This is a genomic window from Neorhizobium fuzhouense, assembly GCF_042611105.1.
Classification (GTDB): domain Bacteria; phylum Pseudomonadota; class Alphaproteobacteria; order Rhizobiales; family Rhizobiaceae; genus Neorhizobium; species Neorhizobium galegae_A.
The window spans coordinates 1-48113 of sequence record NZ_JBHFFP010000018.1; the positions used below are offsets into that span (position 1 = coordinate 1).

Genomic DNA, 48113 nt, shown 5'->3' on the forward strand with positions numbered 1-48113 from the left:
TCCGTTCCTTTCCCAGCCAGGAAAATGCACCGGAAAACTCTAGCCAAAAATGGTCCAGTTTGAAGGGTTCAGATCAGCATGGCTGGTGGACTGAGATGCTTCATTCTTTCTTTGAGTCGCCAGCGCGCTGGCGGTCCAGATCGAGTCCGCAATCAATTGCGGTGTCAGCGTCACCGGCACAGAATGAATGACGCTCCGTACATCGAGTGCGATCTCGCCAACCTTCAGGAGTTGCGCCGTCGTCACGTTCTCCAGCCCCAGATCGGAAAGCGTTGTCGGAAGATTGATGCCCTGACAGAAATCTATGGCTTCGTGAATTTCGGTGAGCGAGCGGTTCTCCAGCACCAGCAGGCCGATGATACCGAAGGCCACCTTTTCGCCGTGGAAGAAGTGATGCGTCGGCTCCAGCACCGTCAGCGCATCGTGGATGCCATGGGCGCCGGACACGCCGCAGTTTTCAAAGCCCAGGCCACTCAGCAACGTATTCGCCTCAATGATGTTTTCCACCGCAGGCGTCAGCTTGCCATCGCGGGCAGCGACATAGGCCGCTCGGCCATCCCGCATCAGCACCTCATGGCACCGGCGAGCAATCGCCGCACCTGCCGCTGTCGTGGCATAGCCCTCGCCGATATAGTTGTTGGAACGGCTCTCGAAATTCGACCGCGCTTCATACCAGGTAGAAAGCGCATCCCCCATGCCAGCGACGAGGAAGCGGACCGGTGCCTTGATGATCAGCGCGCTATCGACCAGGACGACATCGGGATTGCGTCCGCACCGGACAACACGGTCGTAGACCCCCTCCTCACTGTAGATCACGCCGAGTGAACTGGTGGGAGAATCGGTGGAGGCGATGGTCGGCACCGTGACCGTGCGCGCGCCGAGATGAAGGGCGGAAATCTTGGCGGTATCCAGCGCCTTCCCGCCGCCGATGCCGATCACGACGCCTGCCTGCGCCGTCTTTCCCTCCGTGACGGTTCGGCTGACTTCGTTGTCCGAGGATTCGCCGGAAAACTTGACGAAATGGCTTTTGACGCCATGCGCCGTGAGATTGGCTTCCACTTTCGGGCGCAGCGTCTCCCAGAAGAAGCCGTCGATGACGATCAATGCTGATTGAGCCAGGGGTGCGATGTAGAGCCCAATGTCGTCGGTAACACCGGGGCCCTGCACATAGCGAAGCGGCCCGCCATATCCTCTTGCGGTCATGATCCTGTTCCTCTTTCGAATGTCCGGTGGTTAGCGCAGCGTCAGGCCGCCATCGACGGTGATCACTTCGCCCGTGGTGAACGAGCCGGCATCGCTGGCCAGATAGACGACCGACCCGGCCAGTTCCTCGACCGTGCCGATGCGGTTCTGGACAGCCCCCTTTTCCCAATAGTTGGCAACGACGTCGGGATGCTCGCGAAGCACGTCATCGGTCAGTTCCGTGCGGATGTAGCCGGGAGCAAGAGCGTTGACGCGGATGTTATGCTCGGCCCATTCGGTGGCGAGCGCCTTCGTCAGCATATGCACCCCTGCCTTCGAAACGTTATAGGCGGCGTGGCGGAAGGGCCAGTTGACGATCCGGCCCGACATGGAGCCGATATTGATGATCGACCCGCTTTTCTGCGCAATCATCCGCCGGCCGACATGCTTGGAAACGAGGAAGACGCCATCGAGATTGACGGCCATGGTTTGGCGCCATTGATCAAGGCTGCACTCTTCCGCGGGTGCCGGCAGCACGATGCCGGCATTGTTGATCAGGATGTCGATCCGCCCGAAGCGGTCGATCACCGCCTGCGTCATCCTTTCCACATCCGCCTCCTCGGCGACATCGGCCTGAAGGGCGAAACTGTCGCGCCCTTGCGCCTTGATGGAATTGGCAACCTCTTCGGCGCGTTCGAGCGTCGAGCGCACGATGATGGCGACGTCCGCACCGTGCGCGGCGAGCGCTTCGGCCAAGGCCTTGCCGATACCGCGCGAGCCGCCCGTGACGATAGCCTTGCGGCCTGTGAGATCGAACAGGCGGCGGTAATCCGTGCCAGTGTTTGACATGTTTGTTTCCTCCCTCGAATATTGGTCAGATCAAGCTGCGGTCGTCGAAGCCTGCGGCGTCCTGGTGACGGCTTCGCCTGAGCGGGCCAGAATGTGTTCGGCTGTGCGTTGCGCCTGCGCGACGATGGTCAGCGACGGGTTGACCGCCGTGGAGGATGGCAGGAAGGATGCGTCGACCACATAAAGGTTGTCGACGTCCCAGACCTTGCAATGGGGGTCCAGCACCGAGCTTTCCGGTGTTTTGCCAAAGCGCGCCGTGCCGCACTGGTGCATGGAAACCTTGATATCCATCTTGTTGGTAATGATCAGCGGATAGCCGAGCGAGCGCATGATCCGCGACCAGGCCTTTACCAGTTCATTGTGCGATTTGAGGTTGTTGGCGGTATAGCTCAGGCGGATGCGGCCATCGGGATCCACGGTCACGCGGTTGTTCGGATCGGGTAAATCCTCCGACATCAGCCACCAGTCCACGCTGCGATCGGCAAATGCGGACATCAGCCATTCCGGAGCCCAGGCAGCGCCTGCCGTCAGCATGCCGCCCTGCAATTTGCCGAGCCCCTGCACGTTGCCGAGCGGATAGGGCTTTTCGCGGTTGGCCAGATAGAAATCATTGATCGCCATGGATTTCTGGAAGACCACCCGGTTCTTCCTGAACGGCGAGATCGCCATCATCGCAGTGTTGTTATGGGCCATGTAATTTCGGCCCAATTGATCGGACAGATTGTTGCCGAGGCCGCGCTTGTGGGCATCATTGGCCGAGCGCAGAAGAAGTGCTGCAGAGTTGATCGCGCCCGCGCTGGATACGAAAAGATCGGCCTCGACTATCTGCTTTTGGCCCTGATGGGTCAGTTCCACGCCGGTGACGCGCTGGCCGCTCGGATCGGTCAGCAGCCGGTGCACCAAGGTCTCCGTGATGAGGTCGATCCGGCCGTTGGCCTTGGCAAGTGCCGGGTTGACGAGGCGCACTTCCGCATCCCCCTTGGCGCCGAGCTTGCAGGCAAATCCGTCGCAGGTGCGACAGCGGATACAACTGCCACCCTGGTGGTAGTCGATGGCGATTGGCAGCGGGAAGGGATGCAAGCCTTTCGCCTTCAGCTTGTCCTCAAAGTAGGCGATTTCCGGTTCGTGGCCGATGGCTGGATAGGGCATGGGTCCAGAGCGTGGCGGCTCGGTCGGATCGAGACCCGCTATGCCATGGGTGCCCATGAGGCGTTCCGCCACGGCATAATAGGGTTCGAACTCTTCATAGGAAACGGGCCAAGCGGGGGCCACGCCATCCTCGTGCTGAAGATCCTCGAAATCCTCGCGACGGAAGCGCAACGTTGCCGCGCCGAAGAACTTGCTGTTGCCCCCCACATAATAATAGGTGCTGGGGTTGAAGAGCTGGCCGTCCTTGTCACGCCATTCTTCCTTTGTGGCATATTTCTTCTTGTGAAAGACCGCATCGACGCTCCAGTTGTCGTCTTCACGCGGCAGGCGCGGACCGCGCTCGATCATCAGGATACTGCGGCCCGATTCCGCCAGACAGTTGGCCAAGGCGCCGCCACCGACGCCAGCCCCTACGATGATCACATCGTAAAATCTCTTCAACTCACTCATCTCTCTCTCCCGTGCCTGAGTATCCTTCCTCCGAAAGACGCTCCTCACATGATTGCGCCCACCTGCCAGGGCACAAATTCGTTATCGCCATAATTGTAGATTTCGCTCAGCGTCCGCTCGCCCGAGGCTGTCGCGATGACCGCTTGGAAAATGCGCTTGCCCACCTCTTCGACCGTCTCGTCGCCGGTGACGATGGTGCCGCAATTGAGGTCCATGTCCTCCTGCATCCGCTCATACATCGGCGTGTTGGTGGCAAGCTTCAGCGAGGGGGCGGGCTTGAAGCCCGAGACCGAGCCACGGCCGGTGGTAAAGCAGATAACATTGCAGCCACCCGCCACCTGCCCCGTGACGGCAATCGGGTCATAGCCGGGCGTATCCATGAAAACGAAGCCGCTTTCGGTGATCCGTTCGGCATATTCGTAGACGGCGTTGAGCCGCGTCGTGCCGCCCTTGGCGACCGCACCGAGCGATTTTTCGAGGATGGTGGTGAGCCCGCCCGCCTTGTTGCCATGGGACGGGTTGTTATTGAGTTCCGCCTGACCGCGCGCTGCGTAATCGCGCCACCACTCAATGCGCTGGAGAAGCTTTTCCGCCACTTCCGGGCTGCGGGCGCGGCGCGTCAGCAGATGTTCGGCTCCATAAATTTCGGGTGTTTCTGCAAGACAGGCCGTGCCGCCATGGCCGACCAGAAGATCGGCGGCATGACCCAGCGCCGGATTGGCGGAAATGCCGGAATAGCCATCCGATCCGCCGCATTCCAGTGCCAGCTTCAGTTTGGAGACCGGCTGTGGCGTGCGCGTGAGCGCATTGACCGCGGGGAGCATGGCATCGATGGCGGCAATTGTCGCCTCGATGGATTTGCGCGTGCCACCGGTTGCCTGAATGGTCAGCGTACGCAAGCGCTCCGCCTCCTTCAACTGGTGGGCGGCCAGCAGTGCCGGAATCTGGTTGGTCTCGCAGCCAAGGCCGATCATCACCACACCGCCCACATTGGCGTGGGTTGCGTAACCGGCAAGCGTGCGGGTGAGATAGCGATAGCCTTCCGCTGCCGTGTTGATGGCGCAGCCGCCGGCATGGGTCAGCGCAATCACCCCGTCGACATTCGGATAGTTCTCCAGCCGTCCCGGCAGCGCGTAATGCTGCGCCACGGCTTTTGCAACCGTCGCCGAACAGTTCACGGAGGAAACGATGGCGATATAATTGCGCGTTCCCGCCTCGCCGTTCGCGCGCTCGAAGCCCATGAAGCTCGCTCGATGCTCAACATAGGCAATGTCTTTTGCATCGACGCAGAACTCATGGGCGAGTTCGACGTCGCGCATGGCCATATTATGCGTGTGGACATGATCGCCGATGTGGATCTCGCTCGTGGCGAAGCCAATGATCTGCCCATATTTGATGATCGCCTCGCCAGGAGCAAGATTGGCAATCGCAACCTTGTGACCTTGCGTTATCCGGCCTGTCAGGCTGCGTCCACCAAGCTCTGGAAGAGCCGTAGGCTCCAGCGTCATGCGCGCCACGGCAACGTTGTCCTGCGCATTCAGCCGCAAGAGCGGTGACGAGGCCGAATAGATAGTCATTGCTCATTCCTCTCCGTCGAATAAAGCGCCCTGCTCTTCGTACATGCGGGCCATAACCGCGAAAGACGTATCGAGGTGGATGCGCATGGCGAGTTCTGCTTGATCGGCATTGCGGTTGGCCAGTGCCCGCACGATCGTATCGTGCTGCTCCGTCACCATCGCGAGATGGCCCGGCACCGGCGCACTGAGCTGGCGCATGCGATCGAGATGCACCTTGGCGAGCGTGATGAATTTCCAGATGCGTGGATAGCCGCTGATGCCGGCGATCGCGCCGTGGAAAAGGTCGTCGCAATCCAGATATTTTTCGAGTTGATGACTATCGAGGATCGACTGCATCTCTCGAACCAGGTTCTTCAGATGCTCGACATCCGCATCGGTCACATTGACCACCGCCTTGCGCACGCTTTCAATTTCCAGCGCCCGACGAATGACAAAGCCTTCCTCAGCGACCTTGAAGGAAATGCGGCTCACATAGGTGCCGGAGTGCGGAAAGATATCGACAAGTCCTTCGTCGGCCAGCTTTTGCAGCGCTTCACGCACCGGTGTGCGGGAAACCCCAAGTTCCGCACACAGGTCCTTCTCCGAGACGACGGCACCCGGCTGCATCTCTAGATGGACAATCGCCTCACGCAACAACCAATATATTTGTTCTGCCTTCGGAATTGACCTACTTTTTTCAACTTCCATATCAATCTCAATCAGTTCAACTGCTTAAGCGCCTAACAAGAACTTTCGAAACCATGTTGACAGGCGCTTTTTGATCTGCATTTATATAACTCATATATTAGTTGGGGGCGCAAGCGAAAAATTGCCTGCCGCCGAAGAGGAGAAAAGTTCGGGCGAACGAGGAGGTTGGCCCGAACCATCAGCACAACAGAGACAGATCGTGGCACCGCATGCAGGCGGCCGAATGCGGCTTGCCGTGCAGCAATTTTGCAAGTCGAAGGCACAGGCAGGACATGGCAACCATCAACTATCTCACGCGCATCGAATTCGACGCGGGCTCCATCCAGAGGCTTCCACACCTGCTGGCCGAGCTTGGTGTGCGCAGACCCTTGATTGCAACGGACAAAGGCCTGGTCTCCATCGGCCTGGTTGAGAAGGTTCTCGGTCTCTTCGAAACCCGCCCCACAGTCTTCGACGGCACGCCGGCCAATCCGACGGAAGATGCCGTGATGGAGGCGCATGCACTGTATGTGTCCGAGGGCTGCGATGGCATTGTTGGTCTCGGCGGCGGCTCCTCTCTCGACCTGGCCAAAGCCGTGCGGCTGCTGACGGGCCATGCCGCCCCGCTTGCGCAATATACGGCCGTCGAGGGCGGCGCAGCCAGGATCCACGGCAGGATCTGCCCGATGATTGCCGTGCCCACCACATCCGGCACGGGTTCGGAAGTCGGTCGCGCGGCCGTCATCATCACGGCCGAAGGTCGCAAGCTCGGCATCCTCAGCGGCCATATGCTGCCATCCATTGCGCTTTGCGACCCCGAACTGACCTACGGCCTGCCGCCGTTTCTGACGGCCGCGACCGGCATGGATGCCCTGTCACACTGTCTCGAAACCTATATGGGCCCGTCCACCAATCCGCCTGCCGATGCGATCGCGCTCGACGGTCTGAAACGCGGCTTTCCCGCCATTCGCAAGGCCGTGGCCAGCGGGCAGGACCACAAGGCCCGCTGGGACATGATGATGGCAGCGCTGGAAGGGGCGATGGCGTTCCAGAAAGGACTTGGCGCCGTTCACGCGCTCACCCATCCGCTCGGGGCCATCCGCGCGCTGAACCTGCATCATGGCACGCTGAATGCCGTTCTGATGCCGGCCGTCTTGCGCTTCAACCGTTCGGTGATCGGCCAAAAATGGGATGTGATGGCCGAGATCCTGGGCGGTCAACCCGATGAAGTCATGGCCCAACTTAACAAGGATATCGGCATGCCCAGCGGCTTGAAGGCGATGGGCGTGACCGAGGCCATGATGGAAAAGGTCGCCGGCGAGGCGCTGCACGATCATTGCCACGCCACCAATCCCCGGCTTGCGACCCGGGAAGATTATCTGATGCTTTTGCAGCAATCGGCCTGAGGCCGCGAACCACCGGAGGGAGGAGACAACATGAGCGAATTTGAGGATACGAAAGATCGCGCGCACTTCATGGGCGATCTGAAACTGACACGACGCGGCGTCTTGAGCGCAGGCGCGGCCATCACGGTGGCAGCAGCCCTCAGCAAGCCGCGTGTCGCCGGCGCGCAAGAGCTGAAGTTCTGCGCATCGCTGGGCTGGACGGTCTGGGAATCGGGTCGCCACATCGTCAACGGCTATAAGGATGCCGTGGCAAAGCTCGGCGGCACACTCACCATTGCCGATGCCAATTACGACATCAAGAAGCAGGCCGACCAGATCGCGGCCTTCGTCGCCTCCAAGCCGGCTGCAATCTTCATCACGCCCGCCGATGCCGCCGCCATCTCGCCTGCCGTGCAAGCAGCCGTTGCCTCCGGCATCCCGATTTTCTGCGGCGACAGCTATGTGCCGAACACCACCGTCACCTCCACGGCGATGTCGAATAATTTCGGCCTTGGTGCAGCGGGCGCCGAATACATCGCAAAGCGCCTGAACGGCAAGGGTCAGGTGGCGCTGGTCAGCCTCCCCTCCAACGAATCCTGGGATCAGCGCACGCTCGGCGCAAAATCCGTGTTCAATCGCTTCCCGGATATCAAGGTCGTGTCCGAGATCGCCTTCGCGCTGGGCGGCACGACGACACCGCGCCAGGTGGTGGATAATATCCTCACGGCCAATCCTGATTTGAACGCCATCTGGTGCGCCTGGGATGGAGCGGCCTCGGAAGGCACGCTGGCCATCCGCGCTTCTGGCAAAAAGGTGTTCATCACCGGCATTGATGGTGGCCGCCAGTCCTTTGAGTACATCAAGGCGGGTTCGCCCTTTGCCATGACCATGGCCCAGAGCTTCTACGAAATGGCCTACATGAACGCTTTCTATGCCCATGAGGTCGTTGCAGGCCGCAAGGCTCCGCGCTTTGTCATCACGCCATCCTACGCGGTGACGCAGGACAGCCTGAAGGACCTCAAGGAACTGCCAGACACCTACGACCAGCCAGGCGAGGCGATCAAACTCGGCTGGGCTCGCGCGCTTTGAACTGACGTGTGGCAGGCCGTGCGCGGCCTGCCGTTTCCCAATGCAGGTGGAAAGGCTTGGTGCTGGATATGGCAGCCATTCTCGACATGAAGGGCATTGAAAAGCAGTTCGGCGTCGTCAAGGCCCTGGACAACGCGGATTTTTCTCTGGAAGCCGGCGAAATCCATGCCCTTCTCGGCATCAATGGCGCGGGCAAATCGACGCTGATCAAGATCCTCTCCGGCGTCTACACCAAGGATGCAGGGGAGATCGCGATTGCCGGCGAGAGTGTCGAGATCGGCACGCCTGCTGCTGCCATCGCCTGCGGCATTGCGTCCGTCCAGCAGCACCCGGAACTGGTGGATGATTTCACCGGCATCGAGAACATCTTTCTCGGTCAGGAGGCACCGCAGCCCGGGCTCGGACGCAGGGTGGACCGCAGGGCCCTGAAGCTTCAGGCCGAGCAATTGCTGAAGCGTTTCCCCATCGAGATCGATCTTGAAGCCCGCGTCGGCGAAATGCCGGCGGTGGACCGGGAAATCGTTGCCATCCTGCATGCGCTGAGCCGTGAACACATTCGCATCCTGATCCTCGACGAGCCGACGTCGACGCTGACCGAGCGGGAAAAGACATCGCTCTTCCACCTGATGCGGCAGCTGAAGGCGGCAGGCATCGCCATCATCTACATCACGCACCGCCTGGAAGAGGTCTTCGAGATCAGCGACCGCTTCACGGTCTTTCGGGCGGGCAGGCGCGTCACTACGCTGACCTGTCATGAGGCAAGAACGTCCAACATATCGATCCCCGAACTGATGCTGGACGAAAAGCCCGGCGACATATTCCCTCCCAAGGCGAAGAGCGCCGCAGGAGAAGCACTTCTGGACGTGCGTGGCCTCTCGCGGCACGGCCTGTTTTCGGACGTAAGCTTCACCCTGCGGCGCGGAGAAATTCTCGGTATTTTCGGGCTGGTCGGCTCCGGCGCGGACGAGTTGTCCAAGGCGCTCTTCGGCGTCATCCGCCCCGATGCAGGCACCATAACGGTGAAAGGCAAGCAGGTTGCGCTGAAGGACCCGCATGATGCCTTGCGCCAGGGCATTTTCCTCGTTCCCGGCGACCGTCGCACAGAAGGGCTGACCCTGTCGCGCGACGTCATTTTCAACGTGACGCTGGCGCATCTCGGCAAGGCCTCCTTTCTCGGCGGGTTGTTACGCTTCGGTTCAAATCGAAAGGCTTCGGCAGGCCTTGCAAAGCGCGTGGCCCTGCATCCCATGACGCTGGACCGGCCTGTCAGCGCCTTCTCCGGCGGCAACCAGCAGAAGATCGTCATCGCCAAGGGCCTTTACCGCGATGCCGATATCTACATCTTCGTGGAACCCACCGTCGGCGTTGATATCGGCGCGCGCGCCACGCTCTATGCGCTGATGCGGGAGCTTTCCGCCCATGCCGGCGTGCTGGTCATCTCGTCTGATTGCGATGAGGTGCACGGCGTCGCCGACCGGATGATCGCTCTCTACCGGGGCCGCCCCGTTTTCGTGCCGGATCAAAGACCGAGCCGCGACCAACTTCTATCCGCCGGCATCATGGGAGCACGCGCATGACGGCCCTGAAATCCTCTCCGCTTGCGCTGCGGCTGACAGCATTCCTGGTGCTTCTCGGTCTGATTGCAACGGTGTTCCAGTCTTTCGCCCCCGCCTATCTCAGCGAAAACAATCTGCATGCCCTCTTGCGCCATATGTCGGTGAACGGGCTGACGGCAATCGGCCTGACCTTCGTCATCGTCGTTCGTCACTTCGACCTCTCCTTCCCCGGCGTGGCATCGCTGGGGGCGATGACTCTTGGCTGGATGCTTGCCAATGATTTTACGCTGATGCAGAGCGTGGCAGGCGGCATCGCTATCGGGCTTGTGGCTGGTCTGATCAATGGTAACGTCATTTCCTATCTGCGCCTGCCCGATATTGTCACCACCATCGCCACCGGCGGGGTTGCGGTTGGCCTTTCCTATTTCTACAGCAACGGCACATCCATTTCGGAAAACTTCTTCATGTCGGGCATTCTCGACCTAAACGATTCCAGATTCCTGTCGCTCGACATGCCGGTGGTCATTCTCCTGGCTGCCGCCATCGTCGCCTTCATCGTTCTGCATTGCACCCGCTTTGGCCGCGCCTTCTATGCAACGGGTGAAAACCGACGTTCGGCGGCCTTCTCCGGCATTCGCGTCAGGGCCTATGTGCTCACGGCCTTCGGTCTTTGCGGTGCGCTTGCCTGTCTCGCCATCACGCTGCTGGTTGCATCTTCCGGCGCAGCCAACGTCACAGCCGGCAACCAGTTGATGATGCCGGCCTTTGCCGCCGTCTATCTGGGGGCAGCTCTCTTCGGCGCACCCTCCATTCCGGCAACTCTTGGCGGAACGCTGCTGATGTCGGCCATGCTGAACGGCTTCACGCTGCTGGCTATCCCTTATTATTACAGCGACGCCATCGTCAGCACCGTTCTGATCGCCGCCATCGGCATTTTCGACCCGAAACTCACCACACTGCTGGGCGGGCTATTCAGCCGCCAACCAGCACGCTGAGCGAAGGGGTAACCAACATGACGGATATGACCATGACCACGGCAGAGCGCGCAGCGGCAAAGCGAGGTCCTGATGTGAACGGCTTCTTCCTGCGCTACGGTCTCTTTCTCCTCCTGGTGCTCGTGATGCTGCTCTTTGCGTGGCTGAGACCGAGTTTTATCAGTGCAGGTAATATCAATGACATGCTGCTTTCGACCAGCATTGCGGCACTGATGTTCCTTGGCCTGACCTGGATCATTGCAGCAGGCGAGATCGATGTGAGCTTCATGTCCGTCGCAGCGCTCGCCAATATGGTCGTGGCGGGGCTTGTCGTCTCCGGAAACGGCTGGGCCATCGCCTGTCTGGCGGGTTTGCTGGTCGGCGTCGTCTTCGGCCTTGCCAATGGCGTGCTGGTCGCAATCTTTCGCTTGCCGGCGCTCGTCATCACCATTGCCACCGGTGGACTGGCGGGATCGATTGCGGCAGCCATCGGTCTTGGCACCTCGATCTCCCTGTCCTCCACCGGCTTTGTCGGTACGCTGCTGCACATCAATCTCGGTGTGCTGCCGCTGCTGACGGTGATCGTTGCCTTTCTTTATGGGCTAGCCTGGTTCGTGCAGGAGCGACTGACCTTCGGCCACTATCTCTATGCCTTGGAGCAGAACCGTGCGGCGGTCATCGAGGCGGGCGTTCCGGCAAACCGGCTGCTGCTCATTCTCTATAGTCTCTCCGGTGTCGTCTCCGCTCTGGCAGGCATTCTTCTGACGGCAGACCTCTCCTCTGGCCAGCCCTATATCGGCACCTCCTACTTCATCGACGGGCTGACGGCCGTGCTGCTGGGCGGCATGGCGCTGAAATTCGGCAAACCCAATGTCATCGGCACCATGACCGCCGTGCTGCTGCTCGCCGCCCTCCTCAGTGGGGCTGCCCTGCTTGGCTGGACGGACGCGCAGCGCCAGATCGTGCGCGGTGTGCTGCTGCTTTGCGGCGTCGCTGTCGTTGTCTGGGCTCGCCGCAAAACCCGCGCACACATTTGAATTTTATGAGGAATGAGCATGAAAGCGACTGACAAACGTCCCGTTGGCAAAACCGGTATCAGTGTTAGCGCCCTTGGCGTCGGCAGCGCCCCTCTGGGCGGTCTCTACGCCTCGGTGGCCAAGCAAGACGCCATGGCCATGCTGAACCAGGCCTGGAATTCCGGCATCCGATATTTCGATACCGCACCCATGTATGGCAACACCCGCTCAGAACATCTGGTCGGTGAATTGCTGCGGGAGAAGGCACCGGAAGCGCGTGACTGGGTTATCTCAACGAAGGTCGGCCGGTTGATGACCACCGAACGGGCCGGCCGCAAGCTGCCGCCCGCACCGCCGAAGAACCCGCTCGATCCAGGCTGGTGGAACGGTTTGAATTTCCGCGAGGTGTTCGATTACACGTACGACGGCGTGATGCGCAGCTTCGACGACAGTCAGCAGCGCCTCGGATTCCCCCGTCCCGACCTTCTCTATGTGCATGATATCGGCCGCGTCACCCATGCGGATCTGCATGAGCACCATTGGCATGCGCTGACCAAGGGCGGCGGCTTCAGGGCTCTGACCGAACTGCGGGCGGCGGGCGACATCAAGGGCTTCGGGCTGGGCGTCAACGAATGGCAGATCATCCGAGACGCGCTGGAAGAAGCCGATCTCGACTGCTCCATGCTGGCTGGTCGCTACACGCTGCTCGATCAGGATGCCGAAGAGGAATTTCTGCCGCTCGCGCAAAAGCGTGGCATGGCGCTGGTCGTCGCAGGTGTGTTCAATTCCGGCATTCTCGCCTCCACCTCCGGACGGCGGAAGTTCAATTATGCCGATGCGCCTGCCGAAATGATCGAACGGGCCGAAAAGCTTCGTGCCGTCTGCGACAGTTTCAACGTGCCGCTTCCCGCAGCCGCCATCCAGTTCCCGCTGCGTCATCCGGCGGCCACCTGCGTCGTCATCGGCGCCAAGACGGCTGAGCAGATCGCCACCAACATCGCCTGGTTCGAGCAGGAGATCCCTGAAGACCTTTGGGCAACGCTCAAGGATCAGGGCCTGATCAACCGCTGATTTCGAACTCGGAGAAACATGATGCTGAAGACCCTCGACCCGCTTCTGACCGGCGAACTGCTCGCCATCCTGGCTGATATGGGCCATGGCGACGAAATCGTCATCTCGGATGCCAATTTCCCGGCGGTCAAGGTGGCGGAACGGCTGATCCAGATGCCGGGCATCGATGCCTGCGCCGTGCTCACCGCTGTCCTCTCGCTGCTGCCGCTCGATGATTTCGTCGATCATCCTGCCGCCGTTATGGATGCACCGGGCGAGCGCCCGGTCATCTATGCAGACTTCGAGACGATTATCGAAAGAGAGGAAAAGCGCGGCATACCTTTGGAGGCCATCGATCGGTTCGCCTTCTATGACCGCTCCAAGACCGCCTTTGCCGTGGTCTCCACCGGGGAACGGCGGCTCTACGGCAATATCATCCTCAAAAAGGGTGTCGTGCGCTAAGCCGGCCGCGATGGGGAGGAGACCGCCATGCTCGATAGTCATCAACATTTCTGGAAGGTGGAACGCAGCGATTATGGCTGGCTGACACCGGAACTCGGGTCCATCTACAGGGATTTTCTGCCCGGGGATCTGACCCGCGAGATGCGCCGCGCGGGGATCACCCGCACCATTCTTGTGCAGGCGGCGGAAACCGAAGCGGAAACCGATTTCCTGCTGGAGATCGCCAGAGAAACGGATTTCGTCGCCGGCGTCGTCGGCTGGATCGATATGGAGGCAGAGGATTTTGCCGCGCGTCTCGCACGCACCCGGCAGAACCCGAAATTCGTTGGCCTTCGCCCGATGCTGCAAGGGCTTGACGACGACGCCTATATCCTGCGCCCGAAGGTGCTCGACAGCCTGAAGGCCGTGGCCGACAGCGGCCTCACCTTCGATATCCTCACCTTCACCCGCCACCTGCCGCATGTGGTTGCAGCGTTGAAGACCGTGCCTGGCCTCAAGGCCGTGGTGGACCATATCTCCAAGCCGGAGATTGCAACGGGCACGCTCGATCCATGGCGGGGGCATATGGAAGAGATCGCAGCTTTTGCGAACGTCTCCTGCAAGGTGTCCGGCATGGTGACGGAGGCAAGCGCCAATTGGCAGGTTGAGGATTTCCGACCTTACGTCGATCACGTCGCCCGCTGTTTCGGCCCCGACCGCCTGATGTTCGGCAGTGACTGGCCGGTCTGCACGCTGGCTGCCAGCTATGCGGAAGTCGCCAATCTCGCGCGCACTCTCCTCTCAAGCCATTTCGGACCGGAGGACCTGCACGGTATTTTTGAAAAGAACGCGGCGCGTTTCTACGGCGTCTGAACGCTGTCGGGCGTGAGATCGGCATTCTGTGAGGAGGAATGAATTGGCATCGAATTTTGAGCAACAGAGCTCGCTCGAGCCGTATGTGCGGCTTGCCGGAATTTCCAAATCCTTCGGCCCGGTGAAGGTGCTGAAGGACGTGTCCTTCGATGTGCGTCCGGGCGAAATCCATGCGCTCCTCGGCGAAAACGGCGCGGGCAAATCGACGATGATCAAGATCCTCTCCGGTCTTTATCAGGCAGACGGCGGTGTGATGGAGATCGAAGGCCAGCCCATGCGCTTTGCCACCGCCAAGGATGCCAATGCCTCTGGCATCGCAACCGTTTATCAGGAGCTTCTGCTGTTTCCAGAGCTGACGGTCGCCGAAAACATCTTCCTCGGTCACTATCCGCAAAAGGCCATGGGGCGTATCGACTGGACAGCGGCCCGGGCCAAGGCGCGTGAGCTGCTGGACAGTCTCGACTGTCATGATCTTCATGTCGATACCCGCATCGCCACGCTTTCGGTGGCGCAGCGCCAGCGCGTGGAAATCGCCAAGGCGCTTTCGCACAAGGCCCGCATTCTGATCATGGACGAGCCGACGGCCTCGCTCACCGAAAAGGACGTCACCCGGCTGATGGAGGTCGTGCGCAGCCTGAAGGCGCGCGGCGTCGGCATCATCTATGTCAGCCACCGCATGCCGGAGATCTTCGCACTGGCGGACCGCGTTTCGGTGCTGCGCGACGGCATGATGATCGACACGCGCGACATTACCGAGGCCGATGAGGCGACGCTTGTCTCCATGATGGTCGGCCGCTCCATCGAGCAGCTCTTCCCCAAGGGGGACGCCAAGATCGGTGAGCCGGTGCTGGAAGTGTCCAAGCTCAATCACGGCCATCTGGTACAAAACATTTCCTTCACGCTGAGGCGCGGCGAGGTTCTGGGCATTGCCGGTCTTGTCGGTTCGGGCCGCACGGAACTGGCGCTGACGCTGTTCGGCATCACGCCCGCCACGTCCGGTGAAATCCGGGTGAAGGGCAAGCCGGTTTCCATTCGCACGCCGCGGCAGGCCCGCGATCTCGGCCTTGCCTATGTGCCGGAAGATCGTGGCCTTCAGGGCCTCGTAAAATCCATGAGCATTAACGAAAACCTCTCCATGGCAGCGCTGGACCGCATTGCGCCCGGCCTTTTCCTCAATTTTGCCGAGGAAGCGCGCCGCGCTGTGGAGGCCGTGAAACGGCTGGGGGTTCGCGCCAGAGCCGGCATTCACCAACCTGTCGGGGAATTGTCGGGTGGTAATCAGCAGAAGGTGGTAATCGCCAAATGGCTGGAAACCCGGCCCGATATCCTGATCCTCGACGAGCCGACGCGCGGCGTCGATGTCGGTGCCAAGGCCGAAATCCATGCGATGATGAGCGATCTGGCCGCCAAGGGCCTTGCCATCATCATGATTTCCAGCGAATTGCCGGAGGTGATCGGCATGAGCGACCGCATTCTGGTGATGAACAATGGCCAGGTCACCGGCATGATCGACCGGGCAGATGCCACGCCTGAAACGGTGGGTGGGGCCATGACCGCGCAGGCAAAATCGAAGGAGGCTGCGTAATGGCTGTCCTTTCCCAGGCTTCCACGTTGTCTACCCGCAAGCCGCAAAATTCCCGCTCCTTCATCGCACGGCTGATCACCGATTATGGGCAGGAATGCGTGATTATTGCCGCCATACTGCTGCTCTTCGTGGCCGTCGGGCTCTACAATCCACGCTTCCTCAGCACCTCGAACCTCACCACCATCTTTTCCGGAAATGCCTATATCGCTGTTGCTGCCATCGGCATGTCCATGGTCATCATCACCGGCCATATCGATGTCTCGGTGGGCGCGCTGATCGGCGTGCTGGCAACCATTTCCGGCACATTGGCCGTATCCGGCTATCCGGTCTGGGTGGCCTGGGGAGCACCGATCATCCTTGGAATGGCCGTCAATTTCATCGTCGGCTGGCTGGTCGCCTTTGCACGCATTCCCTCCATCGTCGTGACGCTCGGCATGATGTCCATCCTGCGGGGCGGATTGATCTCCATCACCGGCGGCACCTGGATTTCCGGCCTGCCGAAGGCGTTCATGATCGCGCAGTGGAAGCCCTTTGGCCTGCCCTTCCCGATCATCGCCATGGTGGTCTTGACGCTGCTCGCCGCCTGGTGGATGCGCAACTTCCCCTTCGGTCGCTCGCTCTATGCTGTCGGTGGCAATCCGGAAGCCGCGAAAGCCACTGGCATCTCCAGTGAGCGGCGCGTGCTGGCGGTCTTTGTCATCCATGGCGCCATTGCCGGCATCGCCACCATCCTGTTTGCCACGCAATTGCAGGTCATCCAGTCCACCGTGCCGCCGAATCTGGAACTGACGGTGATAACCGCCGCCGTCATCGGGGGTGTCTCCATCCTCGGCGGATCGGGCACCGTCATAGGCTCCACTCTGGCCGCCATCCTGTTTGCAGCCATCGGTTCGGCGCTGATCTTCGTGAATGTCTCCGCCTATTGGCTGAGAGCCGTGATCGGCGGGCTGATCCTCATCACCGTGCTTGCGGACATGATCCGCCGCCGCCCGAAAAAGTAAGGAGGCATCCATGTCCCTGCGTACGCTGCTCCGGCACGAAACCATTCTCGCTCTCGTGGCCGTTGTGCTGCTTGTGGCTTTGGCTTTCCAGTCCGCCCAGTTCTTCACCGGCGCAAACCTGCTCAATCAGGGGCGCCTGATGACGGAAGTCGGGCTCGTCGCCATCATCATGACCTTCGTCATCATCACCGGCGGCATCGATCTCTCCGTCGGATCGATCCTCGGGCTCACGGCCATTCTGACCGGGGTGTTCTGGCAGAATCTCGGCCTGCCCCTCATGGCCGCTGCCGGTCTTGCCATTGCGGTCGGCACCTTCTGCGGTTTCGTCAACGGCTTCGTCATCACCCGCTTCGGCGTGCCGCCGCTGATTGCGACATTGGCCACGCTTGCACTCTACCGCGGCCTTGCTGAAGGCATCAGCCAGGCGCGCTCGGTGCGCGGCTATCCGGACTGGTTCTATGTGTTGGGCCAAGGCAACATTCTCGGCGTTCCGACACAGCTCTGGATCCTCATTGCCTTTGCCATCCTTGCCAGCGTTCTTCTCGCTGCCACGCGCATCGGTCGCAGCATCTATGCCATTGGCGCCAATGAAGTTGCTGCCTTCTTTTCCGGCCTGCCGGTCAACCGCACCAAGATTGCCGTCTATACCGCATCCGGTTTTGCGGCGGCACTTGCCGGAGTGATCTTCGTGTCGCGCGTGTCGACCACCCGCTCCGACATGGGGACCGGGTTGGAACTCGACGCCATCACCGCCGTCGTGCTGGGCGGAACCTCGATCTATGGCGGACGCGGCAGCGTCATCGGCACGCTGATCGGCCTGGTTGTGATCCAGAGCCTGAAGAACGGGCTTTCGCTGGCCGGCATCAAGGCGGAAGGCACGGCCGTGCTGATCGGCCTCATGCTGATCGGCGCCATTCTCATGACCACGGCGTTCAACAAACGCCGGGCCTGAATTCAATCACGCATCTCGCAATAATGGAGGAGGAACCTATGCGCAGATCAATGATGACCACCCTGCTGGCTCTCGCACTGTCGGCCGGCACATCGCACGCCGCCCCGGTCTGGACCGGAGCGGACGACCAGCCCACCAGTCCGCTGGCCTGCGATGGCGCACCGGCTGCTGCAGCGCCCGTTGCCTATAATGGGGGCACGCCTGCAAAGGCACCGGAGCGCAAGGGCAAGACCATCAAGGTGGTGGACGTGCCGAAACTGGTCGGCATCGGCTATTTCAACTCGACATCCCAGGGCGTCAAGGAAGCCGCCAAGGAACTGGGCACTGTCGATGCAAAAACCGACGGCTCCACCAAGGCCAATATTGATGACCAGATCACCCTGATCGACAATTACATCACCTCAGGCGTTGATGGCATTCTGTTTTCAGCCAACGATCCGGTGGCCATCGCACCGGTGCTGAAGAAGGCGCTCGCCGCCGGCATCAATGTCGTGGGCTACGATGCGGATGCTGAGCCCGACGCGCGCCAGTGGTTCGTCAATCCGGCAACGCCAAATGGCGTGGCGAAGTCTCTCATCGATACGCTCGCCAAGGAGATCGGTGAGGACGGTTCCTTTGCGATCGTCACTTCGACCTTCACAACGCCCAACCAGGCGCGCTGGATTGCGGAAATGTCCGCCTATCAGGCGAAATGCTACCCGAAGATGACGTGGCTGGAGACTGTCGAGGCCCAGGAGGACAACATTCTCTCCTTCAATCAGGCCAATACGCTGATCAACAAATACGGGTCGGACATGAAGGGCATCATCGGCATGACCAGCGTCGCGACGCCCGCCGCCGCGGACGCTGTGACCCAGGCCGGCCAGTGCGGCAAGGTCTCGGTCGTTGGCCTTGCGACACCGAACCCGATGAAGCCCTACATCAAGGACGGCTGCGTCAAATCTGCCGTCCTGTGGAGCACTGTCGATCTCGGCTATGCTGCGATGCAGGCCCTGCGCGCCTCAGCCGATGGCACGCTGAAGCCAGGTGACAAGACGTTCAAGGCTGGCCGTCTCGGCGAGCTGCAGATCATCAATGGCAGCCAGATCCTGCTTGGCAGCCCGGCAGTCTTCACCAAGGATAATGTCGACACGTTCGATTTCTAACCGCCTCAACAGGCGCCCGGGTCAATCCTGATCCGGGCCGCCTTCTCTCAAGCGAAGGCTCCAGTGGCAACAGCCGCAATGGCTATGGAAAGAAGACGGTTTTAATGGAAGATAGCTCTCTGGAGCTGTCGATACCGTAAGATCGGCAATCGAGTTTCGCCCCTCAGCTTCCGGCCAAGTATCATCGACGACCCGAACTGCCGCCTGATCGGTCACTGGTGGTTCGTTGAGTCAGGTCTGTAGGATCGCGACCTTGTCGAGCGTGGCTCCACTTTCTAGGAAGTGGGAGCCTCCGGCACACCCGGGTCGGTTCACCAGAGTGACGGTGCGCACACCAAGTGCGTCAACCGACGCATCTGTGAGCAGAAATAGACAGAGATGATGCATCGCCTTGAGAGGATAGGAACCAACGATCGGAGATCTTTAAGGCCCTTTCGGCTCTGATAGTGCTCAGTTGTCACGAGGTTGGTTTCTCTCGCAAAGGCTTGTCCGCGAAGGCAGCGGACGGGTACCAGTGACCGTCGCTTTGCCGTCTGTAACCTTTGCGGCGATCCTTCATGCCCAAATGGCCGTTGAGCATGTGCCGTCCGGCATCCTTCTTCTGGTCAAGCTGGACTACGGGCTTCGTCGGCCGGTCCGTCCTGCGGCTGGTCTGGGCATTCGCCGTTGAGATGCCGCCAAGAATGATGGCGCCGATCATCGCGACGGATAGGTAAGCTATATTTTTCATGATGAACTCCCGAGATTGTTGCAAGACGATGCCCCTATCGCCCTCCTGCTCCGGCCAAAACCCGAACTTTGCGTTCGTTTGCAGTTATTTACACCTCTGGTGACGACTGGGTCGCGACCTCTCCGGTCGGCGGGGTTATCGGCTGCTTGCGCCGTCGAGACCCGGTGATCCAGACCAGCAGGTCATCCAGGAAGGTGAAGACGACCGGGATGATCAGCAGGCTGAGGAAGGTTGAGGTGATCAGGCCGCCGATGACGACGATCCCCATGGGCTGGCGAAAGCTAGAATCGCCAGACACGAGGCTGAGGGCCGCCGGCAGCATGCCGCCGGCCATGGCGATCGTTGTCATGACGATCGGCCGCGCGCGCTTGTGGCAGGCATCCACCAAAGCGTCATAGCGGGACATGCCGGCGCGGCGCGCCTCTATGGCATACTCGACGAGCAGGATCGAGTTTTTCGAGACGATCCCCATCAAAAGCAGCAGACCGATTACGGCCGGCATGGAAAAGCTGGTGCCCGTCAGCACCAGGGGCAGCATCGCTCCGCCAAGCGCCAACGGCAGCGCCATCAGGATCGTCACCGGCTGCAGGAAGTCGTGGAAGAGCAGGACCAGCACCGCGTAGATGCAGAAGATGCCGATCGCCATCGCTGTCCCGAAACTGCTGAACAGCTCGCTCTGGCGCTTCAACTCACCCTGTTCGACAAACTTCACGCCCTGGGGCAGGTTCTTGTAACCGGGCAGTTGTGATGCCTCGGACGTCACCTCCGACAAACTCCTGCCGTTCAGCTCGACCGTGATCGAGACGTTGCGCGACCGGTCGAGCCGGTCGATCTGCGTGGGGCTGGAGCCGAGCGATATGTCGGCAATGGCGCCGAGGGCAACTTTGCCGTCCTTGCCCTCTACAGGGATGAGCGAAATCGCATCGAGCGACTGCCGGCTTGCCGTATCGAGCATGACGCGGATCGGGACCTGGCGTTCCGGCAGATTGAGCTTCGACAGGGCTGCATCATAAGCGCCAGCGGTGGCGACCCGGATCGCCTCGGCGATAGCCTTGGACGTCACCCCCAAAGATGCAGCCTCTGCGAGATCCGGCGTGATGGTGATCTCCGGCGATTGCGTGGCCGCCGACGAGGTCACGTTGCCGATGCCCGGCAGCGTGCGAAGGTCGGATTCAAGGCTGGCAGCTGCCTTCTCCAGAAGCTCCGAATCGTCGCCGGCCAGCGTCAGCGTCAGCTGCGTCCCATTGCCGCCGGATCCGATCTCGATCCGGACACCGGGCAGGTGTTCAAGCGCCTGACGCAAATCCGCCTCGATCTGCGACTGCTTGACATCGCGATCGTCGATCGGCGTCAGGTTGACGACGAGCGTGGCGCTGTTGGTACTGGTACTCGACGTGCTGTTGATGCCGCCGGTGGAAGCGGTACCCGTTGCCTGGAAAACTGAAGTGACGTGGGCCACTCCAGCAACGATGGCGGCCGCCTTTTGCGCCGCTTCGTCCGTCGCTTCGATTGTCGAGCTCGGGGGTGTTGTCACCGTAACCTGGGTCTGCCCGTCATCGGAGGCCGGAAAGAACCCGGTCGACAGATGGCTGAGAAGCAGGACGGTGAATGCCAGGAACCCAATGGTCCCCAGCACCGGAATCCAGCGGCGGCGAAGCGCTCCCTTGACCGCCCACATGTAGGACCGCATCAGCCGACCGTCGTCTTTGTGCGGCTTGCCGCTCGCCTTCATCATGTAGGCCGCCATCATCGGCGTCACGAGGCGTGCAACCAGAAGCGAGGCAAGGACGGCGACCGAGGCGGTGATGCCGAACTGCTTGAAGATGATGCCGGGAATGCCGCCCATGAATGCAGTCGGCAGGAACACGGCGACGAGCGTGAACGTCGTCGCGATAACCGCCAGGCCGATTTCGTCGGCGGCTTCCATCGCCGCCTCGAAGGGAGCCTTGCCCATGGTGAGGTGGCGCTCGATATTCTCGATCTCGACAATTGCGTCGTCGACGAGGATCCCGACCACCAGCGACAGCGCCAGCAGCGTGATGGTGTTCAATGTGTAGTCGAGCAGATACATCACGAGAAAGGTCGGGATGATCGACAGCGGCAAGGCCACGGCGGCCAGGAGCGTCGCCCGCCAGTCGCGCAGAAACAGCCAGACGACGAAGATTGCAATCAACGCGCCCTCGTAGACCATGTGCATCGAGGATTCATAGTTCTGCTCGATCGGGACGATCGTATTGTAGGCTTCCTCGATCGTCACTTGCGGATTGTCCGCGGCGAATGTCTTCATCGCCGCGCGGACCTCGTCGGTGACGGCGACGTCCGAGTAGCCCTTGGAGCGCTTGATCTGCGCAGCGATCACCGGCTTGCCGTTGATATAGACAAGCGAGCTCAGGTCGCTGTGCGAATCGGTCACCGTGCCGAGTTCGTCCAGCCGGACCCAGCTTCCGGCCGGAAGCGGGATCGGCGTTGCGGCGACCTGCTCTGCGCTGTTGGCGGCAGCCCGGGTCCGGACGGACTGGCTTTCACCACCAATGCGCCCCTTGCCGCCCGACAGATCGGACTGCACCGCCTCGAGCTGATCGTTGATGTCGTTTGCGGTCAATCCGAGGCCGTCGAGGAGATTTGCGTTCAGCTCGACCCGAACTTCCCGGTCGACGCCGCCCAGGCGCCCGACTTCGCCGACGCCGTCCACCGCCATCAGGGCCCGGGACAGGTCGTTGTCAATGAACCAGGACAGTTCGGCCTCGTCCAGCCTGTCGGATCGCACCACATAGGTAATCAGCGGCGAAGAGTTCAACGACTGCTTCGAAACGGTCGGTGCGTTCATCTCTTCCGGCAGGTCGTCCTGCGCCTGGTCGACGGCGCTCTTTACCTCGTCGAGCGCTTCCTGCGTATCCTTTCCGACTTCGAAGGCGACGGAAATGCTCACGGAACCATCGGTGATCGTCGTGGTTACGGAATCGAGCCGCGTGAGGCCGGTCAGCTTGTCCTCGATCTTGCGTGCGACCTCCGTCTCGAGCTGCGAGGCGGCTGCCCCGTCAAGCGACGCACTGATCTCGATGGTCGGAAGATCCATGTCGGGAAAGTTCTGGATGTCGAGACGGTTGAACGCCCACAGGCCGCAGGCGGTCATCAGGATGAACAGCAGGATCGGCGGAACGGGATTGCGGATGGACCAGGAGGAAAAGTTCACTTCTTTGCCTCCGTTTCGGCCGCTGCAACGGCATCGACCACCCGAACGACGGACCCGTCCGCCAGAAACGCGCCGCCGGACATCACGACATCGTCGGTCTTTTCAATTCCCGAGACGATCTCGACCCTGTCGTCTTGCCGCCGCCCCGTTTCGACCCGCTTGCGTGTCACGGTTGGCTGATCGGTCGCGTCGAGGACGAATACGTAGGAAAACCCGTCCCTCAGGGTGACAGCCGTGGCTGGAACCGTCAGAGCATCGGTGGAGTCGAAGGTAAAATTGCCGCTCACAAGAATGCCGGTCTTGGGTTGCGGCATCCCTTTCGCCGGCTGCAGCGCCACATACACAGTCACCCGCCCGTTGCTGGTCGACGTCGTGGGCGACACCAACCTCACCTCACCGCGCACGTCACCGAGCGGCGTCGGGATGACGGCTTTCGTGCCTTCCTTGACATCGGCAAGCCGCTTGACCGGCAGTTCCGCCTGCCACTCGATCCGGTTCTGACGGATCAGCTTGAACAGTTCGTCGCCGGCGCTCACCACCTTGCCCAGCGACGCCGAACGTTCGGAGATCACGCCATCGTCGATCGCGTAGACCTTGGTACGATCGAGGGTAAGCTGCGCTGACACCAGTGCAGCTTGCGACGATGCCAGTGCCGCCTTGGACTTGCGCTCGGTGATCAGATATTCCGTCGTCTGCTGGTTGGAAATGGCACCGGAACCGGTCAGCCCGCGGGCGCGGTCGGCATTGGCGACCGCTTGGTCGAGATCCGCCTTGGCCTGCTCCACGCTTGCCTGCTGTTGCTCGAGTTCCGCCTGCGCGGTTTCGGCATCAAATTGCACCAGGAGATCCCCCTTCTTCACCGCCGTTCCGACATCGGCATTGACGGCGATGATGCGCAATCCACCGACTTCGGCAGAAATCAGCGCCTCGTGCCAGGCGGCGAGCCTGCCGCTTGCCGGGATCAGCACCGGCCACTGCAGTACTTCCGGCTTGTTCACGCTGACGGTGAGTGCGGCGGCACCGGCCGTCGTCCGGGTGGTTTCCTGGGTTCGGGCATCGTGTGCAAAGGGGAGCCAGACGGCGAAAGCGAGCGCCATCGCGGGCAAGAAGCATGAACCTGTTCGCATCATTTCGTTCCCTGTGCAGAGGCAAGGCTGACAACCGGGGCAGACCAGCCGCCTCCGAGCGCCTTGTAGAGGGCGATCCAGTACTGGACTGCGTCGCGCCTGATTTCGATAAGGGTGATCGCCGCCGATTGCGCCGATCGACGGGCTTCTTCGCGGTCGAGAATGCTGACGCCGCCCGACGCCCAGTTCTGGTCGACGGCGCGGAAATAGCTCTGATAGTTGTCGGCAGCGCTGCGGGCGTCGGCGATCCGCCGAAGCGCGGTATCGACACGCACGAGCGCCGTTTCGACTTCGGCAACGGCGCTGAGCACGCCGGACTTGTAGCTTGCAACCGCGATATCGTAATCCGCGACAGAGCTGCGCACCGCTGCCCGTCGCGAGCCGCCATCGAGCAGCGGCACCGACAGCGCCGGGCCGAAGGACCACGGGACCGAACGGCCGGTCACAGTGGATTGGCTGATGGAAATCGAACCGCTGAGGCTGAGGCTGGGGTAAAGGTCGGCCTTTGCCGCCCCGACGTCGGAGATCGTCGCGACGACTTCGGCCTCCAGCGCGTTGACATCGGGTCTTTGTCTCAGCATCTCTGCGGGCACAGAGGTGATCCGCAGCGCAGAGGGTTGCGGAATTTGCCGCTTGCCCTGATCGAGCAAGCGGCGGACCGCCTGCTCATCGCCGCCCGTCAGCTGGGTGAGTGATTTGACCAGGATCTCGCATTCGCCGCGCTGTGCCGTCAGGCTTGACGAGGAGGCCGCGGCACTGGCGCGCGTCAGCGCCAGATCGCCGGTAGATGTCAAGCCGGACCCGGCCGATCGTTCCGTTGCGCGCACGGTTTCCCTCTGCGATGCAAGTTCATCCCGGTAAAGGCGCTCCAGCTCGCGGCAGGCACGATACTGGACATAGTCGTCACCCACTTCGGCGGCGACCGAAACACGGGCGTCGTGCCAGGACCACACCTTACCATCGACCCGCGATGAGGCGGCGCGTGCCTGCTGCTTTGTCTTGCCGAACAGATCGAGTTCCCAGGCGGCGTCCAGTCCGCCGGATTTTGTCGTACCCGCCGCCAGCCGGTTGCCATCGTCGCCCTTGTTGCCTTCGCGGCCCGCCGAGGCAGAGCCGTCGAGCGACGGGAACAGCCCTGAGCGGGTGCTGTCGAGCGTCGCGCGCGCCTTGTCGATATTGGCGACGGCCTCCTCGACGGTCGGGTTTTCACGCTCTGCCAGGCGCAACAATGCCTCAAGCGTCGGATCCTTGAAACTGGCCCACCAGGCCAGGAGATCGCTTGAGCGTCCACCATGCGGCACGGTCGCATGCCAGGACGATGCGACGGTCGGCGCCGCCGGCCTGAGGTCGCCGAGGCTCGTGCAGCCGGTCAGCGTGGCTGCTGCGGCCATGGCCGATAGCAAAGAGGAAAGAGTGCTGCGCATGATCACGGGCCGCCTTGAACTGAAGGCCGCACTATAGGGATCGCCGTGTTAATGTCGGTCAAGACCGTGTTAAGTTGGGTAAAACTGCTGTCTTCTTGGATTGGAGGTCGTAAAGCTGAAGTCATTGAAGGGGCGGAAGCAGGGCATGGCCAAGGTACTTTTGATTGATGACGACACTGAGCTGGCCAACCTTTTGGGTGAATATCTGACCAAGGAAGGCTTCGTCGTCGAAACAACGGCGGATGGTCGCGTCGGCGTTGCCGAGGCCATGTCAGCCTCGACCGACCTGATCGTGCTCGATATCATGATGCCGCGGATGAACGGCATTGAGGTGTTGCGCAAGATCCGTCAGGTGAGCGACGTGCCTGTACTGATGCTGACGGCGCGGGGAGACGACATCGATCGCATCGCCGGGCTGAACCTGGGCGCCGACGACTATGTGTCCAAGCCCTGCTCGCCGGGCGAACTGGCGGCCCGCATCCGCGCAATTCTGCGCCGGTCCGGTCGTTCCGAGCGTGACGGCGGCGCAGACGAGATCAGGACTGGCGATCTCGTTCTGTATCCGTCGACCCGCAGGGCCGAGTGGCGCGCAGCACCGCTCGACCTGACGGGCACCGAATTCAGTCTGCTGGAAGTGCTGGCCCGTTCCGCCGGCCAGCTGGTGTCCAAGCAGGACATCTCGCTCAGCGCCTTCGGCAAGCCGTTGACGGCGTTCGACCGGAGGATCGACGTCCATATCAGCAGTATCCGTCAGAAGCTTGGCGCGCGTCCGGACGGTCAGTCCTGGATCCAAGCGGTGCGCGGCCGCGGCTACCAAATGCTGGAAGGCTAGCCATGCATCGCCTGTTCTGGAAATTCTTCACCGTCGTCTGGCTCGCCATGGCCGGATCGATCGCGATCTTGTTCGCCATCAGCACGCTGTTCCAATCGCCGTTCGAGGAAGAGGTTGCCAACCGCGAGCTCGCCCTTACGCTGGAGACGGCAGCGCAGGTGCTGCAGGCCGAGGGCGTGGAGGCGGCGACCCGGCTGGTGGCCGCCGTGCGCCGCACCGGACGCGACATCCCCGTCACGATCACTGCGATCGGCCCGGCAATCGATTGCGCGGCAAAGGTCAAGGAGGGGCTTGTCCGGAACGCCATTCGTGACGGAGAATGCTACCGGATGGAGATTGCCGGTGTGGCGCCGAGCTTGATGGCGAAGACCTGGCCGCGGGCGGTTCCGTGGCTGGCGGCCCTGCTCTCGGCTGCAGCCGCCGCCTACTGGTTGGCACGCTATTTCATCGCGCCGGTCGAGCAGCTGCGCTACGGGCTGCGTGCGCTTGCCAAGGGCGAACTCGACGTGCGCATCGCTCATACGATCGGCGCCAAACGCGACGAGATCACCACGCTGGCGCACGATCTGGACATCACCGCCGCCAGGCTGCAAGAACTCCAGACCGCTCAGCAGCAGCTGTTCCATGACGTGTCGCACGAGTTGCGCTCGCCCCTTTCCCGGCTTCAGGCCGCCATCGGCGTGCTGCAGCAAAACCCGGCGCGGCTTTCGGCGATGATCGAGCGGATGGGCCGGGAGGTCGAGCGCCTCGATGAACTGGTCGGCGAGATCCTGACGCTGGCGCGACTGTCGGATCGTGATACCACGCGCTTCGAACGGCAGAAACTCGACGTTGTCGATCTGATCCGCGAAATCATCGAGGATGCCGGCTTCGAAGGCCAGGCCCGCGGCATTACCGTCCAGTATGCCGGGGTCGACAGCTTCGTCGCCTTGGTGAATGGCGAACTGATCTATCGGGCGCTCGAAAACGTCATCCGCAACGCCATCACCCATACCGGACCCGGCACAGCCGTCCGCGTCGCTTCCAGGGTGCTGGACGGGCAGTTGCTCGTCACCGTCGAGGACGACGGCCAGGGCGTGCCGGACGCAGAGCTGGAGGCGATCTTCGAGCCCTTCTCCCAAAGTTCGACAATGACCACCCGGCCGGGGTTCGGTCTCGGCCTCGCCATCACCCGCCGCGCGGCGCAGTGGCACGGCGGCGGCGCAAGGGCGGAAAACAGGCCCGCCGGCGGTCTTCGCGTCTCGATCACGCTCTCAGCGCCAACGCTGGACGGACCAGCTCCCGCTGCCCGGTGATGTCAGAGAATCCCCCCCGTACATTGTAATAGCTTCTGTGAACATAAATTTGAGTCCGGCGGAAAGTACTGATGATCCAAGCACAACGACGCGAACGTGCCACGCGATTATCGTTTGATCATTGGACCGTACGCCTTGACGGGACTGGAACCGTTGGTCCGGTCGTTAAGTCGCTGTTTACAATCCGGCCAAATATTTGCCTGCGGAATGACCGCTCTGGGTCCGTGGCCTGTCTGTCCGCTTTTTTGTGCCTTGATCACGGACCAGACATTCGACTGGCCGCCAAGTCTCCGCACAAGCGGCTACGCATTTGGCTGTTCGCGACGATCCGGAGCTTATTCGGGCAGAAAGACTGGCTGGCGCGTCAGCGATCCTCTGTGAGATGAGCGGCGGCGCGACGATGGACCATCGGCGATTGTTTCGTCGGCAGATCCTACCTGCGCTGATGAGGTTGTCGTATCCTGTCCGCTAAAAAACTAAGCGATTGCAGGACCAATCCGATAGAGCGACAAAAGACCTTGTTAACGACAGACTTCATCTTGTCCGCCGGAGAGGCGGTTCAATCCGGCAATCAGCAATCGATTGCCGGATTGTCATCTCGTTGAACTTAGATCAGCTCTTGATGAACGCCATCAGGTCCGGGTTAATCACATCGGCATGGGTGGTCAGCATGCCGTGCGGGAAGCCTTTGTAGATCTTGAGAGTGCTGTTCTGGAGCAGCTTGGCCTGGACCTCGGCTGCATCCTTGTAGGGCACGACCTGATCGTCATCGCCCTGGGTGACCAGCGTGGGAACGGTGATAGCTTTGAGGTCCGCCGTCTGGTCGGTCTCGGAAAAGGCTTTGATGCCGTCATAGTGGGCCTTGGCACTGCCCATCATTCCCTGGCGCCACCAATTGTCGATCACGCCCTGCGAGACCTTGGCGCCATCACGGTTGAAGCCGTAGAAGGGGCCGGCTGCGACGTCGATGTAGAACTGCGCGCGATTGGCGGCCAGCGCCGAGCGGAAACCGTCGAAGACCTCGATCGGCGCGCCTTCAGGATTGGACGGCGTCTTGAGCATCAGCGGCGGAACCGCGCTGACGAGGACAGCCTTGGCAACACGGCCCTGCGGCTGGCCATACCTTGCAACATAGCGGGCAACCTCGCCGCCGCCGGTCGAGTGACCAATATGGACTGCCTTGCGGAGGTCGAGATGTTCAAAGACAGCCGCTGCATCGGCGGCATAGTGGTCCATGTCGTGACCGTCGCCCACTTGGGACGAGCGGCCGTGACCGCGGCGATCGTGGGCGACGACGCGATAACCCTGGTTGACGAAGAACAGCATCTGGGCATCCCAATCGTCGGACGACAGCGGCCAGCCGTGATGGAACACGATCGGCTGAGCATCCTTTGGACCCCAGTCCTTGTAGAAGATTTCAACGCCGTCCTTGGTGGTCACGAAAGCATGGGTCATCCGTTCAATTCCTTCTCTGTGAGGTGAGGTCTTATTTTCGAGAGCCAGGGCCGGCAGAGCCATGGCCAGCGAAACTGTGGTGCCGGCCAGCAGGACCTGCCGGCGGGAAAGGGAGAAATCTGGGGTCATCGGTTGCTCCGATAGGGTCAACCCGGCTCAATGCTGGCCGGCATCGCCCATTGATGGCTCAGTGGCTGTCGCGCGTGCATTCGAACAGGAACCAGGCGCGCCGCTCAGTCTCGTCGACCCAGTTCTCGATCAGGCTGGCCGTCGCGATGTCGCCATGCTCGTCGCAAAGCTCGTGGGTCTCCTTCATCAGCGAGACCAGCGTGAGATTGTCGTCGCGAAGCTCTGCCAGCATGTCTGCCGGGGTGACGAAGTCCGCATTATTGTCGAGAAGGCGCTGCGCCCGGGCGATATGGCCGATCGAGCGGATCGTCGTGCCACCGATCTTGCGGGCGCGCTCGGCAATGTCGTCGGTCATCGCGAAGATCTGCTCCCCCTGATCGTCGAGCATCAGGTGATAGTCGCGGAAATGCGGCCCGCTCATGTGCCAGTGAAAGTTCTTGGTCTTGAGGTAGAGCACGAAGACGTCGGCCAGCAGGGCGGTCAACGCACCGGCGATGTCCTTGGTGGCGTTGGCGCTCAGGGTGGTCGGTGTTGCGAGCGGGGCCTTGCGGTGTTTTTCAGCGGTTGTGCGGTCCATGATAGTCTCCTTTGGTTTTGCTTAGGGTTCAGGGATTTCAGATGCGTTAGACGATCAACGGGTCGTCGATCCAAGTTCGGCAGCTATGACTTCGCAGGAATAGGCAGCCGCTGTGGCGCGGTATCCGATATCCAGCGGCGTGACCTGACTGAAGAAGATCAGTATGTGCAGGGTACAGCTTCCGATGTTTTCGATGGCGTGAACCGTACCCGACGGAAAGAAAAACATCTCGCCGGCACTGATCAGGAAAACCTCGCGGCTGCCATGGTTGCCGACCGTGGTGACCAGTGCCTGGCCCCGGGTGCAATAGCCAAGCTCGTGGGCATTGGCATGCCAGTGAAGTTCCCGGACGGCATGGCCGCTGAGAACCAGCCGCCGGATCGAAAGCCCTTGAGGATCGACAGATCAGGGCTGCCGAGACACGAGATGGATCCCGCGGTGCTTTCGAAGGTGGCCTGCCCGTCATTGAGGGATCGAACGTGTTTCGAACACTGCATCTTCAACTCCTGCCCAGATCGTGTGTTTGACGAACTGGTTGTAGGCGAGGAGGAGGCCGCGCTGTATCCAATGCTTTGGTAGTCAGACCCACACCTATGTATAGTTCCACGCCGCCCCGGGCACGGCTACACCGTGGACGTCCTCAAGGCGCCTCCCCCTGAAGACAGGCTGGGTGCCGATGCACCCTGAATGCTCAAGTGCCCCCTCTCTTGAGCACATGGATGTCGGATCCCTCGAGGCAATCCCAGCCGCACTGGGATGGCCTCTCTTTCGACCGGTGCGGCTACGAGGCTGAGTTTGCAGACAAATGCGGTATTTCGCATTTGCGTTTTACCAATCGGAATGGCTTGATGATGACATCAACCTCAACGGGAGAATTGCCCCTGCGATCGCTGATCCTGGTCAACCCGAAACGACTGCCTGCCCGGTTCGAACTGGGCGTGCTTGCCTGCGCATTTCTGCTCGCAGCGCTGATCTTCTATCTCGACACGTTTACCGACATCCACAGCGCGCTGGCGACGCTCTATGTCATCACGCTTCTGTTGTCGGCGGAAACCCTGACGGAACGGGGAACGCTGCTGCTGACCGCGATCTGCATTAGCCTCGCGGTCTTCTCCTATCTGGCAGCGCACGGGCTGCATGCCGATCTTGCCGCGACCCTGCGCCTGGCCGTCGCGGTGGCGGCCATGCTGATCACCTGCGCCCTCATCATCCGCAACCAGCGCGCCCGTGCCGACCTGATGACCTTCAATGCCGCCCTGCAGAGCAGCGAAGAGCGCTACCGGACGATCTTCGAGCAGAGCCGCGTCGCTCTCTGGGAGCGCGACTATTCCCAGGTTCGCGCGATGCTGACGGCGCTGAAAGCAAACGGCGTCAGGGATCTCGGCGCCTATGCACGGGACAATCCACACTTCCTGGAGCAATGCATCGCAAGTGTGCCGACTGTCGCCGCAAACGCGGCGGCGCTCGAACTGCTCGGCAACGTCAGCAGCGACAATGCCCGCTCGATGCGTCGGTTCATTGCCCAGAACGACGCGACTTTCCTCGACCTCATCGAGGCCATTTTCGACAACAGAACGCATTTCGAGGGCAAGGGCAGCATCATCACCAGCAATGGCACCAACAAGCTGGTGCTGCTGACCGTCGGCTTCCCTGAAGATCCCGCCAATTTCAACCGCGTCATCGTTGGCATGTTCGACATCACGGAACGGGAGATGGCCCAGAAGGCCCTGTTCGAGGCCCAAAGTGAACTGGCACTGGCCTCGCGGGCGGCAACCGTCGGCGCCCTGTCCGCCTCTCTCGCCCACGAGCTTAACCAGCCGCTCGGCGCGCTTGTGGTGAACGCCCAGACCTTGCTGCGCTGGCTCGACCGCGACCCGCCGGATCTTGAGGCCGTTGCCCGCTCGGCCGAACGCATCGTGCGCGACAGCCAGCGTGCCAGCGATATCATCCAGAGTACGCGGTCCATGCTCGGCAAGCGGGAGCCGGTCCGGGAACAGGTTTCGCTGGTCGAGCTGGTGGGCGAAACCCGGGCGCTGATGGAGGGGGAGCTTGCCAGGCACAGGATCACTTTCGAGACGCGCGCGGCATCCCCCCTGCCCTCCGTCAGCGCCGTGCGCATCGAGCTGCAGCAGGTGCTTATCAACCTGATATCAAACGCCATCCAGGCCATGAATGAGACGCCCGACGAAAGCCGGCAAATCGTGGTGTCGATTGAACCGGCAAGTGCCGCAAGCATGAGCCTAAGCGTCCATGATGGCGGGCCTGGCCTTAGCGCCGACATCTTGGCAAATCTGTTCAAGCCGTTTCACTCCACCAAGGAAACCGGCCTTGGCATGGGGCTTGCCATCTGCCGCAGCATGCTGGAAGCCCGTGGCGGCAGCTTGACCGCCAGCAACCACCCCGAAGGTGGCGCCCTTTTCGAAATGACCGTACCGATCGAGGCCCTCGATGACTGATGCACGCATTCCGGCAAAAGCCCGACTAAGCGACACGCCTGTCGTCTACATCGTCGATGACGACCCTTCGATCCGCGAAGCGCTGGTCGATCTCTTCCTGTCGATCCGCACAGAAGCGAAATCCTTTGAGAGCGCCCAGCACTTCCTCGATACGGCCGATCTTGGCCGGGCGGGCTGCATTCTTCTCGATGTGCGCCTCCCCGGCGCAAACGGCCTCGATTTCCAGGTCCACCTGGAAGCCCTCGGCAACCGCATGCCGATCATCTTCATGACCGGGCACGGCGATATCCCCATGTCGGTCCGCGCGATGAAGGCCGGCGCCGTCGACTTCCTGTCAAAGCCGTTTCGGGACCAGGATATTCTCGACGCGGTGTCGGTCGCCTTCCAGAAAGACCGCGAAATCCGCCAGCAGTCTGCCGCCAATGGCGCCGTCGCCGAGCTTGCCAAGACGCTGACGCGCCGCGAACAGGAAGTCATGGCGGCTGTCGTGCAGGGCTTGATGAACAAGCAGATCGCTTTCAAGCTCGGCATCAGCGAGATCACGGTGAAGTTGCATCGCGGCAATGTCATGCGCAAGATGGAGGCGCGTTCCGTTGCCGAGCTGGTGCGCAAGGCCGAACTGCTGGGCCTCTAATTCGAAAACCTAGACTCTTGTATGGTGCAATGCTGCGCCCCGAAGGGGCATATAGGGGTCAGTTGAGTTTACAAGGCAAGGCCCGAGCACAGTGTCCAAGTTACCCGTCATAGCCATCGTTGACGACGATCAGTCGATCCGTGAAGCCCTTGACGACCTCGTCTTGTCCTGCGGCTACCGGAGTCGGCTGTTCTCCTCCGCGGAGGCTTTCCTTGCTGACGACGATCGACGTGCGATCGATTGCATGCTGGTCGACGTCAAGATGCCCGGCCTGACCGGGATCGAACTGCAGGCCGTTCTGAACGCGGAAGCGGCCCCCAGGCCGCCGATGATCTTCATGACGTCCTATCGCGACGAACGAACCAGGGCGGCAGCGCTGGAGGGCGGCGCCTTCGCCTTTCTCGGCAAGCCGGTCGATTTCAACCAACTTGTGCTGTGTCTTGAAGAAGCGCTGGAGCCCTGAACGTCTCCAGATGGTCCAGGAGTGGAATTCATGCCTCACCCATGCTCCCATCAATCGACGATCCGGTCGGTCAAGCCGATGACGCTCGGCTGCGAGGAATGCCTCAAGACCGGGCAGGTCTGGCTTCACCTGAGGCTCTGCCGCGAATGCGGTCATGTCGGTTGCTGCGACCAGTCGCCCGGCCGCCACGCAACAGCGCATTTCCATGCCACCCGGCATCCGATCATCGAGGGCTATGACCCACCGGAAGGCTGGGGCTGGTGCTATGTGGACGAAACCATGGTGGAGCTGCCGGACCAGACACCACAGCGCGGACCGATCCCGCGTTATTTCTGACGCCGCAGCGTCAGGCCGATTGGCGAAATGGCTTGGTCCAACAAGCCGGGGGACATATCATGGCAGATCTCAGCGCACGCCAGCACCAGATGTTTCCGGTGCTCAACCCGCATCAGGTCGAAACGGCCAGACGCTTTGCAAGCAGTGAGCCGAGGCGGTTCGAACCTGGCGACGTCGTCTATAAGCTGGGTGACCACGCAGCGCCCGCCTGGCTGGTGCTGGAAGGATCCATGGACGTCTTTCGCCATGAAGGTCTCTCCCATGAGGCGCCGATCACGACCCATGGCGTCGGCCAGTTGTCAGGCGAGGTCAACCAGCTCTCAGGGCGCCCGACGCTTGCCGGCGCCCGCGCCGGAGCGGCGGGCTGTACGGCCGTCGCCTTCGATGCTGCCCATCTGCGGGCGCTGGTCATCGGCTCCGCCGATGTCGGCGAGATCATCATGCGGTCCTTCATCCTTCGCCGCGTCGGGCTGATCGACGCCGGCGCGGGTTCGGTTCTCATCGGAACCCCCGGCAATGCCGCGCTCTCACGCCTGCAGGGATTTCTCGCCCGCAGCGCCTTTCCCTATATCGTGCTGGATGCTGCCGCCGCGGGCGAAGGCCGGGCGCTGATCGAACGCCTGGGCATCCCGGCATCCGACCTGCCGCTGATGGTCTGCCCCAACGGCACCGTGCTGAAAAAGCCGACAGATGCAGAGGCCGCAGCCTGCCTGGGGATGACGCCGAAGCTTATTCCCGGAAAGCTCTATGATGTCGCCGTCGTTGGCGCCGGACCCGCGGGTTTGGCCACGGCGGTCTATGCCGCATCGGAGGGTCTTGACGTCATCGTCATCGACGAACGGTCCGTGGGCGGTCAGGCCGGCGCCTCGACACGCATCGAAAACTATCTCGGCTTTCCGACCGGGATCTCGGGACATGCCCTGGCGGGCAGAGCCTATAACCAGGCGCTCAAATTCGGCGCGGAAATGGTGCTGCCGGTCGAAGTCAGCGGGTTGATCCCGCCGAAAGACGAAGGCGCGCCCCTCAGCCTCGCCCTTGCCGGCGGCGAGACAGTGCTGGCACGCAGCCTGGTGATCGCATCCGGCGCCCGCTACCGGCGGCCGGAGATCGCCAATATCGGGACTTTCGAAGGCAATGGCGTCTCCTACTGGGCCACCCCGATCGAGGCAAAACTCTGCGCCGGCGAAGAGGTGGCTTTGGTCGGCGGCGGCAATTCGGCGGGCCAGGCGATCGTGTTCCTCGCACCCCAGGTGCGGACCCTGCATCTGGTGGTCCGCCGGGCGCTGGAGGAGACGATGTCGCAATACCTGATCGACCGCATCAAGGCTCTCCCCAACGTCGAACTTCACATGCACTGCGAAGTGGACGCGATCGACGGCGACCCGGCCATCGGCCTCTCATCCGCAACCCTGCGCAATCGGCTCGATGGCAGCCAGCGGCAGTTGCCCCTTCACCACCTGTTCCTCTTCATCGGTGCCGATCCAAACACCGGGTGGATCAGCGACCGCGTCCACATTGATGCCAAGGGCTTCATCGTGACGGGCCGGTCCTTCGACACGCTTCGCGGTTTTGCCCGCAATCCCCTGCCCCTTGAAACCAGCCTGCCGAATGTCTTTGCGATCGGCGACGTCCGCGCCGGATCCACCAAGCGGGTCGCCGCTGCCGTCGGCGAGGGTGCCGCAGTGGTGTCGCAGATCCACGAGGCGCTAAGCTTTGCAAGCACCGCTCGGTGAAGGATCATCGACCCGAGACGCAAACAACCCGCAGGCACATGCCTGCGGGTTGTTCTTCATGCGCAGGGCATCGTTCGGCCGGTCTTCAGAGGGCCGATGCGCCCAGTTGCCGGCCATAGGCGGCGATTTCGCGACCGACCTCGATACGTTCGGCTTCATAGTGCTGCAGGGCCGTGGCCAGATCACCCGCCCGTGCCAGGTGGTCGCTTAGGGCCATGACGTCGCCGGCGGCCTTCGAGACACCCATGGCCGTGTGCGGCCGCGCGACAAAGGCTGCGTCGCCGATCAGGACGATCGACCGGCCGATCATGCGCGGCGCCTCATAGTCGAATATGCCCTGGATCGACGGGCTGGGCTCAGCGGCGACCGCCAGCGCGAACTGTGGCGGAAGGGCCTGGCCGGCATCGTCGCGCAGGCCCTGAAGCCGGTCTTCCGACAGACCGCCACGGGCGAGCGAAAACGCATGGGTCTGGTGTTTTGTATCCGTGAAGGTGGCAGGCAGGTCGCGGTCCGCAACCTTGCGGTACCAGACCCAGTTATAGCGCCGATTGCCTTTGTCCATTTCACCGCGTGATCCCGGAACCAGATAACCGAGCACATGCACGCCCGGCCGGACATAGAAGGAAAACCGGTCAAGAAGCAGGGCCGCTGCCTCAGACAGATCTCCTTCCGGGATCAACCCGCGCCATGCGACATAACCGGAATAGCGGTTCCGGTGGTCCGTCGGGTTGACGGCGCCGCGCACCACGGAGCCAAGTCCGTCCGCACCGATCACCAAGTTGGCGCTTTCGCGCGTCCCATCGGCGAAGACGAGTTCTGCACCGCTGTCACCGTCGATCACATCGACGACGTCTTGTCCCAGCAGGTAGCTCTCCGGTGCTATGCGGGAGGCGACCGTCTCGAACAGCACATCCCAGGAGATCTGGGTCTGCGGTGTGCGGACGGTCTGGGCGATGCTGCCGTCATGGTTGAGATAGATGCGTTCCCTGGCCACCACGCCGACCCGAGCAACCTCATCGCAGCCGATCCGTCGAAGGATGTGCAACAGGTCGTTCTGACCGACCAGGCCGGCGCCCCGGCCGCCAAGGCCCATCCTCGACCGCTCATAGATGCGAACATCATGGCCGGCCTGCTGGAGCATGATCCCGGCAAAGAGACCGGCAAGCGACCCGCCGACGATCCTGATACGGAGCTTTTCCATCGTCATCTCCTCACTTCCTAGCCGCAGCGGGCTGATGCCGCCGATGATGTGCGAACTTGACGGTAAAGGCTGCCATGCCAAGGAGGATCCCGAGCAGGTTGACCATCGGCCAGCCGCCCTTGCCCCATGCCAGCATGGCCAACGCCGAGCCTGCCGCACCGCCCAGAAACATGCCGGTCATGAACACCGTATTGAGGCGGCTGCGGGCGTTGGCGTCGAGCGCATAGACGATGTGCTGGTTGGAGACCAGCGCACTCTGGATGCCGAAGTCCAGGACGATCACGCCGATGACCAGGGAGACGACCGATGCCCAGAGGCCGAAGATCAGCCAGGCGACGATGGTCAGTGCTGCCCCGAGCCAGACCACAAAATGCGGACTCTTGCGGTCTGCAATGCGACCGGCGAACGGTGCTGCAAACACCCCGACTGCACCGACGATCCCGAACAGGCCGGCGATATCCGCGCCCAGGTGAAAGCTGGGTCCGGCAAGATAGAGCGCCAGGATCGTCCAGAAGGCGGTGAAGGAGGCAAACAGCAAGGCTTGGATGACCGTAGCGGCCCTGAGCGCCGGATGCCGGTTCCAGAGTTCCGCGAGCGAGCGGATGGCCTGATGGTAGCGCAAGGTCGAGGTCGGCCGATGATGCGGCAGGACCGCGAACATCAGACCCGCTCCCAAAAGGGCGAGCGGCACGCCGATCCAGAACATATTCCGCCAGCCGGCATGTTCTCCAACGAAGCCTGACAAGGTTCGGCTGAACAGGATGCCGGACAGAACACCTGCCATCACGGTGCCGATCGTGGCGCCACGCTTTTCCGGCGCCGCCAGCGAGGCCGCAAAGGGAACGATCTGCTGGGCAACGGTCGAACAGGCTCCGACGATGACCGAGGCAGCAACCAGCATCCAGGCAGACGGCGCCAGTGCGGCCAGCGCCAATGCCGCGGCCAGCCCCGCGAACTGGCCGATGATCATGCTTCGGCGATTGACGATGTCTCCGAGCGGCAGCATCAGGAAAAGACCGAGCGCATAGCCCAGTTGCGTCGCCGTCGGCACCATTCCCGTTATGGGCTGGTGAGGGAACTCGGCCTCGATGATGCCGAGCATCGGCTGGTTGTAGTAGATGTTGGCCACCGCGATGCCGCCGGCAATAGCCATGGCCAGTAGCGCGCCACGTCCGATGCTTATGTGATCCGCACCCGGCGCTCTTTCTCTGTAGTCCGGTGTTATCGTGTCCATTGTCTGGCTCCGTTACCTCTTTTGATAAAAAAGACGGTAGATCCGGAACTGCTCTCGGCACATTCAATGGATGTCTAGCCGAACCTATACATCGGTCTAGGTAACCAGCAATTGTTGGGTCTAAGACCGCATGAATAGTGCCGGCAACAGGCCGCAACTTCGGCGCTTGCCCCTTTTTATGATAGTCACGGCTGCTGTTGATCCGCCGCTTTACCCATACGTCCTGTATTTGAGACAACGTGATACGCTGGCACTTGCCCAGCCGACAGCGCTGCGATGAACTTGAGCAGTTTGCCACCCGCAACGTCCATACAGGACGAGACAGCCGTGGCCTGATATCTAAGCGGCGTATCACCTCTGCTCAAGCGATGTCTGCTTTCGGGTTCTCGCTGTCACTGCCTTGGTGACCGAGATGGAGGCGCAAAGCCGTCATAGCCTCGCCTTGGAAGGAGTCGAACCGTCGACCCCGTCATTTGTCGCTGAATTTCCGTGTCGGGGCAGCTACTTTCCCTTGGGAATGGATGATATGGGGCCGGGAGGCGACTGTCGGCTTTATGACGCCCAGCGGGTAAAGTCGACATCGTAGTTCTTTCGGTCGAGGTCTGAGCCGGGCTCAACTCGGTGTCGGTTCAATTTCCTTAGCATTAGGTCGTTGCAGGTTGAATAGATTGCCAACCACGATCAAACCCGCGCCGACTGCGGTGAAGCCATTTATGGCCTCGGCATACAAGAGATACCCGATTAAAGCTGATAATGGCACCCGCAGATAGTCCATCGGCATCACGACTGTAGCATCTGCGAGGGCCAACGCCTTTGCCATGCAAAAGTGGGCAAATGAACCGGCGAACGCGAACAGAAATATCCATGGCCATGTTGAAGCCGACGGCCAAAGCCAAACATTCAGGGCCGGAGCGATTCCGATGATCGACTGGATCACGAGCATCCAGAAAATGATCTTTGTGGCACTGTCGGACCGCGTCAGCGCCTTTGTGGAGATGAACGAGATTGCGAATGCGACAGCCGCTCCAAGCGCTATCAAATGGCCCGGATTGAGAGGGGCTACGCCCGGACGCACAATCAGTGCGACGCCCGCTAGACCAAAAAGGATTACGACTCCCTTCCGCCATGTAAGCTGCTCATTCAGGAATATCGCAGCCAGAAAGGCAGCCCAGATGGGCGCTGTAAATTCTATCGAAATGAGCTGGGCCAATGGAATTAGCGTCAGTCCCATCAACCAGGCATATTGGCCCACGTAGTGGGCAACGTTGCGGCCGATGTGCCTGGGCAGAATCCTGGTTTGCATTGCCCGGATTCCGCCCTCTCGATAAACCAACGGCAACAGCAGAAAAAGGGCGATGACGGAACGCATTTCCATTGCCTGGAAAACGTCAAGCTCGCGGGTAATAATTCGACCCGAAACGGACATGAGCAGTATCAACAACACAGATGCCACCATCCACGCCGCCGCCTTGGCCGTCGGTCGACTGTTGTCCATGTAGTGAGCTTTCAGGTTTCGAGTGATGGTTGGCGATCGGCTTCCCAGCGTTGAATCACAAGGAACTTTGTTCTGGGACACCGCCGTCTTAAGCTGCTGCAGGCGCAAAGTCATGCCCCCGCATCCACGTTCTCCTTGAGAGTTGCGGCTTCTTACCGCACGGCATGCCGCCAGGCCGTGTCCGCTTTCAGGCGCGGGAGATGACGAGCGCTACGACCTAAATGACGGCGCAAAGCGGACCGAGTCCTTCGAGAGGCTCACGAAAGGATCGGGCGCGGCCCCGCAGCATGCAGGGCCGCCCCCTTTAGATTTCGGTCCGTTCGGCCAATTCTAGTGCATCCTCAATGTCGACGCCGAGATACCTGACTGTGTTCTCGATCTTGGTATGGCCAAGCAGGATCTGGATCGCTCGAAGATTGCCAGTGGCCTTGTAGATCATGGCAGCCTTCGTTCGCCGTAGGGAATGCGTGCCGTAATCCTCCCGCCGAAGCCCGATCGCTGTCACCCACTCATCGACCAGTCGGGCGTACTGCCGAGTGCTAAGATGATCTGCGTAGTCAACGCGACTGGGAAAGGCATAGTCATCGACTGTTCCTCCCCTTCGCGGCAGCCAGGCAAGCAGACTAGCTCTGACCTCGGTCGTAATTTCGAACTGCACTGGTCGTCTAGTCTTCTGCTGGACGACCAGCGCCCGAGTTCGAATGTCGTGGCCGGTGACGAGTGTCCTGATTTTCAGTTTTACCAGATCGCAGCCGCGGAGCTTGCTGTCGATGGCAAGATCGAAAAGCGCCCGATCTCGCATTCTTCCTTCACGGTCCAGGAAGAAGCGGACTGCCCAGACCTGGCGCTGCTTCAGGGGCTTCTTGACGCCAACTTGCTTGCCTGCGTTCCAAGCCGGTCGACCCAGTGCAGCAGGATCATATTGTGAGATACCCATTTCAGTTCTCCTCTGGCCACCATTGGCCACAGGGAGAACGCGCACGTTACAATTAGATGACGGGGCCGGAAGCCGACTGTCTGAAGTTGAGGTGCCGCAAGCCGGACCGACATGTAAAAGTCTGGCGGCTTGGTCGAGCTCAGCCTAAAGCTGGCAAAAGGGTTCTTGGTCGTCAGGGTTGAACTCACCCTCCCCCCAGACTCTGGAAGCCAGACCACACCTCCTGCTGTTCAGCAATTCTGCGTTTAAGGTGGAGCAGGTTAACCGGAATCCCCCGTCGAAGCCGCAATCGCCGTCCAAAGATGATAGAGCGAGCTGGCTGGGATCGTGCTGCCCATGGGTGCGCCGTTCAGGTCCAGACGGTAGTGCCGCCGCGCTTCCCGCTCACCCAGGCGACGTGGTGCAGATTGGCGAAAGCCCGTTCGGCCCAGTCGAGCGACGCTGAGGGGGGCAACACCGAGGTGGGCGGCATGGGCGTGACCATAGATCTGGCGGGCCACGGTTCGGGTCCGGACCTCACCTGCCTTCTGAGGCGATCCATCCAGTTCCAGATATTCGACGAATTGGCCGCAGGTCCCGTCGAAACCGGAATTGCTCCAGGTGGGCAGAATGTCATCGAGGAAGACGCGTTTCAATTGCTGGACGCTCATTGGCGGACGCGGAATGACATGACCCACCTGCCCTGCGCATTCACAAGGCCGTCCCGGTGGGATGCATCGTTTCTAGAAGCCTGCTGATCTTCATCGTGGTGAAGTTGGAATAGGTGTCCGAGACCGCATATGGCAGGGCGATCAGATCGCCATGCCGCATGGCACCGCAAGAGTAGACGACGTTCGGGACATAGCCTTCCCGCTCCGTCGGCTCCGGCTGCAACAGCGGTTCGACGGTGCGCGATAGGATGATGCTTGGGTCGTGCTTGTCGAGGAGGGTTACCCCAATTGCGTAGCGCCGCATTGGTCCCACGCCGTGGGTGAACAGGAGCCACCCTTCGTCAATTTCAACGGGCGAGCCACAATTGCCGATCTGGACGAACTGCCAGGCGAATTCCGGCTTTAGCAGGAGGTGTCCCTCATCCCAATGATGCAGATCGTCGGAATAGAGCAGGAACAGGTTTTCGCTGTCCTGGCGAGCGATCATGGCATAACGGCCGTTAATGCGGCGGGGAAAGAGCGCCATGCCCTTGTTGCGGGCGGCAGGCCCGTGCAGCGGCGTCAAGGTGAAGTTGAGAAAATCGGCCGTTTCCAGGAGCTCCGAGCGGATTGAAGAACCGCTATAGGCGGTATAGGTGGCGAAATAGATCGTCTTGCCTTGATCCTCGAACGCGACGAAGCGGGCATCCTCGATGCCGTTCGATTGCGCCTCTGTCACCGGAAAGATGACCCGCTCGCTGAGATCGCTCTCTTCCTTGAAACTGATTGCGATGCAGCCGGCGGGCGCCAGGCCGTCACTTGTATGGATGTCCGGCAGACCTGCCAGTTGCATCGGCGCATCGATGGTGACGGCCCCTTCGGGATCGATCACGCCGGAGCGGAAGGTAAGCGAGGAGATATGTCCTTCGCCTACAGCCCTTAGACTGAGGATCACTCTCCGGCTTCCCTCACCAATACCCGACTGGTCAGGATGTGGCACGATGCTCGGGTTGAACAGAGCGGCGGACTCGAACGAATATTCGTTCATGAAGTATGCCCCGACCAACTGCCTCTGCTGCTGGCTGAACTGTTGGTGGTGGATAAATGCATCTTCCATCGCATCCGCCCGCAACTCGAACTGTCGCAACAGATTGCGATGCCGGCCCTCGAAATTTGCGAGGATGTCGCGCAACTGATTGGCGGTCGAGGCCGGGTCCAGAGACAGAACGCGATCAACGATGTCATTCGCCCGGGTTTTATCGCGCGGCTTCAGATGCCGAGGTTCGGTCGATGGCTTGAAAGGGCGCACGATGACCCGTGTCGGATCCGGCTTCAGATAGAGGGCCTGCCGGTTGAGGAGACTGGACTGGGGCAAAGCTGGTCTTTCGGAGTTTTTGCGGTGGGTGGGGTGGTTCATGACAATTGCCTGACGCCGAGCCTTGGGGGTATCGGGCGCAGCATCTGGTTGGCACGCCCGATCTCGACGCAGGAAATCAGGTAACAGAGCACGGATTCGGCCCCCCGGTTCTCGTTGGGGCGATCCACATGAAGGCCGTCGCGGCAACTGCCGGTCTCGGGGTCGACCAGCGAGACGCCGTGGTCATTGCTGCCGGTAAACCAGTCGAACGCCCGGTTGGCAGCCTCTATCCACCTTTTGTCCGAGGTCGCCTCATAGGCAGCAAGACAGGCGGCCACGGTGGCCGTCGCCTCGACCGGCTGTTGGTCGAAGAGCTTCGGCAGTTGGCCAATATCAAAGAAGCCGTCCGTTCCAATGGCGCGGAAATGGCCTTTATCGCTCGTCTGCTGGGTCATCAGCCATTCAAGGGTCGCGACACCTGTCTCGACGAAGGAAGACACTTTGGTGGAAAGGCCCGTCATGATCAAAGCCTGGCTCAGGCGGGCATTTTCATAGGACAGCCCCTCCTCAAACCAGCGGCGCCCAACCTTCGACACACGTCGTTCCAGGTCCATCAGATTTTCGGCGTGCCGTATGCGCAGCATCCGAGCGCGCGAATCTTGCGGGTTGGCCACACAGTAGTCGTTGAGGCCGAGAAGCGTGAAGGCCCAGGCGCGCGGGGAACGAAAGTCGAGCGTGACGGACATCGCCCGGGCGAAAAGGGCACTTGCCCATCGACGGCGCGGTGCATCGGTATCGGACAGGGCGCAGGCCCCGAGCGCCCAGAGGGTTCGCCCATGACTATCTTCGGAGCCTTCGTCTTCGAGCCAGCGGCGGTCGTAGCTCATGAAGTTTCTAAAGCGGCCGGTGTCGGGGTTCCAGGCATGTTCGACGAAGGCTGCGAAGGAGGCTGTCATCCGGTCCGCGATCCCGATTTCGCCGACTGCCGACAGGAGCGAGGACAGAAGCAGAGCCCGCGCATTGTCGTCGACGCAGTAGCCATGCGACCTGTCCGGCACGGAGAACACCGCATGCTGGATGATGCCTGTGTCGTCGCACATCGTGTGCAGATGGCCGAGCTTCGAAGCCGTCTGCTGCGGTGGGCGCTTCATACGCACGGAGATAAGGTCGCTGACAAACTTCGGCCGAAAAGCCGTTCGTGCCTTGGCCATGCTGCCGAGGTAAAGCGTGGCGACATGCGACCAGATCATCGCGCGGCCGGTCTCGTAGGCCCGCCTACGCATGGCCATGCGGGCCTCGTCATCGCCGAGCAAGGTAGAGATTGCCTTGCCCGTGGCCGATGCGTCGCCGAAAGGAACCAAAATGCCTCGGCCGTCGCCTAAGAGATCGCAGGCGTGCCAATAAGGCGTAGAGACCACTGCGCTGCCCATGCCAAAACTGTAGGAGAGCGTGCCCGAGGTCATTTGCGCTTCATCCAGATAGGGCGTCACATAGACGTCACACATGGCAATGAAGTCGAGAAGCGTCGGCAAATCGACGAAGTCATTAAGAAATTGGACGGCATGATCGACGCCCAGCCGCTCGGTGCGCTGGCGCAAACTGTCGCGATAGGCATCGCCCTGCTGGCGCAGAAGCGTCGGATGCGTGGCACCAAGGACGATGTACAAAGCCTCGGGGCTCTCGTTCAGAATGTCTGGCATAGCGTCGATGACCACCTCGATGCCCTTGTTGGGCGAAAGGAGGCCAAAGGTCAGGATGACCGGGCGTCCGGCATAACCACGCTCGACTTTGGCCAGATCCGGATCGTGAAAGGGTCGGTCGGGTATGCCATGGGCGATGACGTCGATCTTCTGGGGGGCGACGCCATAGATTTCCGTCAAAAGAGCGCGTCCCTTCTCCGCCATGACGACGACGCGGCTGGAATGAGCAGCGACCTTCTGCAACACGCGGTGCTGAGACGGTGTCGGTTCGGCGAGGATGGTGTGGCAGGTGGTGACGAGTGGAATGCGCAGGGCTTCTAGCATCGTCAGAATATGTTCGCCGTCCGGACCGCCAAAGATGCCGAATTCGTGCTGCAGCGAAACCACATCGAACCGACCTTCATTTAAGATCCGCGCGGCCGTCACATAGTCTTCGACTTCCTCCTCACGGATCTCGAAGATCACGTCGCTCGGATAGGCGTAGCTTTGCCCGGCATCCGTCACAGCGACGATGCTCGTCTCTACGGGTTCGCCCGCGTCGATCAGCGCCTGGGAAAGATCGCCGGTGAAGGTTGCAATGCCGCATTGGCGCGGAAGAGAGTTGCCAATGAAGGCGATACGTGTCGGTCTGCTCATCTGCGTTCCCTCCAGAACATGGTGGCGAGGTCTCGCCAAATTGGCCAGGGACGCAAAACGCGGCCGCATGGTGGATACTTCAAGTATCGGTCTCGGGATCACGCCGATCCTGTGACCTCCAGATCCCGTTCCAAATTGACGCGCCCCTGACGGAGTTCGGCATTCCAGAGCCGATACTGAGGGCTATTCTGGTAAGCCGGCATGGAGGCCTCGATGGTGTAAGTGACGGCGGCTGCGGGAGACAGACCCTTCGCGGTCACGAGACGAACCATTTGGCCGACGTTAAAGCGGTGAGAAGGCATGGTGTTTCTCCGTTCATCAAATGCCCGCCCAAGGCGGCCGTCATGGACGACCCCCACAGCGGATTGCGCAAGTTCGTCCATGACCTATTCCTCTTGCGAGTTCGCTCAGTGCACCGACTGCCATCGTCACGCTGCCGACTGGAGAGACGACCCGAATGCCCTGAGATCGAGTTCAATCGTCTGTCGTCGCCGAGACTGATAGGCCTGCCTCGCCGTCGTCAGGATGCGGTCCCGCAGGCGATCGAATGCCAAGAGATAGTCGCGTTCCTTGCGGGTAGTGGTCGACCCCTCCCGTTCAAAGAGCGCGACAGGCAATAGAAACAAGACCTGGTTCAGGCCATCATGCCCAATGAAACGAATGAGACCGCGTGTCTCGTCATACGCACGGGTCGGATTGGGGAAGGAAAGGGTCACCGGCTTGCGACCTGACCGCTGTTCTTCGGCCGCGCAATGACGGCTTCATCCGCCCAAACGTTGACGGCAGGGCTCAACTCGACGGATCTGCGGGCGCCATTCTGATACATCGTGAGCACATGGCGCGCCGTGCCGCGGTCCAGCTCGCAGAGTGGTTCCTCATAGCGAAACCCGGAACGCCGGAGCGCGCTTCTGATGATGCTGATGTCGATGCTGCCGATAGGCTGATGAAGGTCGGAAGACATGATGTCCTCCTCAATTGGGGCCAGGGTGCGTGCCGCCCAGAAAGTGGCAGTGCCCGTTCAATGGCTGCCACTCACTTAGATATGGGACCGCTTATCAGAAATTGCAAGGGCTCCTCGAAAACATCCATAGGGCGCGACCGGAGACGCCGTCGTCATGTGGTCAGCGCCGCGGCTCGCTCTCCGCCATGAATAAAGTCTTCTCAATGGCTGCCTTCATTGAAGGGATGGCTTGCTGTGGCATGTCTTTGACCTGAGCGGCGGCTATAGCAATCCACGAAATCTGTCGTCGTGATCCAAACTCCTGCGCTAGCGTGAATTCGGAATAATTGCCGCTCTAGAGCCATGTTCACGTCAGCTCAAAGCCAGTGCACAACGATATATCGACGCGACCTCGCGGCGCTTTGCTGACGGGGCAGCGGACCGACTGCTTTCGGATATCCAACCAACCACCTTCAATGACCGAGATGAAGGCGCCTAGCGGAGATCATTTCCGCGATGGAGCGGAAGCCGGCTGTCCGATGCTGGGGGCCGAAAGGCGATAGCGGACATCCAAGCATCTGTTGGTGTTGCTGTCCGAGTTTGACTCAAATGCGGCCTCTTTTCAGAGGCCGTCCGACTACTTCCCGATCTGGTTCAACTGCCGGTCGAAGTCTGCCAGATCGAAATAATCACGCCAGACTGTGATCGTGCCGTTCTCGACGGTCACTGTCCCCATGACGGGCCGCGTGATCCGTCCACCGTTTTCGTGGAGGAAAATGTCGATCCGCTCGTTCAGCACGACGTTTCCCGACGCCGCGTTCCCCGGATTGGAAAAGCTCCAAGGGACTCCACACCGCCAGGACACCTGGCAAAGCTGAACACGATCGATTTGGCGACCAGAACGAACGTGCCTCCGAAGACGACCTTTCTGAGCATCAAGCCCCTCGGATCGGACGCAGCAGGCGCAGAGCGTTCATCGTCACGAGCACTGTTGCCCCGGTGTCGGCAAGGATAGCGGGCCACAGGCCCGTGATGCCGAGGACCGTGGTCACGAGGAAGACCGCTTTCAGTCCCAGCGCGATGGTGATGTTCTGGAAGATGTTGCGCATGGTCCGCTTCGAGAGGTCGATCATGAGGGCGACATCCCCGACCCTGCCGTGCAGGACCGCGGCATCAGCCGTCTCAAGGGCCACGTCCGTTCCACCGCCCATTGCGATCCCGACGTCGGCGGCGGCCAGTGCAGGCGCATCGTTGATGCCGTCGCCGATCTTGCCGACGACATAGCCTTCCTTTTTCAGCTCGCCAATGATCTGCTGCTTGTCTTCAGGCATCAGTTCGGCACGGACCTCGATGCCGAGCTGTGCCCCGATGGCGGTGGCGGTCCGTTTGTTGTCGCCAGTCAGCATGACGGTCTTGATGCCCGCGTCGGTCAGCGCCTTGAGGCCAGCGACGGCGTCCGTACGCGGTTCATCGCGCATCGCAATGGCACCCGCGAGAACGTCGCCGATCACAAGGACGGAAACAGTCTTTCCTTCGTCATTGAGAGCCGTGATCGTCTTCGAATGCGCCATCGGCATCGTAACGCGCACCGCGGCGGCCTTAGGCGAGCCGAGGAAGACCTCGATCCCATCGATCACTGCGGTCACCCCCTTGCCGCCAAGCGCCTTCGCATCGGTGGCGGGTGGTGCATCGATCCCGTCCTCGCTGGCCTTGCTGAGGATCGCGACGGCAAGCGGATGGCTGGATCCCATCTCGAGGGCAGCGGCATAGCGGAGCACCTCATCAACCTTGCGGCCGAACGGTACCACGTCGGTCACCTTGGGCTTGCCCTCGGTGAGCGTCCCTGTCTTGTCGAAGGCGATGGCGGTGAGCTTTCCAAGCCCCTCGAGAACGGCGCCACCCTTCAGCAGCAAGCCGCGGCGCGCGCCCGACGACAGCGATGCGGCGATCGCGGCCGGTGTCGAGATAACCAGAGCGCATGGGCAGCCGATCAAAAGGACTGCAAGGCCCTTGTAGACCCACTCGCTCCAGATGCCGCCCCAAAGCATAGGCGGCAGGACGGCGACCAGTGCTGCCACCACGACGACGCCTGGCGTGTAATAGCGTGAGAAACGGTCGATGAAGCGTTCGGTCGGAGCCTTTGACTCCTGGGCCTCCTCCACCAGCCGCACGACGCGGGCGATGGTGTTGTCGGCGGCAGCGGCCGTGACCCTCACACGGAGTGCCGCATCGCCGTTGACGGTGCCTGCGAAGACGTTGTCGTCGATGACCTTGCGGACCGGCACACTCTCCCCCGTGACGGGAGCCTCATCTATCGAGCTCTCACCTGCAACGATGACGCCATCGGCAGAGATACGGTCGCCGGGGCGAACCAGGATGATGGATCCGACCGCAAGGGCCTCGGTCGGCACTTCGCGGGTCTTTCTGTCCTCTTCCAGCAGCGCCGTCTTCGGCACAAGCGCCGTCAGGGACTTGATGCTGTCTCGCGCCTTACCTGCGGCCACGCCTTCGAGCAGCTCGCCCACCAGGAACAGAAAGACCACCGTTGCTGCCTCTTCGGTAGCGTTGATGATCTGATCTGAACTGATCTGAACCCTTCAAACTGGACCATTTTTGGCTAGAGTTTTCCGGTGCATTTTCCTGGCTGGGAAAGGAACGGA

42 protein-coding genes and 1 pseudogene are annotated in these 48113 nt (G+C 61.2%); 19 read left to right on the top strand and 24 right to left on the bottom strand.

Annotated features, from left to right (window positions below):
* Nucleotides 1-39 precede the first annotated feature (39 nt).
* From ACEXP3_RS22895 to ACEXP3_RS22915, 5 genes are read right to left on the bottom strand one after another with little or no spacing between them, the layout of a single operon-like run.
* On the bottom strand, nucleotides 40-1203 hold the full coding sequence (locus ACEXP3_RS22895) for a glycerol dehydrogenase (RefSeq protein ID WP_377299511.1): 1164 nt from the start codon (nucleotides 1201-1203) through the stop codon (nucleotides 40-42).
* 30 nt (nucleotides 1204-1233) lie between these two features.
* Entirely contained in the window at nucleotides 1234-2031 is a 798-nt protein-coding gene (locus ACEXP3_RS22900) for an SDR family NAD(P)-dependent oxidoreductase (protein WP_377299512.1), read from the bottom strand.
* Between the two features lie 30 nt (nucleotides 2032-2061).
* The gene (locus tag ACEXP3_RS22905; protein ID WP_377299513.1) at nucleotides 2062-3630 is read right to left on the bottom strand and encodes a GMC family oxidoreductase; all 1569 of its coding nucleotides are present in this window, start codon (nucleotides 3628-3630) and stop codon (nucleotides 2062-2064) included.
* Nucleotides 3631-3674: 44 nt separating this feature from the next.
* Nucleotides 3675-5207 carry a UxaA family hydrolase gene (locus ACEXP3_RS22910; RefSeq protein ID WP_377299514.1) on the bottom strand — a complete coding sequence of 511 codons (1533 nt, stop codon included), beginning with the start codon at nucleotides 5205-5207 and terminating at the stop codon, nucleotides 3675-3677.
* Nucleotides 5208-5210: 3 nt separating this feature from the next.
* Entirely contained in the window at nucleotides 5211-5894 is a 684-nt protein-coding gene (locus ACEXP3_RS22915) for a GntR family transcriptional regulator (protein ID WP_377299515.1), read from the bottom strand.
* 272 nt (nucleotides 5895-6166) lie between these two features.
* Between ACEXP3_RS22915 and gbd the strand changes: the two genes are divergently transcribed.
* The 12 genes from gbd to ACEXP3_RS22975 all read left to right on the top strand — a co-directional run bounded on the left by gbd (nucleotide 6167) and on the right by ACEXP3_RS22975 (nucleotide 18940).
* Complete coding sequence (gene gbd / locus ACEXP3_RS22920) at nucleotides 6167-7279, top strand: 4-hydroxybutyrate dehydrogenase (RefSeq protein ID WP_377299516.1); 1113 nt, start codon at nucleotides 6167-6169, stop codon at nucleotides 7277-7279.
* A gap of 30 nt (nucleotides 7280-7309) precedes the next feature.
* Entirely contained in the window at nucleotides 7310-8347 is a 1038-nt protein-coding gene (locus ACEXP3_RS22925) for a sugar ABC transporter substrate-binding protein (RefSeq protein WP_377299517.1), read from the top strand.
* 68 nt (nucleotides 8348-8415) lie between these two features.
* The gene (locus ACEXP3_RS22930; protein WP_377299544.1) at nucleotides 8416-9924 is read left to right on the top strand and encodes a sugar ABC transporter ATP-binding protein; all 1509 of its coding nucleotides are present in this window, start codon (nucleotides 8416-8418) and stop codon (nucleotides 9922-9924) included.
* Nucleotides 9921-10898, top strand: coding sequence for an ABC transporter permease (locus tag ACEXP3_RS22935; protein ID WP_210107222.1), 978 nt, complete (start codon nucleotides 9921-9923; stop codon nucleotides 10896-10898). Before ACEXP3_RS22930 ends, ACEXP3_RS22935 begins: the two co-directional genes overlap by 4 nt.
* A 17-nt stretch (nucleotides 10899-10915) precedes the next feature.
* Nucleotides 10916-11914, top strand: a complete 999-nt coding sequence (locus tag ACEXP3_RS22940; RefSeq protein WP_377299518.1) for an ABC transporter permease — start codon at nucleotides 10916-10918, stop codon at nucleotides 11912-11914.
* A 12-nt stretch (nucleotides 11915-11926) separates the two neighbouring features.
* Nucleotides 11927-12964: an aldo/keto reductase gene (locus tag ACEXP3_RS22945; protein WP_377299519.1), complete on the top strand. Its 1038-nt coding sequence runs from the start codon at nucleotides 11927-11929 to the stop codon at nucleotides 12962-12964.
* 21 nt (nucleotides 12965-12985) lie between these two features.
* On the top strand, nucleotides 12986-13405 hold the full coding sequence (locus ACEXP3_RS22950; protein WP_377299520.1) for an RbsD/FucU family protein: 420 nt from the start codon (nucleotides 12986-12988) through the stop codon (nucleotides 13403-13405).
* Nucleotides 13406-13432: 27 nt separating this feature from the next.
* Nucleotides 13433-14257 carry an amidohydrolase family protein gene (locus tag ACEXP3_RS22955; RefSeq protein ID WP_377299521.1) on the top strand — a complete coding sequence of 275 codons (825 nt, stop codon included), beginning with the start codon at nucleotides 13433-13435 and terminating at the stop codon, nucleotides 14255-14257.
* A 43-nt stretch (nucleotides 14258-14300) separates the two neighbouring features.
* The gene (locus tag ACEXP3_RS22960) at nucleotides 14301-15842 is read left to right on the top strand and encodes a sugar ABC transporter ATP-binding protein (protein ID WP_377299522.1); all 1542 of its coding nucleotides are present in this window, start codon (nucleotides 14301-14303) and stop codon (nucleotides 15840-15842) included.
* Nucleotides 15842-16843 carry an ABC transporter permease gene (locus ACEXP3_RS22965; RefSeq protein WP_377299523.1) on the top strand — a complete coding sequence of 334 codons (1002 nt, stop codon included), beginning with the start codon at nucleotides 15842-15844 and terminating at the stop codon, nucleotides 16841-16843. The genes ACEXP3_RS22960 and ACEXP3_RS22965 overlap by 1 nt, the downstream gene beginning before the upstream one ends.
* Before the next feature lie 10 nt (nucleotides 16844-16853).
* Nucleotides 16854-17795 (top strand): ABC transporter permease, encoded by a 942-nt coding sequence (locus ACEXP3_RS22970; RefSeq protein ID WP_210107216.1) that lies wholly within the window; start codon nucleotides 16854-16856, stop codon nucleotides 17793-17795.
* Nucleotides 17796-17833: 38 nt separating this feature from the next.
* The gene (locus ACEXP3_RS22975) at nucleotides 17834-18940 is read left to right on the top strand and encodes an autoinducer 2 ABC transporter substrate-binding protein (RefSeq protein WP_377299524.1); all 1107 of its coding nucleotides are present in this window, start codon (nucleotides 17834-17836) and stop codon (nucleotides 18938-18940) included.
* 457 nt (nucleotides 18941-19397) lie between these two features.
* Here ACEXP3_RS22975 and ACEXP3_RS22980 read toward each other — a convergent pair whose 3' ends face one another.
* The 4 genes from ACEXP3_RS22980 to ACEXP3_RS22995 form a co-directional block, all read right to left on the bottom strand.
* The gene (locus ACEXP3_RS22980; RefSeq protein ID WP_377299525.1) at nucleotides 19398-19670 is read right to left on the bottom strand and encodes a hypothetical protein; all 273 of its coding nucleotides are present in this window, start codon (nucleotides 19668-19670) and stop codon (nucleotides 19398-19400) included.
* Nucleotides 19671-19758: 88 nt separating this feature from the next.
* Complete coding sequence (locus ACEXP3_RS22985) at nucleotides 19759-22863, bottom strand: efflux RND transporter permease subunit (RefSeq protein ID WP_377299526.1); 3105 nt, start codon at nucleotides 22861-22863, stop codon at nucleotides 19759-19761.
* Complete coding sequence (locus tag ACEXP3_RS22990) at nucleotides 22860-23990, bottom strand: efflux RND transporter periplasmic adaptor subunit (RefSeq protein ID WP_377299527.1); 1131 nt, start codon at nucleotides 23988-23990, stop codon at nucleotides 22860-22862. The genes ACEXP3_RS22985 and ACEXP3_RS22990 overlap by 4 nt, the downstream gene beginning before the upstream one ends.
* The gene (locus ACEXP3_RS22995; RefSeq protein ID WP_210107211.1) at nucleotides 23990-25414 is read right to left on the bottom strand and encodes an efflux transporter outer membrane subunit; all 1425 of its coding nucleotides are present in this window, start codon (nucleotides 25412-25414) and stop codon (nucleotides 23990-23992) included. Before ACEXP3_RS22995 ends, ACEXP3_RS22990 begins: the two co-directional genes overlap by 1 nt.
* A 145-nt stretch (nucleotides 25415-25559) precedes the next feature.
* Between ACEXP3_RS22995 and ACEXP3_RS23000 the strand changes: the two genes are divergently transcribed.
* Both ACEXP3_RS23000 and ACEXP3_RS23005 read left to right on the top strand, forming a co-directional pair.
* Nucleotides 25560-26246, top strand: a complete 687-nt coding sequence (locus ACEXP3_RS23000; RefSeq protein ID WP_377299528.1) for a response regulator — start codon at nucleotides 25560-25562, stop codon at nucleotides 26244-26246.
* A 2-nt stretch (nucleotides 26247-26248) separates the two neighbouring features.
* On the top strand, nucleotides 26249-27541 hold the full coding sequence (locus ACEXP3_RS23005) for a HAMP domain-containing sensor histidine kinase (RefSeq protein ID WP_377299529.1): 1293 nt from the start codon (nucleotides 26249-26251) through the stop codon (nucleotides 27539-27541).
* Nucleotides 27542-28153: 612 nt separating this feature from the next.
* On the opposite strand, the gene ACEXP3_RS23010 is transcribed toward ACEXP3_RS23005, so the two are convergent.
* Genes ACEXP3_RS23010 through ACEXP3_RS23020 form a run of 3 tightly spaced genes read right to left on the bottom strand, consistent with a single transcriptional unit; the run spans nucleotide 28154 to nucleotide 30083 of the window.
* Nucleotides 28154-29125: an alpha/beta fold hydrolase gene (locus ACEXP3_RS23010; RefSeq protein WP_377299530.1), complete on the bottom strand. Its 972-nt coding sequence runs from the start codon at nucleotides 29123-29125 to the stop codon at nucleotides 28154-28156.
* Between the two features lie 58 nt (nucleotides 29126-29183).
* Nucleotides 29184-29702, bottom strand: coding sequence for a Dps family protein (locus ACEXP3_RS23015; RefSeq protein ID WP_377299531.1), 519 nt, complete (start codon nucleotides 29700-29702; stop codon nucleotides 29184-29186).
* A 54-nt stretch (nucleotides 29703-29756) separates the two neighbouring features.
* Entirely contained in the window at nucleotides 29757-30083 is a 327-nt protein-coding gene (locus ACEXP3_RS23020) for a cupin domain-containing protein (protein ID WP_377299545.1), read from the bottom strand.
* 470 nt (nucleotides 30084-30553) lie between these two features.
* On the opposite strand from ACEXP3_RS23020, the gene ACEXP3_RS23025 reads away from it, so the two are divergent.
* The 5 genes from ACEXP3_RS23025 (at nucleotide 30554) to ACEXP3_RS23045 (ending at nucleotide 35324) form a co-directional block, all read left to right on the top strand.
* Nucleotides 30554-32158 carry a sensor histidine kinase gene (locus ACEXP3_RS23025; RefSeq protein ID WP_377299546.1) on the top strand — a complete coding sequence of 535 codons (1605 nt, stop codon included), beginning with the start codon at nucleotides 30554-30556 and terminating at the stop codon, nucleotides 32156-32158.
* Entirely contained in the window at nucleotides 32151-32792 is a 642-nt protein-coding gene (locus tag ACEXP3_RS23030; protein ID WP_210107208.1) for a response regulator transcription factor, read from the top strand. Before ACEXP3_RS23025 ends, ACEXP3_RS23030 begins: the two co-directional genes overlap by 8 nt.
* A 91-nt stretch (nucleotides 32793-32883) precedes the next feature.
* Nucleotides 32884-33255 carry a response regulator transcription factor gene (locus tag ACEXP3_RS23035; RefSeq protein ID WP_377299532.1) on the top strand — a complete coding sequence of 124 codons (372 nt, stop codon included), beginning with the start codon at nucleotides 32884-32886 and terminating at the stop codon, nucleotides 33253-33255.
* Nucleotides 33256-33285: 30 nt separating this feature from the next.
* A complete protein-coding gene (locus tag ACEXP3_RS23040; RefSeq protein WP_245367153.1) occupies nucleotides 33286-33591 on the top strand; it encodes a UBP-type zinc finger domain-containing protein in 306 nt (101 codons plus the stop codon).
* Nucleotides 33592-33650: 59 nt separating this feature from the next.
* Nucleotides 33651-35324, top strand: a complete 1674-nt coding sequence (locus ACEXP3_RS23045) for an FAD-dependent oxidoreductase (protein ID WP_377299533.1) — start codon at nucleotides 33651-33653, stop codon at nucleotides 35322-35324.
* A gap of 85 nt (nucleotides 35325-35409) precedes the next feature.
* Here the strand turns inward: ACEXP3_RS23045 and ACEXP3_RS23050 are convergent, their stop codons facing one another.
* From ACEXP3_RS23050 to ACEXP3_RS23105, 12 genes and pseudogenes are all read right to left on the bottom strand, one after another.
* Entirely contained in the window at nucleotides 35410-36525 is a 1116-nt protein-coding gene (locus ACEXP3_RS23050; protein ID WP_377299534.1) for an FAD binding domain-containing protein, read from the bottom strand.
* 10 nt (nucleotides 36526-36535) lie between these two features.
* Nucleotides 36536-37759 (bottom strand): MFS transporter, encoded by a 1224-nt coding sequence (locus ACEXP3_RS23055; RefSeq protein ID WP_377299535.1) that lies wholly within the window; start codon nucleotides 37757-37759, stop codon nucleotides 36536-36538.
* A gap of 613 nt (nucleotides 37760-38372) precedes the next feature.
* Nucleotides 38373-39254 carry a DMT family transporter gene (locus ACEXP3_RS23060; RefSeq protein ID WP_377299547.1) on the bottom strand — a complete coding sequence of 294 codons (882 nt, stop codon included), beginning with the start codon at nucleotides 39252-39254 and terminating at the stop codon, nucleotides 38373-38375.
* A 304-nt stretch (nucleotides 39255-39558) separates the two neighbouring features.
* Nucleotides 39559-40191 (bottom strand): tyrosine-type recombinase/integrase, encoded by a 633-nt coding sequence (locus ACEXP3_RS23065; protein WP_377299536.1) that lies wholly within the window; start codon nucleotides 40189-40191, stop codon nucleotides 39559-39561.
* 260 nt (nucleotides 40192-40451) lie between these two features.
* A complete protein-coding gene (locus tag ACEXP3_RS23070) occupies nucleotides 40452-40841 on the bottom strand; it encodes a hypothetical protein (protein ID WP_377299537.1) in 390 nt (129 codons plus the stop codon).
* Nucleotides 40842-40881: 40 nt separating this feature from the next.
* The gene (locus tag ACEXP3_RS23075; RefSeq protein WP_377299538.1) at nucleotides 40882-42237 is read right to left on the bottom strand and encodes a glycoside hydrolase family 130 protein; all 1356 of its coding nucleotides are present in this window, start codon (nucleotides 42235-42237) and stop codon (nucleotides 40882-40884) included.
* Entirely contained in the window at nucleotides 42234-44513 is a 2280-nt protein-coding gene (locus ACEXP3_RS23080; RefSeq protein ID WP_377299539.1) for a glycosyltransferase family 4 protein, read from the bottom strand. The genes ACEXP3_RS23075 and ACEXP3_RS23080 overlap by 4 nt, the downstream gene beginning before the upstream one ends.
* Before the next feature lie 98 nt (nucleotides 44514-44611).
* Nucleotides 44612-44896, bottom strand: a complete 285-nt coding sequence (locus ACEXP3_RS23085) for a hypothetical protein (protein WP_377299540.1) — start codon at nucleotides 44894-44896, stop codon at nucleotides 44612-44614.
* A 45-nt stretch (nucleotides 44897-44941) separates the two neighbouring features.
* Nucleotides 44942-45229, bottom strand: a complete 288-nt coding sequence (locus ACEXP3_RS23090) for a DUF1488 family protein (RefSeq protein WP_377299541.1) — start codon at nucleotides 45227-45229, stop codon at nucleotides 44942-44944.
* Nucleotides 45226-45474, bottom strand: a complete 249-nt coding sequence (locus ACEXP3_RS23095) for a hypothetical protein (RefSeq protein WP_377299542.1) — start codon at nucleotides 45472-45474, stop codon at nucleotides 45226-45228. Before ACEXP3_RS23095 ends, ACEXP3_RS23090 begins: the two co-directional genes overlap by 4 nt.
* Nucleotides 45475-46090: 616 nt before the next feature.
* Entirely contained in the window at nucleotides 46091-46318 is a 228-nt protein-coding gene (locus ACEXP3_RS23100; RefSeq protein WP_377299543.1) for a limonene-1,2-epoxide hydrolase family protein, read from the bottom strand.
* A gap of 70 nt (nucleotides 46319-46388) precedes the next feature.
* Nucleotides 46389-48026: pseudogene (locus tag ACEXP3_RS23105) on the bottom strand (heavy metal translocating P-type ATPase); the annotation flags it as partial.
* Nucleotides 48027-48113: the final 87 nt, after the last annotated feature.

Bases quoted from the DNA above. Each gene is read 5' to 3' on its own strand.
- ACEXP3_RS22895 (WP_377299511.1), bottom strand. From the start codon at position 1,203: ATGACCGCAAGAGGATATGGCGGGCCGCTTCGCTATGTGCAGGGCCCC.
- ACEXP3_RS22900 (WP_377299512.1), bottom strand. From the start codon at position 2,031: ATGTCAAACACTGGCACGGATTACCGCCGCCTGTTCGATCTCACAGGC.
- ACEXP3_RS22905 (WP_377299513.1), bottom strand. From the start codon at position 3,630: ATGAGTGAGTTGAAGAGATTTTACGATGTGATCATCGTAGGGGCTGGC.
- ACEXP3_RS22910 (WP_377299514.1), bottom strand. From the start codon at position 5,207: ATGACTATCTATTCGGCCTCGTCACCGCTCTTGCGGCTGAATGCGCAG.
- ACEXP3_RS22915 (WP_377299515.1), bottom strand. From the start codon at position 5,894: ATGGAAGTTGAAAAAAGTAGGTCAATTCCGAAGGCAGAACAAATATAT.
- gbd (WP_377299516.1), top strand. From the start codon at position 6,167: ATGGCAACCATCAACTATCTCACGCGCATCGAATTCGACGCGGGCTCC.
- ACEXP3_RS22925 (WP_377299517.1), top strand. From the start codon at position 7,310: ATGAGCGAATTTGAGGATACGAAAGATCGCGCGCACTTCATGGGCGAT.
- ACEXP3_RS22930 (WP_377299544.1), top strand. From the start codon at position 8,416: ATGGCAGCCATTCTCGACATGAAGGGCATTGAAAAGCAGTTCGGCGTC.
- ACEXP3_RS22935 (WP_210107222.1), top strand. From the start codon at position 9,921: ATGACGGCCCTGAAATCCTCTCCGCTTGCGCTGCGGCTGACAGCATTC.
- ACEXP3_RS22940 (WP_377299518.1), top strand. From the start codon at position 10,916: ATGACGGATATGACCATGACCACGGCAGAGCGCGCAGCGGCAAAGCGA.
- ACEXP3_RS22945 (WP_377299519.1), top strand. From the start codon at position 11,927: ATGAGCATGAAAGCGACTGACAAACGTCCCGTTGGCAAAACCGGTATC.
- ACEXP3_RS22950 (WP_377299520.1), top strand. From the start codon at position 12,986: ATGCTGAAGACCCTCGACCCGCTTCTGACCGGCGAACTGCTCGCCATC.
- ACEXP3_RS22955 (WP_377299521.1), top strand. From the start codon at position 13,433: ATGCTCGATAGTCATCAACATTTCTGGAAGGTGGAACGCAGCGATTAT.
- ACEXP3_RS22965 (WP_377299523.1), top strand. From the start codon at position 15,842: ATGGCTGTCCTTTCCCAGGCTTCCACGTTGTCTACCCGCAAGCCGCAA.
- ACEXP3_RS22970 (WP_210107216.1), top strand. From the start codon at position 16,854: ATGTCCCTGCGTACGCTGCTCCGGCACGAAACCATTCTCGCTCTCGTG.
- ACEXP3_RS22975 (WP_377299524.1), top strand. From the start codon at position 17,834: ATGCGCAGATCAATGATGACCACCCTGCTGGCTCTCGCACTGTCGGCC.
- ACEXP3_RS22980 (WP_377299525.1), bottom strand. From the start codon at position 19,670: ATGAAAAATATAGCTTACCTATCCGTCGCGATGATCGGCGCCATCATT.
- ACEXP3_RS22990 (WP_377299527.1), bottom strand. From the start codon at position 23,990: ATGCGAACAGGTTCATGCTTCTTGCCCGCGATGGCGCTCGCTTTCGCC.
- ACEXP3_RS22995 (WP_210107211.1), bottom strand. From the start codon at position 25,414: ATGCGCAGCACTCTTTCCTCTTTGCTATCGGCCATGGCCGCAGCAGCC.
- ACEXP3_RS23000 (WP_377299528.1), top strand. From the start codon at position 25,560: ATGGCCAAGGTACTTTTGATTGATGACGACACTGAGCTGGCCAACCTT.
- ACEXP3_RS23005 (WP_377299529.1), top strand. From the start codon at position 26,249: ATGCATCGCCTGTTCTGGAAATTCTTCACCGTCGTCTGGCTCGCCATG.
- ACEXP3_RS23010 (WP_377299530.1), bottom strand. From the start codon at position 29,125: ATGACCCCAGATTTCTCCCTTTCCCGCCGGCAGGTCCTGCTGGCCGGC.
- ACEXP3_RS23015 (WP_377299531.1), bottom strand. From the start codon at position 29,702: ATGGACCGCACAACCGCTGAAAAACACCGCAAGGCCCCGCTCGCAACA.
- ACEXP3_RS23025 (WP_377299546.1), top strand. From the start codon at position 30,554: ATGACATCAACCTCAACGGGAGAATTGCCCCTGCGATCGCTGATCCTG.
- ACEXP3_RS23030 (WP_210107208.1), top strand. From the start codon at position 32,151: ATGACTGATGCACGCATTCCGGCAAAAGCCCGACTAAGCGACACGCCT.
- ACEXP3_RS23040 (WP_245367153.1), top strand. From the start codon at position 33,286: ATGCCTCACCCATGCTCCCATCAATCGACGATCCGGTCGGTCAAGCCG.
- ACEXP3_RS23045 (WP_377299533.1), top strand. From the start codon at position 33,651: ATGGCAGATCTCAGCGCACGCCAGCACCAGATGTTTCCGGTGCTCAAC.
- ACEXP3_RS23050 (WP_377299534.1), bottom strand. From the start codon at position 36,525: ATGGAAAAGCTCCGTATCAGGATCGTCGGCGGGTCGCTTGCCGGTCTC.
- ACEXP3_RS23055 (WP_377299535.1), bottom strand. From the start codon at position 37,759: ATGGACACGATAACACCGGACTACAGAGAAAGAGCGCCGGGTGCGGAT.
- ACEXP3_RS23060 (WP_377299547.1), bottom strand. From the start codon at position 39,254: ATGGACAACAGTCGACCGACGGCCAAGGCGGCGGCGTGGATGGTGGCA.
- ACEXP3_RS23065 (WP_377299536.1), bottom strand. From the start codon at position 40,191: ATGGGTATCTCACAATATGATCCTGCTGCACTGGGTCGACCGGCTTGG.
- ACEXP3_RS23070 (WP_377299537.1), bottom strand. From the start codon at position 40,841: ATGAGCGTCCAGCAATTGAAACGCGTCTTCCTCGATGACATTCTGCCC.
- ACEXP3_RS23075 (WP_377299538.1), bottom strand. From the start codon at position 42,237: ATGAACCACCCCACCCACCGCAAAAACTCCGAAAGACCAGCTTTGCCC.
- ACEXP3_RS23080 (WP_377299539.1), bottom strand. From the start codon at position 44,513: ATGAGCAGACCGACACGTATCGCCTTCATTGGCAACTCTCTTCCGCGC.
- ACEXP3_RS23085 (WP_377299540.1), bottom strand. From the start codon at position 44,896: ATGGACGAACTTGCGCAATCCGCTGTGGGGGTCGTCCATGACGGCCGC.
- ACEXP3_RS23095 (WP_377299542.1), bottom strand. From the start codon at position 45,474: ATGTCTTCCGACCTTCATCAGCCTATCGGCAGCATCGACATCAGCATC.